Here is a 41,281-nt window from a genome sequence, read left to right as displayed (position 1 = left end):
GGCATTGCCAACTTATTTGCACCCGGCTGAATGCGGCCTGATCCGCGCCCGTCAGGCGGTCATCTCGAGTGCGTAGCCGTTCCAAAGATCAATGGCATCGGATCGGGCGTGGCGGTACGATGTGGCGGTAAGACGATAGCGGCGGGGACGGAAGATCGTGTTGATCTGGTCATGTGCGTCCAGAAATCTCTGAGCCTGTCCGGGTGACTTGAACCGCCCCATGAGTTTCTCTCGCTTTCGGGTTGGCCGATGGGATCCTTCGATCCGGTTGTTCAAGCCCTTGTGCGCCCGATGATCAGCATTCGCCACGAGGTTGCGGATCGGCCTGATGTAACTGCGCAGCTTGTCGGTGATCACGACCCGCGGCGCGCCAAACCGGTCGATCAGCCGCTTCAGGAACCGGCTGGCGGCCTTTGCATTACGTTGCTTTTGCACGAGAATGTCGAGCACATTCCCATTCGCGTCGACTGCCCGCCAAAGCCAGAACTTCACGCCATTGATCGGAACAACGACTTCATCCAAGTGCCATTTGTCACTGGCGCCCGGCCTGTCGCGCTTGATGCAATCGGCGAAATGGCGGCCAAACCGGTTCACCCAGTTCCGGACGGTTTCCCGGCTGACCATCACGCCGCGTTCGGCCAGCAGATCCTCGACATCTGCCGTGCTCAGCGCAAACCGATGGTAAGCCCAGACGGCATAGGAGATGATCTCGCGGGGAAAACGAAAGCCCTTCAGGCGTCGCATTGTCGGAACGGTTTTCATGATGACCGCCTATCCCGACGGAACCCCGTGATCAACTTGGCAATGCCCATGGATTGACCTCAGGATTCATTGATTCCACATTGACATAGCCCCTACAGTAACTAGAGCTTCAAGGGCAACAAGTGGATATTCGTCCAGCAAGAAAGGCGCCCTGCGGAGGCTTGAAGCTAGCCGCCCCCTTGAAACGACGCGGTTGGAGCAACGCTTGCCGGTACGAAGCGATCAGAATGAGTGAGGTAGACATGCAGAAACGAAACGCGCCGATTATCGCAGCGACATTGGTGCTTGCTGGCTGCGCGGTGCCAACGCTGGACGACGGCGGCGCTCGCAACGAAGTGGGAAGTGTTCCCGAGGCCGTCATTGCCCTTGCTGCGCCTGGTCAGGATCTCACCACGGCGCGGCTTCGTCCCGAGGATGGCTGTTATTGGTATGAACACAGCGGTCCGGTGGAAAACACCTTGGTTCCGCTACGCTCGGCAGGTGGCAACCCCATCTGCACTTCGCGCCAGTCCTGATCAGCCCATAGATGCGTCAAGCCCACGCGTAACACATGATGCGCCAGTCAACTTCTCGGGGTGACGCTGTCTTCCGCCGAGTACAGGAATGCCGTCGAGCCAATCTCGACGTTGGGATAGAGATCATTGATGTGTGCCATGACCATTCGGACGCAGCCGGAACTCGCACGGCCGCCAATGCTTCTTGGATACGGTGTCCCGTGAATCCTTAGATAGGTGTCTCGGTCGCCGACGAAGAGAGAGATAGAGGGCTCGCGATCCGAGCGCGTTTTCAGGTCCGGGTTCCATACCGTCAGCGATATCGGCGTAAAGCTCTGGGTCGCGGTCGATCATGTTTTGTGTCGGCTGCCAATGCGGCCACCTGACCTTGCGCTTGATCGTATAGGTGCCCGGTTCGTAAAGTTTACCGCGCGCGATCGCCACGCCATAGCGCATCGCCGTGCCGCCTTCTTCGATGTGGTAGAGATAGCGCGCAACAGCATCGACATGGATATCACCGGGTACAAGTCCGTCCTTCGCGAGGACCCGCTGTGGCAGGAAGCGAGGGTGAAGGCCCCAAGGGTTGGACGTGGCCGGGTCGTAGCCGGGAGGTGTAACCTGTGCGTCCCAAGCTGCCTTCTGCGCATCGGTAGGCCACGTGTCTGCAAGGAGCGGGCTGGATATCGATGCCGAAAACAGCGCGGTGGTCGTCTGGATGAAATGTCGTCTTGTCAGCATATAGATTGCTCCGTTCACGCATTGGACGGCAAACCGAACCTTACCCCGAACGCAGTGTTGTTCGCCCGGGAAGGAGTGAGGCGTTATTGGCAACTTGCTCCATGGTGCCGTTCTTTGTCGGTGGCTTAACTCCTAAAGCTACTAGAGGTTCAAGAAAATTTTCTGTTATCAATAGACGCTGCTACTAATGGAGCTATCCGATCCGTCCCAGAACCGGAAATACGTCGAGCATCCAGTATGACAGCGCGCTCAACTGCCCTGTCATCATCGCCAGCCCCATCAAGATCATCACTATGCCCGCAAGCTGGTGGAGGCGGCGGCCAACCCGGCCGATGGCCCGCAACCGTCCCGCGATCTGGTCGGTGAATCCGGCCACGATCAGAAACGGTATTCCAAGGCCGGCGGAATAGACGGCAAGCAGCATGATACCTTCGCCCATCGTGGCACTCGCCGCACTGGCTGTCAGGATCGCGCCGAGGATCGGGCCGATGCACGGAGTCCAGCCGAAACCGAAGGCAAGACCGAGGACATAGGACGCAGCGGGTTGGCCCCCGGGGATGTTGAGATTGAATCGGAAGTCGCGTTCCATGACCGAAACACGCGCGGCTCCTATCATGAAGAGCCCGAAGAAAATGATGATGCCGCCCCCAACGAGGTTGAGTTCATACCGCCACCGAAGCAGGGCCTGACCCATTGCAGTCGCGGATGCGCCAAGTCCCATGAAGATGGTGGAGAAGCCGAGGACAAAACACAGGCTCAGCCAGACCGCGCGCGACGGCGAAGCGCCGACCACCCCGCCCTCAGCGGCTGTGCGCCCGGTTACGTAGGAGACATAACCTGGCACAAGAGGTAGCACGCAGGGGGACAGAAATGATATCGTGCCGGCTAGGAGGGCGGCGGTGAGGGCGCGCGCCAAGTGATGTCTTCGTCGACCCAGATCAGCAGGGACCCCCGCTTGCGCAGCGATGCGTTGTAGCTGGACCAGTTGGTCGTACGATAGCGGGCGGGAGATGGGTTGCTCATGGAATGCGGCTAACAGCATGGGTTCGCGAAGGGAATCCTGAGGCGTCAGACTTGTGCAACAACGCCCCGTATCATCGACCTAGTGGTGCCCACATGGCAGGCTATTTCAATGGATAGATTTTTCTCTATCAGTATGCCCGCGGCTCAGTTTGTTAGAAATGTCCTGCTGTTCAGCTTCGCTGCATTACTGCCGGTCCTGTTGTTCTACGTCTTACTGGCTCCGGGCTTTGCTCCGGCTCTTGCTGCCGGCGGACCGGCACTCATGCGCTTACTAAGGCAGGTTGCGACCAACGGTTTGCCCGTGGTTTTTGCCGTCAACTATGTCAGTTTTTTCCTTTTCGCTATGACAACGCAACCAAAGGCGGGCTCAAGAGACACGGCGTTTTTCGTGCTGGTCGATGTCTTGCTCAGAGCCCTTCTCTTTCCAGGTCTCCACGTGCTGATATACGTTCTATCTGCCGACTGGTTCGGGTCATTCGGCGGCAATCGTTCAACCGCTTTGGCGGTTGTATCCCCGACTCTTGCGCGTTCGGCGTTTTTCGAGAACATCTCCGGCGTTTACCTCTATGCGACTATGATAAGCGCGTTGCCGCTCTACGTCTCGGCTTTCGGGCGGTCGGAATTTCTTGGACCGGTTGTACGTCGCTTGCCCATGAACACGGGCGTGATGCTGCTTGCCCTGGCTGCGTTTGCCTTGTCGGTCGGGCTGATCACGATCGGCGCACAAGGCATCGCATCTCTTCAGGCCAGGTGATGGCAGGCTAATCACCGTGGGCGTGGGCGGGGGCGGGGGCGACTTGCGGTGCCACCCATTGCGACAAGTAAACGCGCTCGAAGGCGAACACAGCGATCATCCCGACAGCGGCGTAGAGAACGATCATCGGGTCGCTTTGAAGCTTCATCACGGTGAAAGCTGCCAGTACTATCGCATCGAGCGCCAGGGCAGTCAAAAGCACGATACCGAAGGCGCCGACGTCTGCTCGACGATAGCGGAACACGCCCCAATGTATGATCATGTCCATGACGAGGTAAAAGAAAGCACCGAGGGATGCGATCCGGCCTAAATCAAAGAGCACGGCCAACGTCGCGGCGATGACGACAGTATAGACCAGGGTGTGGCGTTGGATGGGACCTGGCATACCGAAGTGGCTGTGCGGGATCATTTCCATGTCGGTCAGCATCGCCAGCATACGCGACACCGCGAAGACGCTGGCCAGAACGCCGGACGCCGTTGCGACAGCGGCCAGGATCACCGTGAGTATGAAGCCGGTTTGTCCAAGGGCGGGCTGCGCCGCTTGTGCCAGCGAATAGTCACGCGCTGAGATGGTCTCCTCGATCGTGAGACTCGAACCGACCCCGTAGGCGACCAACAGGTAGACGACGACGCAGATTCCGATAGAGAACATGATCGCTCGGCCAACATTGCGATTTGGTTCAGTGATCTCGGCTCCGCTGTTGGTGATCGTGGTGAATCCCTTGAACGCAAGGATGGCCAGCGCCGTAGAGGCGATGAACCCCGTGAGCCCGTAGGATTGTGAGGTCTCGGACGCCGCGGCGAACGCAAAACCACTGGACCACAGGGCCGCGATGCCAAACAGAGCTATGCCTCCGATCTTGATCGCGGCCATGATCAACGAGAACAGCCCGACCGAGCGGTTTCCGGCCATGTTCACCAAAAAGGCGAAAACGATCACGGCCACAGCCAGAGCGGGGACCAATGGGCCACCTTCGATATCGAAAGGGCGCAGGACATAGGTGGCGAAGGTTCGCGCGACGAGGCTTTCCGCGATCACCATGCTGAGCGCCATCAGCAGTGCGGCCCCGCCCGCGATGGCTCCGGGGCCATAGCATTTCTGCAGGATCATGGCGATGCCACCCGAGGACGGCCATTTGTTCGACATCCTGATGTAGCTGTAGGCGCTGAAGCTTGTGACGACCGCGCCGGCGATGAATGCAAGCGGGAAAAGCGGGCCGGCGAGCTGCGCGATTTGCCCCGTCAACGCAAAGATTCCAGCGCCGATCATCACGCCTGTCCCCATCGCAACGGCTCCGCCCAGACTGATGGAATTTTCGCGGTACGTTTCTTTTTCGCTCTGCATAAATGGCCCCCTTTTAATTTTGGTTCATCCGAACGCTGTTGCGCGCTTCTAGATACGAACGCCGCGAAGGCGCAGCGAATTGAGCACCACCGAGATTGACGACGCGCTCATGGCGAAGGCAGCAAACATCGGACTGATGAGGATGCCAAAGAAGGGAAACAGAACTCCCGCCGCGACCGGCACGCCGGAGGCGTTGTAGATCAGCGCGAAGAACAGGTTCTGGCGGATGTTGCGCATCGTGGCCCGGGCGAGCCGCCGCGCACGCACGATACCATCAAGGTTGCCCTTGACCAGCGTGACGCCCGCGCTTTCGATGGCCACATCGGCGCCGGTGCCCATGGCGATGCCGACATCGGCCTGCGCGAGCGCGGGGGCGTCGTTGACGCCATCCCCGGCCATGGCGACCTTGTGGCCCGCCTCTTGCAACTCAAGGATGATCCGCGCCTTGTCCTCCGGCAGCACGTCGGCCCGGATCTCATCGATTCCGAGCCGCGTGCCGATGGCCTTGGCCGTGCGTTCGTTGTCGCCGGTCGCCATGATGACGCGGAACCCCAGTTCATGCAGATCCTCGATGGCTTCTGGCGTGGTCTCCTTCACTGGGTCGGCGACAGCAACTAGACCGGCGATCTCGCCATCCAGCACAACGAACATGACCGTCTCGCCTTCGTCGCGGCGGGCATTGGCCTTGGCGGTCAACGCGCCCGCCTCGAGCCCCAATTCGCGGATCATCGCCAAATTGCCGAGCGCGACCGCTTTGCCGTCAACGACCCCCTTGACGCCCTTGCCAGTGACCGCCTCGAAGTCCCGTGCCTCGTCCATTTTGACATCTCGCTCCTCCGCACCCCTGACGATCGCTTCGGCCAAGGGGTGCTCCGATCCGCGCTCAAGCGATGCGGCGAGACGCAAGACCTCGGCTTCGTCGTGGCCGGGTTGCGGGAGTACGTCGACAAGCCGCGGCTTGCCTTCGGTCAACGTGCCGGTCTTGTCGACGATCAGGGTATCGACTTTCTCGAACCGCTCCAGCGCCTCGGCGTTCTTGATCAGCACCCCTGCCTGAGCGCCCCGTCCTGTCGCTGTCATGATCGACATCGGTGTCGCCAGGCCAAGCGCACAAGGACAGGCGATGATCAGAACCGCCACCGCCGAAATCAATGCGTAGGAAAGCGCAGGCGCGGGCCCCCAGATCGCCCAGGCGATGAAGGACAGGACCGCGATACCGATGACGGCCGGAACGAAATATCCCGCCACCTTGTCGGCGTATTTCTGGATCGGGGCGCGCGAGCGCTGCGCGTTCGACACCATCTCGACAATTTGAGCCAGCATCGTGTCGGACCCGACACGCGTCGCCTCCATCACCAGACTGCCGGTGCCATTGATCGTCGCGCCGGTCAGCGGGTCGCCCTCGGTCTTCTCGACCGGCACGGGTTCACCGGAGATCATGCTTTCGTCGACCGAGGACCGGCCGTCCAGAACCACGCCATCGACCGGCACCTTGTCACCGGGCCGCACGCGCAGCCGGTCCCCGACTTGCACGTCCTCCAGCGGGATTTCCTCCTCGGATCCGTCGTCCCGGATGACCCGCGCGGTCTTTGCCGCCATGTCGAGAAGCGCGCGGATCGCCTTGCCGGTCCCCTCGCGGGCGCGTAGTTCCATCACCTGGCCGAGCAGCACCAGCGTCACGATCACCGCCGCCGCCTCGAAATAGACGCCGACATGGCCTTCGGAGTCTCGGAACCCATCAGGGAATATGTCCGGTGCGAGAACGGCAACGACGCTGAAGAGCCAGGCGGCAAGAACGCCCATGCCGATCAGGGAGAACATGTTGAGGTTCAATGTGCGGAACGAAATCCATCCGCGTTCCAGAAACGGCCAGCCGCACCACAAGACCACTGGCGTTGCCAGGATCAATTCGATCCATTGTGTGGTGCTTTCGCCAAAAAAAGTCCGGACTGCGGGGAAACCGACGAATGGCCCCATCGTGAGGACAAGGAGCGGGATCGTCAGGACTGTGCCGACCCAGAACCGCCGTGTGAAATCCACCAGTTCGGGATTTGGACCTTCATCGCCCGGCACACCGGATTCCAGTTCCAATCCCATACCACAGATCGGACACGCGCCCGGATCAGGCTGCCGCACCTGAGGGTGCATCGGGCAGGTGAAAATGGGACCATCATGTCCTGTAGGAACCAGATCATATCGGCCATCGGCCGGCGTGGCACCCGCGTGGTGTTCGTGATGATCATGTGCTGAATGGACCTCGAGCTCCGATTCCGGCACGAGGTGCATCCCGCATTTCGGACAATTGCCGGGCTCGTCCTGCCGCACCTCAGGGTGCATGGGGCAAACGAATACCGAAGAAGCTGCTGTGGTTTCAGAACTGTCGGGAGTGCTCATTTTGCGGTCCTTTCCGAGAATGCTTCTCTTGCCTAGGGCTTCCATCCGCGGGAGGGTCAAGAGAGATCAGTACGGCGATTACATTGCGGCTCTGCGGGGTGGCGCTGTCCGGCCCCGTTCCCGCCGGGCGAACACGATCAACGCCAGCCCGACCAGCGCCATTGGCATGGAGAGCAACTGGCCCATGGTCAAACCCCACTCACCAAAATGAAGCGCATGGCCGATCGGGTTGTCCGCCGTCACAAATTGTTGGTCCGGTTGCCGGAACATCTCGACGAAACTTCGGGCAAGACCATAGCCGGTCAGAAACACGCCAGCCAAGGCACCGGGCATTTTCAGCCAGCCCCGGCCCCAAGCGAGATAAATGAGCAGTATTCCAAGAATGAGCCCCTCCAATACCGCCTCGTACAGCTGGGACGGGTGTCGGGCGCAGAGGCCGCTAACCCCTGGGCAGGCCTGCGCGACTTCGCCGGGAAAGATCACCGCCCAGGGAACGTCCGTTGGACGCCCCCACAACTCATTGTTGGTGAAGTTCGCCAGCCTTCCAAGAAACAAGCCTGGTGGTGTTGCCAAAGCCAGCAAGTCGCCAGTGCTGAGCAATGACGCGTTCTGTCTAAGGCAGAACAGCAAGGCCGCGATGACAACTCCCGCGAACCCCCCGTGGAAAGACATGCCGCCTTGCCAGACCATCAGAATTTCCAAGGGATTGGCGAGATAATATGCGGGCTGGTAGAACAGTACAAAGCCCAGGCGACCACCAGCAATCACGCCGATGATGATCCACGTCAGAAGATCTTCGATCTGCGTTCGGTCAAGCGGCGGTCCAGCTGACGTCCAGAGCGCGGGACGGCTTATGGCACTCGAACAAATGCGCCAGCCAATCAGGATACCGAAGATATAGGCTAGCGCGTACCAGCGGAGTGCGAATGTGACCCCCCCGATGTCGAAGGAGAAGAGGTCGGTTCCAATATCCGGAAATGGCAATCCCGCTGGCAGCACTGGGTGAGTTCCTCATCAGGAATTTACGTGGGGATTAGATGGCATTGATCGAGCACCGCTAAAGGCGCTCGATCTGCGACAGGGCATCCAACGCCCATCCCGCCATCACGCGGTGTCGAGGGCGTCCCGAAGGAGATCGCGGACTTCGCCGGCGACCGCGTCCAGGTCTTGGTTCTGCACCGCCTGCATCGAAGCGACAGGATCGACCGCGCTGACCTCGGTGTCGCCGTCCAGTTGCCGCAGGATAACATTGCAGGGAAGCATCGCACCGATGCGAGGCTCGATCTCGATGGCTTTGTGCGCCATGCCCGGATTACAGGCCCCCAAGATGCGGTAAGGCGGCATGTCCGCATCAAGTTTCTTTTTCATCGTCGCTTTGACGTCAATCTCAGTCAGAACGCCGAAGCCCTTGTCTGCCAAAGCATCCCGAACACGCATCTCTGCGTCATCGATTTTGGTGTCTTTCAGGACGCGATCATAGGTATAGGCCATGGGAATTTTCCTTTCCGTGTCTCTATTTGTTGGCATACCGAGGCTAAACGGTTCAGGTCGCGGTTCGGTTCAATGTCCCGACCGCGAATGGTTTTGGGGTTGTGAGGACGGGTGCCGGAAAAAAACCGGCACCCATTGGCTCAGTTGTCCTGCATCATGGAGCCGTTGCCCATGCCCTGACCGTTGCCAGGCCGCGCAGGCGCATCTGCCATATTCGACCGCATCATCTGCATCCGCTCCATCCTATCGGCAGGAGCGGCCATCTCTTCCGGCGTCACCGCGCCGTCGCCATCGGCATCGAGGTGTTGGAAGCGATCCACCATCATTTCGCGGATCATCGCGCTGTGGAGAGCTTCAAACTCGGTAATCGAGAGGCTTCCATCCCCGTCGCTGTCAAACTCGGAAAGCTTGGCCTGCAGCTGCGTGCGCATTTCTTCCGGCGTCGTTGTGCCGTCTCCATCAGTGTCGAACATTTGCATCATGCCGCCAGCCATGCCTGGGCTCATCATACCACTGCCCATGCCTGCGCCCATCATGCCTGCGCCCATCATGTTTCCGTGCATGCGCTTCATCATGTCCATCATTCCGCCCATGTTCCCCATCATACCGGGACCACCGTTCTGCATCATGCCTGGTCCGCTCTGGGCGCCAAATTGTCCCCCACGCCCGTGGTTGGCGTCCGCGAATGCGGCACCGCCAAGGGCGGTTGCAGCCAGGGTCATTGCAGCGAGTAAAGTGTTGCGTTTCATTTCGATCACCTCGTGTCAGTGTTGCGATACCCAGCATATGGGGGGCACCTGCAGATGCGGAATGCCACGCGAGCCGGTGTTTTGTATCGCGAGGTCACAAAGGCGGGGTCTGTTACAAATTGCGACAAATCAATTCGGGGCGAACGCTCCTCTTCATCTGAAACATGCGATATCCAGAAAAAAAGGTGTCGAGGATCCGTATACCAACCGAAACCGAACCCATGTTTCGGTAGAGGTGAAATCCGGAAGAGTTGATGTCGAGATTGCTAGAGGCCCTGAATATCCCGAAAATTCAATCATTCAACCCATGGCAGGAGGCTGCAGGGTGCTCTTTTTGAACCGCATTTTCTCAGTTCTAACCTTGGTAATTTTGGCGGGGTGCGGTGCAGGAAACGACATGCGCCCGGATGCTTCAGCCGAAGTCATCAGTAGCGCATCCTACCGTCACGATGGACCGGCCGCGCTGACGTTGTACACCATGATCAACAACAGGTCCGGGGCGGGTGCGCATAGCAGCGTCATGATTAATGGGTCGCAGCGTGTTATCTTCGATCCGGCAGGAACGGTCCGGCTGAGCGCTGTACCGGAACGGGGAGATGTGCTTTATGGCATTACTCCACAAGTGGCCGATTTTTATGCGCGGGCTCATGCTCGCGAGACCTACCATGTCGTCATACAAGAGATCGATGTGTCTCCCGAAGTCGCGGAGCAGGCTTTGCGCCTTGCAATTGCCAGCGGCCCAGCCGCTTCCGGTTTTTGTAGTGCCAGTACCTCCGCGGTACTCAGACAATTACCAGGATTTGAATCCATCGGACGCACATTTTTTCCAAAGCGCCTGATGGCGGATTTTGGCAAGTTGCCGGGCGTGCGAACCACAAAGCTGTTCGAGAACGATGAGGACGACAAATCCGTAGCGATCGCACAGTTCGAAAGTTCACTTGCGACACAGCCGTGAGTGTTCGTCCAACAATTCATTGGAAGATGTCCCTGCACGACGCAGTCCTCGGCGTGTGAGCCAAAGATGCAATAGGTTAGCTTCGAGCGGTAACGCTGTCTTCGGCCGAGTAAAGGAACGCCGTCGATCCGACAGCGACATTCGGATAGAGATCATTGATGTGGGCCATCACCATGCGCACGCATCCCGAACTGGCCCGGCCGCCAATGCTGCGAGGGCTCGGCGTTCCGTGAATTCGAAGGTACGTATCCCGATCTCCGACGAATAGATACAAAGCCCTGCTGCCCAAGGCATTGTTGGGGCCGGGCTCCATACCGTCGGCAAACCGCTCGTAAGCCTCCGGATCGCGTTCGATCATTGACTGCGTTGGCGTCCAGTGCGGCCATTCGACCTTTCGGCGGATCGTATAGGTGCCGGGTTCATAGAGATCGCCCTTGGCAATCGCCACCCCGTATCGCATCGCGGTGCCACCTTCCTCGATATGGTACAGATAGCGCGCGATCGCATCGACGTGAATGTCACCCGGGCGCAAACCGTCATTCGCCAAAACGCGTTGCGGCAGCAGCCTGGGATGCAGCCCCCATGGGTTGGTTGTTGCCGGGTCATAGTTGGCGGGCGTGATCTGCGCATCCCAAGCTGCTTTTTCGGCTGTTGACGGCCAGGTCTTAGCGAATGCTGGCGAACTCAGAGACGCTGAAAACAGCGAGCCGGAAAGTGCAAGGAAGTGTCGTCTTGTAACCATGAAGCGAAGCCCTTTGTTTGTTTTCGATGAATGCGGGACGATTCAAGAAACGTCCGCGACCCCATGCCACCGAACCTTTTGATGTCTTGCGATCGCGACCAACCAGAGGCAAGCAAGGACACCGCTTAGGATCGCGTTCCAACTGGCCATGGACAACGTCAGAAATTCCCAGACAACCTCACTGCACAGAACAAGATTGGACGTATTTGAACTGGCAGAGGGCAGCAATTCCGATACCGACATTTGGGAAACATCGAGGCCGGATCCCGTGCAAGAAGTCGGTCCCTCCCACCAGCCGCGCTCGACACCGGTATGAAACACTCCCAACGCGGATGTGCTGAGTACCGACAGGGCACCGATTATCAGGATTGGCAAAATCGGCAGAGCAAAGAGCAACAGAGCGCCCATTCCAATGGCGATTGCGTGTGGGTAGCGTTGCCAGATGCACATTGCGCACGGCGCGTACCCAAGAGCCTGGAAAACGAAGGCCCCCAACAGCAAGGCGGCTGATCCTGCCGCCGCAGTCATGCCGAGAGATTTTGGTGTCAGGGTCAATGAACGCTCCCATTGGCAGTCGATGGACCTGTTTCTCGCTTGTCAGGTTACGTAGACGGCGAAAGGCCTGTTATCATTCAGAGATTTGTAACGGTATGTATCCGTCTCGACCCTCAGCCGACTCTGATCCACGTTGCCATACCGTCGGCTTGGTGGCTCAACATGTGGCAATGCAGCATCCACGATCCCGGATTGTCCAGGACGACGAGAATATCCCGCGTCTCGCCGGTATCCAGATAGGTCGAGTCCCGGTATGGACCGGCTTCACCCGCCGCATCGAGTTCCCAGAAATGGTGGCCATGCAGATGCATGACGTGTGGGAACCCGGTTTCGTTGCGGATCGAAATGCGCGCGGTCGTCCCCTGCGCGGCGGATAGGAAAGGCCTTCGAGGCAGGCCGGATACGTCATTGAGCGCCCATGTCCCTGTGCCGTTGTGGGACGCGCTTCCCGCACCTCCCTGGAGCACCAGCTCCGCGGTTTGGCCGGGGTCTTTCGGGGCGGGCATTCGGTTGGCGGGCAACGCGGTGATGGGCGCTTTCGCAGGCTCACGAGAGCCGGAAACAGCGATTTCGCCAAGGCTCAACGTCCGCTCTCCAAAGCTGTCGTCAAATCTAATAGGCCCGGTCGCATCACCAATCACATCGCATCTTTGCCCCGGAGCTAGGAGGATGGGTTCGAGTGTCTGTGGCTGCGCCAGGGGCATACCATCCAGTGCAACGATCTTGCCTGCCAGACCGTCCAGCCCGACACGGTAAACCCTGTCGATAGAGGGATTTATCAGGCGCAAGCGCAGGCGGTCGCCTTGTCTCACATTCTTGCTGGTTCCATTGGAAACAAGCGCCGTGACCGTATTGCCGATACGGCCCTCGGTCGCGAAATGAGCCGGGTTGAACCCTTCGTCGTACTGTCCGGACTGATCCAACAAGACATCGAAGAACTGAACAACGATGTCATGGTCGACAGCCGGCGCATTTTGCTCCTCGACGATGAAGGTGCCGAAAAGACCGCGGCTGACCTGATCGTAAGACAGGTAATGCGAGTGATACCAATACGTGCCGGCATCCGGGACGCCGAATTGATAACGATACGAGTCGCCCGGAATGACCACATCCTGAGTAAGGACGTTGACACCATCCATCCGATTTGGAACCCGCAACCCATGCCAGTGAACGAGAGCGCCCTCCTCCAATCGGTTATCGAGGGTAATGCGGGCGGTTTGTCCTTGTCGCATTCTGACTTCTGGGCCCGGCAGACCACCGTTGAAGCCCAACATCGACACGTCGTACCCAGCAAGGTGCGCCTTGATCGATTGGGGCGCGAGGATCAACTCGTGTGTCGCTGCTGGCAAGCGGGTACCAGCCAGCGCAACGGTCATCCCGCCAAGGAAAGACCTCCGGCTCAAAGACAATTCCGTCACCTCATGAATGATAGACTGGCTTTCGCCAACTGCCGCACTTGTGCCATTTCCGGAAGAGGAACTTCAAGGCGACAGAACACTCCTCACGCCGTTGTCACTTTGGGATACAGGAAGACGCGGGCGCCGATTTCAACGCGTTCGTACAGATCCTTCACATGTTCATTCGTCAACCGCGCGCATCCATTCGACACGGCAGACCCAATTGTCTCCGGGGCGTTCGTTCCATGAATGCGAAGATAGGTATCGCGTCCCTCGGCATCGTAGAGATAGAGCGCGCGGGCCCCGAGCGGGTTGTTTGGCCCGCCTTTCAGTCCATCCTTGTACTTTGCGTATTTGCGTGGCTCGCGCCGGATCATGGCGTTCGTTGGCCGCCACCATGGCCATTTGGCCTTGCGCGCTACCGTGAACTCTCCGGGTTCGTACAAACCTTTGCGCCCTACCCCGACCCCGTAGCGGATCGCCATCCCGTCCTCGAGCATGAAATAAAGGAAAAAATCGTCGGGAACGACGTGGACATCGCCTTTAACCCAGTCACCACGACGGGTGTTTACCAATTGTGGTTCGAACCGTTCGGGCAATTTGACTTTGTGGGCCTAGGCCGTTGTGGGCAGAAAGCAACCCATCGCTCCGGCACAAATCAATTCTCGTCTCGTGAAATTCTGCATGGCGCGATCTCCTCGGACCCATGAAAATTCAGTGCGCGTCAGGGGCAAAGAAAAGAAGCCGTGAACCGGGGCAAACGACGCGCCTTTGTTGCCTTGAAACTACGAAAATTCGTGCTTTTGGAACTCTCCAGCGCTGGAATGTTGTTGTTTTACAGAGAACTTCAAGGAGGTGACTGGAAATGCACTACTCACGATTCTTTATGATGATCGGAACATCGACCGTGGTCATGTTCGTTCTGATGTACCTGAACACCTATCTTTGGGGCCATATCTTCTTTTCGGAGACACGCCTTTACATGGCCATCCTGATGGGGGCGACCATGGCCGTGATCATGTTGGCGTACATGTTGTCCATGTATCAGAACACCAAAGCCAACATCGCGATTTTCGTTGGCGCAATAGTCCTTTTCGCGGCGAGCCTCTGGCTGGTTCGCGGGCAATTCACGGTGCAGGACAGGTCCTACATGCGCGCCATGATCCCGCACCACTCGATCGCCATCATGACGTCGACTCGTGCCGAGATCACCGACCCGCGCGTCCGGGGGCTCGCAGACGACATTATCTATGCGCAGGACAAGGAAATCGCCGAAATGCGCTACCTTATTGCTGACATTGGAGCAAACGGCGAAGCATCGGCCACGCGAAGCGAAACGCCGGCGCAGGTTGTGGATGCGCAACAGGCGCTTCAAACGGAGGTCGTGTCGAAGGTCGATCCTGAGTTTCTGACGGAAGACGAAATCGCTGCGGTGTTCCCGAATGGCGGAAATTGCCGCTTTGCTTACACCTCGGACAGTCCGGCTGTACTGGTGACTGGTGAAACCGGCGAAGGGTCTGCAGCCGCAATGAAGATCAGCGGTGATCTGGTGCGCCTGAATGCGCAGGGCGAAAATGCATTTTCTGAAGGCCCGCTGTCGGCCGAGATCGCAGAGACGAACGGTGACCTGACCGATCTGATCGTCAGCGCGGGAACCGACTACGAAGCCGGGTTCCGTGGTCAACTTACGTGCAGCGGATAAGGAGGAAAGGACATGCCCCGCGACACAGACAGTAAATCCGCGCAGCTTTATCGCATGGTCATGCCGGGCCATGTCTGCCCCTACGGTCTGAAATCGAAAGACCTGCTGGAGCGGCAAGGCTTCGAGGTGGAAGACCATCCGCTTGACACCCGTGAAGACACCGATGCTTTCATGGAGAAGCACGGGGTCGAGACGACGCCGCAGACTTTCATCGGGGACGAACGGATCGGCGGTTACGATGATCTCAGGGTGTTTTTCGACATTGACCCACCCGAGGAAGAGCAAAGCGACACGACCTACCAGCCGGTCATCGCGATCTTTTCCGTTGCCGCGCTGTTGGCATTGGGCCTGTCTTGGCACCAGTACGGGTCGGTCCTTACCTTGCGGGGGTTCGAATGGTTCATTTCGCTGTCCATGACCATTCTCGCGATCCAGAAATTGCAGGATGTCGAAGGGTTTTCGACGATGTTCCTCAACTACGATCTGCTGGCGCGCAAATGGGTGCGATACGGCAAGGTCTACCCGTTCGGCGAAGCGTTGGCAGGTGTCCTGATGACTGCCGGCGCGCTGCTGTGGCTCTCGGCGCCTGTCGCCCTGTTTATCGGCACGGTCGGCGCTGTCAGCGTGTTCAAGGCTGTTTATATCGACAAGAGAGAGCTGAAATGCGCCTGCGTCGGCGGTGACAGTTCCGTCCCGCTGGGGTTCATTTCGCTGACGGAAAACCTGATGATGATCTTCATGGGTATCTGGATGCCGGTCCGCGCGATCTGGTTCTGAGGTACAGCCCCTTCTTGCCTGTCACTTGGCCAACCGCTCCGGCGACAGATCCTCGATGATGGGGCAGTCGGGCCGGTGATCCCCGGCACATTTTTCCACCAGTTCGGCGAGCGTCGCGCGCATGGATTGCAGTTTCGCGATCTTTTCCTCGATCTGGCGCAGATGGTCTTCCGCAACCGCCTTCACTTGCATGCTTTCGCGGTTTTCATCCTCGTAGAGCGACAGGAGCGTCCTGCAATCTTCGATGGTGAACCCCAAGGCCCGTGCGCGACCCAGAAACGCCAGCTTGTGAACGTGGTTCTCGGTGAACGCGCGATAGCCGTTCTCGCTACGGTTCGGGCGGATCAGACCGATGTCCTCGTAGTAGCGGATCGTCTTGGCGGGCACACCCGATTGTCGGGCAACGTCTCCGATGTTCATGTCGGACCTCCGTTATTCTGCTGGAGCAGGAGTGGCGGCTGCCATCTCTGCCGGGATTGCGCGCTGCTCGTCCATCGCAGGCGCGATGCGCCGCAGCCGCAGGGCATTGGTCAGGACAAACACCGAGGACAACGCCATCGCACCCGCCGCAAGGATTGGTGACAGGAGCAACCCAAAGGCCGGATAGAGCACCCCGGCAGCGACCGGAATAAGTGCCACGTTGTAGGCAAAGGCCCAGAACAGGTTCTGCCGGATGTTGCGCATGGTCCGCCGCGATACTTCGAAGGCGTTCACCACGCCGCGCAAATCGCCCGACATCAGGACGACATCCGCAGATTCGATGGCCACATCGGTGCCGGTTCCAATGGCGATGCCCACATCGGCATGCGCCAGCGCCGGGGCGTCGTTGATCCCGTCGCCGACAAAGGCGATGCGCTTGTTCCCTTGGCGCAAACTGTCGAGCGCCGCAACCTTGCCGTCCGGCAGGACGCCGGCGATGACGTGGTCGATACCGGTTTCGCGGGCGATGGCTTCGGCGGTTTCGCGTTTGTCGCCGGTGATCATCGCAACCGCAAGACCCTTTTCGTGCAGCGCTGCGATGGCTGCGCGGCTTGCCGGTTTGACCGGATCGGCCACGCCGATCACGGCGGCGACACGCCCATCTATGGCAGCGTAAAGCGCCGTGCGACCCTTGCTTGCGATCTTCGTTTCCTCTGGAGCCAATGCCGAGACGTCAATGCCTTCGCGCGCCATGTAGCGGTCGGCCCCAACCAACACCTCCACGTCTTCGACCACGGCGCGCACGCCGTAACCTGTGACCGATTGAAAGCCTTCGGCCGCCACAAGAGGTGCGCCCTCGGCCCGCGCGGCCCGCACGATGGCGTCCGCGACAGGATGCTCGGAGAGCGACTCCACGGCAGCGATCTTCGAGAGCGTTGTTGGGCGATCGAACCCTTCCGCCAGCACAAGGTCAGTCAGTGCGGGTCGCCCCTCGGTCACCGTGCCTGTTTTGTCGAGGGCGACCACATCAACGGAATCAAGTTGCTGCAAGGCGTCACCTTTACGGAACAGGACACCCATTTCCGCAGCACGTCCCGTCCCGACCATGATCGAGGTCGGCGTCGCAAGCCCCATCGCGCAGGGGCACGCGATGATGAGCACCGACACACCGGCGACCAGCGCCATCGTCAGGGCCGGATCAGGCCCGAAAAACAGCCAGACCAGCACGGTCGCCGCCGCGATCGCCATCACGGCAGGCACGAACCACAAGGTGATCCGGTCGACCAATCCCTGGATCGGCAGTTTGGCGCCCTGGGCCTCTTCGACCATGCGAATAATCTGCGCCAGGGTCGTGTCGGCGCCGACCCGCGTGGCGAGGAACTGTAGGCTTCCGGCGCCGTTGACCGTCCCGCCGGTCACCGTATCTCCGGCACCTTTTTCAGCGGGGATCGGCTCGCCTGTCAGCATGCTTTCGTCGACGCGGCTGGTCCCCTCGATGACCTCGCCATCGACCGCGATGCGTTCACCAGGGCGCACGATGACGATGTCACCCTGAACCAGCGCATCGATCTCGATCTCGACGCTTTCTCCGTCCCGCATCACGCGTGCAGTCCGCGCCTGAAGCCCTAATAGCTTCTGGATGGCCGCGCCCGTTCTCCCCTTGGCGCGCGCTTCAAGAAACCGCCCCAGAAGGATCAGAACGACGATGACCGCTGCCGCCTCGAAATAGACGGTGCGCAGCGTGTCAGGCAGGACCGACGGTACGAATGTCGCAACCACGGAATAAAGGTAAGCCGCCCCGGTGCCGACCGCGACGAGGCTGTTCATGTCGGGGGCACCCCGGAACAAGGCCGGGAAACCCTTGGTGTAAAACGTCCGGCCCGGGCCGAAGAGAACGATTGTCGTCAGCACGAACTGAAGAAGCCAACTCGTCTGCTGGCCAATCGTGGTCTCGATCAGCATATGAACGGCCGGAATGACGTGGCCACCCATTTCGATCAGGAAGACCGGCAAGGCGAGGATGGCCGCAAAGGTGACCCGTTTGGCAAGCGCCTGAGCCTCTTCCTCCTTGCGCGCAACTCTGTCGTCACCGGCCTGGGCCGTTGCCACGGTTGCTGGATACCCTGCCGCGCCGCTTGATTCGATCAGATCGGATGTCGTGACAAGACCTTCGACGTAAATGACCGTCGCCGTCTCTGAGGCGAGGTTGACGTTCACCTCGACCACCCCGGGCACCGCGGCAAGCGCCTTATCGACCCGCCCGACGCAAGAGGCACAGGACATCGCTGCAATCGTGAGTTCGGCCCTGGCCTTCCGCGCGGGGTAGCCCAGCTCGCGAAGGGATTCGATGATGTCGGGAATGCGCTTGAGCGCGTCCACGCTCATGCGAGCAGTTTCCGAGGCAAGGTTCACCGACACATCCTCTACGCCGTCGATTGCATTCAATGCGCGATCGACCCTGCCAACGCAGGACGCGCATGACATGCCTTCGATCGGCAGGCTGATCTGTTTGGGTTCGGGCATATGTGTCACCTGTTTTTCCATTCGAAGTGGAATATGAGGCTTCCAGTTACTGGAGGGTCAATGGGAGGGCGCCAAATAAATTTCTTCACTTGACCTTCCAGCGGGGGGAAGCCCCATGTCACCGATAGAAATCAGATCAAGGAGTGGTTCCGATGAAGTTCAGCGTTCCGGACATGAGCTGTGGGCATTGCACCGCAGCAATCGAAAGCGCGGTGAAGAGCGCAGATCCGAATGCAGGCGTAGAATGTGACCTTTCTGCCCGACAGGTGCATGTCGACAGCGTGTTACCAGCCGATCAGGTCCAAGCGATCATTCGGGATGCGGGCTACAACGTGGAACCTGCGGCCGCTTGATGCAGTGCCTGGACCACCCAAGGGTGGTCCGGGCACAGAATTTCAGTCTTCGACTTTGCGGGCTTCCTCGACCAAGTCGGCAAGCTGCGCCTTTTCGACGAAGCCCGGGACCAGCGCATCCCCGATCACGAAAGACGGCGTGCCGTTAAAGCCCAGAGCTTGGGTCAGTTGCATGGAGGTCGCAATGTGCTCTTCGACCTCGGGGGCCTCCATGTCCTTGCGCAACTGCGCGATATCCAGGCCGATCTCCTCGGCCACGCGCAGCACGGAGGCCTCTTCCGCGCGGCCTTCCAGCCCCATCATTGCCCAGTGAAACTCTTCGTATTTGTCCTGCTTGCGCGCTGCCAAGGCCGCTTTCGCGGCAAACACCGATCCGTCTCCGAGAATGGGCCATTCACGATAGACGAGGCGAATGTTGGGATCGTCTTCGATCAAAGCCCGCACCTCGGGTTTGACCCGCCGACAATAGGGACAGTTGTAGTCGAAAAATTCCACAACAGTGACGTCCCCTTCCAGGTTGCCGAGAACCGGCGCATTCGGATCGTTCTCGATCAGATCGCGCTGGTCATTCAGAACTTGGGCCTGACTGAGCTCCTGCGCTTGCGCCTGCCTTTGTTCGAGGATCGCCACGGCCTCCATGACAATCTCCGGGTTCTCGCGGATTGCCTCGAGCACAAGTTCCTTGACCCGGGACTCTGACAGTTCGTCCGCGAGTGCCGGTATCGGAAGCAAGGCAGCTATCGCGACCGTCGTGAAGGCTTGTCTGAAACGCATTTTAGTTCTCTCCCCGTTGTTCGTCGGCTTCTGTCCGCGCGGCCTGGACTTCGCGGATGCGGTCTGGCCAGGTGGACCGGATGAAGGCCAGGATGTTGTGAATTTGCTGGTCGGTCAGCACGTCTGCGAAACCGGGCATGCCACTGTCGAATTCGACGCCCTGACGCGCCAGAAGCGCCGCACCCCCCAGTTTTGTGTAATCGAAGAGCAGGCTGTCAGGATGATGCCAGGTGTGACCCGTCTCATCATGTGGTGGTGCTGGCAGGCGCCCATCCGCGCCGGGCGTTCGCCATTCCGGCTGGCCTTCCAGACCCGCGCCATGACAAGACGCACAGTTTTCTGCGTAGAGCAACGCGCCTTCTTCGATGTCGTAGCTCTCCGCCCTGGACGCGCTGCTGACATCCGAGGATGCACTGGTCGAGAGCCAATACGTGAAGGCGGCTGCTGCGACAGTGATCGGAAGGGACCAAACGAGATATCTCATGTGACCCGTATCCAGGTTGTCATGCCAGATGCGGCGTGGCTGAGCATGTGGCAATGGAACAGCCACTTGCCGGGATTGTCTGCCGTAAAGGCGATCTCCCGGGACTCGTTGCCGGCCAACAGGATCGTGTCCCGCATCGGCCCGAACGCGCCGTCGGGGCGCAGCTCGCGGAAATGCATCCCGTGCAGGTGCATCGCATGTGGGAAAACGGTCTGGTTCTCGATCTTCAGGCGCACCGGCTCGTTCAGGGATAGATCGGCCAGTGGCGTGTAGGTCATTTCGGCGACATCATTCAGGGCCCAGAATTTGCCCGCTTGGGCAAGCTGACGGAATCCAAGACGTTCCCCGCCAAGCAATGCGGACTGCATTCGCCCCATTGCCCCGCCGGACATGACCAGTCTCAAATCACGCGCATCGGCAAGGTCCGGGGCGTGTGCCGCGGGGTTCGGCGGCAACGGCAGTGGCTTGCCTCTTGGTACTGAACTGGCTGTGCCGTTGACCAGAAAACTCACCAACGGGGTCAGTTGATCATCATCGCCGATGCGAAGCAATTGGGCGGTGCCGCCTTCGTCTTCGGTCACATCCACAATTAAGTCGACGCGCTGTGCCGGGCCGAGGATCAACTCGCCGTCAACCGACTGGGGTTGGCCGGTTGGCATTCCATCCACGGCCACCGTCCAGCCACTGAATCCAGAGAGCCTCAGCGGGAAAATTCGAGCGCTTGCTGCGTTGATGATCCGCAAGCGAATGCGCTCGTTGCGCTGCGCGGGCAAGGTCAGGTCATAGCGCCCGTTGGTCGTGATAAAGTTGCCGGTACGTCCACCGTGGCTCATAATCATGGGCTGTTCGAAATTGTCGAACAGCTGCCCGCTCTCAGGGTCGAGCAACCAGTCCTCCAGAACGATGACTTCCTCGCGGTCGATGTCCGGTCCATCGACCTCTTCGACGATCAAGGCACCGCGCAGACCACGCGCGACTTGCTCGTATGAGCGATTATGCGCGTGATACCAATAGGTGCCCGCGTCCGGTACGACGAAGTCGTAGTCAAAGGTTCCACCCGGCGCTACGGCCTCTTGGGTCAGCCCTGAAACGCCATCCATCGCGTTGTCGATCCGGATTCCGTGCCAGTGAACCGAACTGGGATCGGGTACCTCGTTGCGAAACCTGCGACGCACCCGATCGCCTTGTGTGACCCTGATTTCCGGGGCCGGAACGAGGCCGTCATAGCCCCAGATCTCTGTTTCCGGGTAGGTGTCCGGAAGAAGCTGTCGACGTGCAACCTTGGCAATCAGGTCCTCGAACGGGGTCGCGGCAAAAGCCGACTGCGGGATGGCCGCCGCGCAGGCCGCCAGTGTTGCATGGCGCAAGAAATCCCGACGTGTTTGTCTCATTTCGATCCTCGAGAAAGCGGGGGCGTGTTGCCCCCGCGTGGTGTTAGTTCGACGCGGGGTTCTCCGCCTCGACCGTGTCCTTGTTCAGCAGGAAAAGCGCCATCGCTTCGCGATCGGCAGGTGTCAGAAACCGAGTTCCCTCGCGAACCACTTCCGCCATGCTGCCGCCGAAAGCATCGCCCGAAGGGGTGATGCCGGTCTGGAGCGCATAAGCGAGGTTTGAAACCGTCCAGTCATTTTTGACCAGGTCTTTTGGCCGTATCGCGGGGGCCTTGCTGCCACCGGGAAGCTGGGCGTTGCCTGCAAAGGAAGCACCGATATCGCGGCCTCCCGCAAGATTGCGCGGCGTATGGCAGGCTCCGCAATGTGCCGCACCGCGCACCAATTCCCGTCCTCGATTCCATGCGTCGCTTCGCCCTTCAATCGGTTCGGTATCCGGATCGTAGAAGAACGCCGCTCGCCAGAGCTTCAGCCCCCATCGTTGGTCGAATGGGAAGCTGACATCATTTTCTGGTGCAGGCTCGTCCACGGGCGGCACGGTTTGAAACGCCGCCCAGAGGTCAGCGATATCCTGATCAGAAAAATCCGCATAGAAGGTGTACGGGAAAGACGGATAGTACGGCGTTCCATCGGGGCCGATGCCTTGCCGCACGGCTTTTGCGAACTGTTCTGCCGTCCATTCGCCCATGCCATGTTCCGGGTCTGTCGTCAGGTTGGGCGGGTAGAACGTTCCGAACGGGGTTTCGAGCGGCGCCCCTCCGGCAAGTGGTGCGCCGCCCGCTTCAAAATTGGTATGACAGGCAATGCACCCACTGGCGCGCGCCAGATATGCGCCCCGGTCGACATTGCCCTCTATTGCAATCGGAGTCACTGCACTGCCGACAGGCCATGCAATCACGACGCCGAGGCTGGCCGCGCCCAGCACGGCGGCCCCGCTGACGAGTGTCAAGAACCGGCGCATGGTCAGTCTTCTTCCGCCCGGAAGCGTTCATGGCATGCGGAACAGACCTGGGTCGTCATCGCGAATGCTGCGTCGGCGGGCATTTCGGCAATGGCGGCCGCATCCATCATGTCGCCTCGGCCCATCATCGTGCTCCCGCCCATCATGGTTGTATCGCCTCCCATCATTGACCCGCCGCCCATCATCGAGGCGCCATCCATGGAGGTATTGCCGCTCATGCCGCCCAATCCATTGTCGGCTGCGCGTTCCAGGCCCTCAGAGTATTCTTCCAGCTGACTTGCCAATGCCGCGAAGCGCTCCCAGTCGGTCCACACCTCGTCCTTGGCTTCCGAGGGCATGCCCCCTGTGCCCTCTGGGAACAGCTTTGTCATGCTCTCACCGGCGTGCTGCTGGAACAGGCGCGCGGCATCGCGCACTGTTTCTGCGTCATAGGCCGTTTCGCCCCGCATCATCGGGGCCACGGTCTTGACCGCCTTCCCCATTGCAAGCATGGCATCCATGCGCTCTTTCACGATGCCGGTGGCACCGCTATGCGCGAATGCCGTGACCGCAGTACCTGCAATCAACACTGCCGCTACGATAGTCGTCTTTTTCATGTCTTCGATCCTTCTTTGGGTCTGCTTTTCGAGCGATGTGAAATCAGACCCACCGTCGGGGCGGTGGAGGATCGCTGATCGGGCGCAATTCGGTTCGTTGGATCGCGCCGTCTTGCATGACGGCTTTCAGAAAAGAAGGCTCGTACGCCATGTTCGGCTGAAGCAATAACGCTGCCGGGACAGAACAATCGAGGCCTGGATGGCAGTGGCCAGAGGCCTCGGTCGATGGCCCTGCGTCTTCGTGACCATGGTATTCCTGCCCCAACGACGTTTCACCATGATATACCGGCGCCTCTGGCACCCCGAGTACTACAAGGAAAAGGCCGAAAACGGCCGACAGAATCCATCGGTTCGTCTTCGACCAACGCATCAGTTGATCCCGTTGGCCCGCTGCAATTCGCGGACATAGGCGGCCACCATCTTGACGTCTCCTTGGGTCAATCCCTCGATCTTAGGCATATTACCGAAATTCCAGTGATGTGCACGGACGCCGTTTTGAGCTGCCAGAACAAAAGCCATGTCCGAATGGTGGCTCGGTTCGTAGATCTTGTGCACGAGAGGCGGCGCAACACCGTTGCGACCGGCGGCATTTTCGCCGTGACACTCGGAACATTTTGCCTCGAATATGTTCTTCCCAAGCGCCGCCTGCTGCGAGAGTGCGTCAGGCAGCTGGACCTGGACGATCGGATCGCCTTCGGCAATCTCGCTTGTGTCAGGTGGCGTCATGGAGTGGCCAACCGCTAAATCTTCGGCTCCAACGAACTGCCAAACGGCAAAACCCCCGCCGATAACAAAAACGGCACCAATCAGCGCAGTTAATTTGTCCATGCCTGTATCTTCCGCCTTGCCCGTTGGGTCAGATGAGTTTGACTTGAGTGCCGACAGGCGCTCGCTCGTAGACTTCCTCGATCTGTTCGTTGAACAAACCGATGCAGCCGTTTGACGACCGGCGGCCGATCTTGCGCGTGTCCTGTGTCCCGTGAATACGGTAGTACTGCCACGACAGGTACAGTGCGCGAGTACCCAAGGGGTTGTCCGGATCACCCCCCTCGATACGTGCCGGCCATTCCGGATTGCGTTCCCGCATGGAGGGCGTCGGCGCCCAACTGGGGTTTTTGCGTTTTTCCACCACTTCAGTGTAACCGCGTTTGGTGAGTTCGTCGGTCAGCGGAACGGATGTCGGGTAAATCCGCATCTCGCCGTCCGCTGTCCAGTGCTGTAGCGCCATCGTCACGGTGTCTGAGATGATGATCCCTTTGCCGAGCGTGTCGAAATGGTCTTGCCAGTCATGAACTCGGAAAGAAGAAATGTTGCGGCGAATGGTTTCGGCTCGAACCACGCTTGGTGCAACCAAAGCGACAGCCGCATACCCCAACAGGCTTCGTCGATTGATCTTGTTGTTTCGCGATGTCGTCATGACACACTCCTAGCCTACGGTTTGTACATGTCTTTTACGGGAGACCCGGCATCAGGCAACCTGACAAGGCCGCGAGAAGTGTATCCATTTGTATCCTTGACCTTACCCTGCTGGAGGGTCGCAAATGACGCCAGGAACGAGACAAAGAGGGTGTCATGGACGACGAAAATCCCAAGAATAAGCCGATTACAGACAAGCTCATGCATTACGGAATGATGGCGTGTTGCATTGTGATGCTGTTGCCCGTGATCGGTTTTTTTCTCGCTGGCGGAACGCTTGCGGGTATGTGGGGCAATGCATCGGCTTTCGCCCCGCTCCTGTTGTGCGTTGGAGCGCATCTTGTGATGCATAGATTCATGGGGAAATCGTGCCATTCCGACAAGGCAAACGATACTATCGAGGAAGCGCCCGAGCCCATAAGTTCCGTGATTCCTAGCGTCGCCCGCAACAGGCAGTGATGTGCGAGGGAAAGCAAAGGTATTCGTATTGCTGTTGATGGTTACATTACTTGGAGGTTGCGCGGGAAGCCTTGCAGACTGCCTAGATCTGAAGGCTATCGTGTCCACGAAGCAAGCGTCAGACCTTCTGCCGGATGGGTGTCGAACCCTTTCATCTTCTGCGACTGGCGTTGCGCGAATTGTCTGTGCGGACGGTCGTCAGGGTTTTGCCACAGGTGGACTTTGACGCAATTTCCGCCGTCCTGGCGAAATCTGCGGAAAATATGGGAAGGAAGCAGGTATCTTGATCGATTGCCTTTTGATCCTGCGACGGGTTTTGCTTATTCCCTTCGTGCTCCTGGCCGTTGTCTCTGGAAGTGTCGCGGCAGCAACCTCTGCTGAATACCAGAGCGCGCCACTCACCGCGCATCTCATTAGTGTACAGGACGGCGTTCCCGAGAACACACAGACTCTGTCAGCCGGGCTTCACCTTCAACTGAACGAAAACTGGAAGACCTATTGGCGGTCGGCGGGCGAGGTGGGAATACCGCCTTCGGTCGAATGGAGCGGTTCCGAAAACGTCGCAGATGTCGAATTCATGTGGCCCGCCCCGACGCGCTTCACCGCCTTCGGCATCGAAAATTTTGGTTATGCGGGTGAAGTCGTCTTTCCGCTGCGCATAACGCTCAAAGATCCCGGCGCACCTGTGACTCTTTCCGCGCAGGTCAAACTGCTGGTGTGCTCCAATGTCTGTGTCCCGGAAGAGTTTGACCTGTCACTTCGCCTCGGACGGGGCAACGTCATCGACAGCACTTCGGCTGGGCTGATCGGTACGTTTTCCGAGCGCGTCCCCGAAGGGGCCAAGACGAGCGGCGTCAGCGAGGCAAATGCCTTCATCGACGAAGACCTCACGGAGTTGATCGTCAGCCTTCGCGTCGATGAACCACTCCAGTCGCCGGATGTGTTTCCCGAACTGGGTATGGGTGTTGCGCTTGGCAAACCCGATATCCGTTTGGGAGAAGAGGATCGTTTGCTTTGGGCGCGCTTGCCGATCCTCTCGTCGAATACGGATGTGACAGTGGCTCCGTCGATTACCGTCACCGACGGCGAGAACCGGGCCTTCACGATCATCGCGGATCGCGTGGCGCAAGGAATAGCACCACCCTTTGAACTGGCCGCCACGACACCGGACATGATGGAACTGATCTGGATTGCCGCGATCGCGCTGCTGGGCGGATTGATCCTGAATGTGATGCCCTGCGTGCTGCCGGTGCTGTCCATCAAGGTGTCGTCTGTGCTCAAACACACCGATCACGACACAACCCGTGTCCGGTTCGGTTTCGTCGCTGCCAGCGCCGGCATCATGACGTTCATGTGGGGTCTGGCGCTCGTCCTCTGGGCGCTCCAGACGGCAGGCCTCAGCGTCGGGTGGGGTTTGCAGTTTCAAAGCCCGCTGTTTCTTGCGGCGATGATCGCTGTCCTGCTCGTCTTTTCGGCAAATCTGTTCGGAGCGTTCGAGTTCGCCCTTCCACACGGCATGCAGACGCGGCTTGCAGGGGCCGGAGGACGCAACGGGTATTCCGCCGACTTTTTCACTGGCATGTTCGGTGCCGTCATGGCGACGCCTTGTTCGGCACCGTTCCTCGGCACCGCGGTGGCCTTTGCTTTGGCCGGGCGTGGCGTGGACATCCTCATCGTCTTTACGAGCCTCGGGCTCGGCCTCGCCCTGCCCTATCTCGTCATCGCCGCGTTCCCGCGTCTGGTCGCATTCATGCCCAAGCCTGGTCGATGGATGCTGATCATCAAAAGCGTCATGGGGGTTTTGTTGCTTGCAACCGCCGTGTGGCTGTTCTGGGTGCTCGACGGTGTCGCCGGGCTTGCGTCTGTCATCGCGGTCGCGGCGTTGTCCGGTCTCGCCGTTCTGATACTATCTCTCCCGAATGTGCAGTCCCAATTCAGGTGGTCTATTGCCATAGCCAGCCTTGTCCTGGCCATTGCCGCAGGTCCTCTCTTGCAGCAATCAGCACCTGCGCGTTCGACGCCGCAGTTGGCAATGGCTTGGATCGCATTTGATCGTTCGGAAATAGCGAAACGCGTGTCCGCAGGAGAGGTCGTTTTTGTCGATGTGACCGCTGACTGGTGTCTGACTTGCAAAGCGAACAAGACACTTATCATCGATCGGGAGCCAGTCCGGAGCGCGCTTGAAGCGCCTGGAGTCACGGCGATGCAGGCAGATTGGACACGCCCGGACACGCGCATTTCCCGCTACCTTGAGAGTTTCGGCAGATACGGCATCCCCTTCAATGCCGTCTACGGACCATCGGCACCGAACGGCATTGTGCTGTCCGAATTGCTAAAAACCGAGGACGTGATGAACGCCTTGGCGCAAGCCAGTGGTCGGGATGTTTCCGCAAAGGTTGCCGGACAGGAGTGACCTGCTCGACCGGGACACCGAGCAGTAGTCAGCCGCCGAGCCGCTCAAGCGCGGCACGGACCGCCGCACGCCGAGGATCACTGGCGGGCTGCTGCTCCAACAGCGCTTCAGCCTTGCGGTAGGCCTCAACGGCGCGATCGGGCTCCTGAAGGACGGTATAGGCATTTGCCAGCCGCATCCAACCATCCAGATCGTCCGGTTCATCCTCAAGACGCTCGGCCAGCCGCGAGACCATCGATCGGATGAACTCCGCGCGATCCGCGTCATTCATCTCCGACGCCGCCGCGACATCTGCGGCACTCGGGCCTGGTTGCGACGTCGGCCCGCTGGGTAGATTGACGACCGGAAGGTCAGCTGCCGCTGCAATCCGGTTGATCTGCGCTGCATAGGTCTCCATCCAGGGAACGTAAGCCTCTTCCTGATTCAGTCGTGAAACAAGCAGATCGTAGGCCTTACGCGTCTCTTCTTGCTGAAAGTAATACAGAGACTCGAAGTAGGTTGCCGCAGGATTGGATGGGTCAAGGTCCAAAGCGCGATCAATGGCCAATTTCGCCCGTGGAATAACAACGCCGTCATTGGCAACCGCGACAGCCTCTGCCAGCATGGAGAATGTCGCGGAGGTGGCATCCTCCCGTTCGGCAACGACTTCGAAGGCTTCGACGGCATCGGCTGCTCTGCCCATGCGCTGATAGGTCTGGCCCAACAGCATCCACCCTTCGCTAGGGCCGCCGGTCGGATCGGATACAAGCCTTTCGCGAAGTTGTATTGCCAGCGCCGTCACTTCATCAGTCTGTGCCCGCTCCTCTGCACGGGCAGCGAAGGCCATTGAAGGAACCTCCGGCGATCCCATCGTCAGATAGTAGCCCGCGGCAATAACCGGCGCGAGGACCGCCGCGACAACGAGAGTGACTCTGCCACCATTACGGGATGATCCGGCTTTTTCTTCCGAATTGCGGGTCGTCGCGAGGATCCGTTTCTTGATCTCGAGTCTGGCCGCTTGAGCTTCCTGTTCAGAAATCAAACCGCGGTCCATGTCTCGTTGGATTTCCCGCATCTGATCGGCGAGGATCGCCGGTACCGCATCCCCTCTGGTGAGAGTGTTCGATTTGGACAGCAGCAGCGGGTAGAGGACAATTCCGATTGCGACCAGCGTCAAAAGAACGAAAATACCCCAGATCATGACGCATCCCCCGCTTCGTTTTGCCTGAGAATTTCGGACACGGTGTTCTCATCCTCCGAGCCCAAGTCTTCAAATGCCTCTTGCTTTCGCCGACTCATCAGTAGCCCGCCACCAACGAAAACCCCGATCAGAACGAAAGCGATCGGAGCGAACCAAAGCGCGTAGGTCGCAGGCTCCAGAGGCGGTTTCAGCAGCACGTAATCCCCGTACCGCGCCCGTATGTATTCGATCACCTCCGCGTCGCTGTCTCCAACGACCAGGCGCTCGCGTACGAGCAGACGCAAGTCCCGCGCCACACCCGCGTTCGAACTGTCGATGTCCTGGTTCTGACAGACGACGCATCGTAGATCCTTGGAAATCTCCCGCGCACGCTGTTCCAATACCGGGTCGGTCAGCATTTCGTCCGGTTCCACCGCATTGGCGGCAAAGGGAAGGAGCCCGATGCAAAACGCGAAAATCAACTGTCTCATGAACCTGCTCCATTTGGCAGTGCGCCTGCCTGCTTCAGGGCTTGCGTGAACCGTTCGACGGCGTCCGGACCCACGACCGGCCCGACATAGCGAAACAAAACGGTGCCATCGCTATCGACGATGAAGGTTTCCGGCACGCCCGACAGGCCCCATTCGATCCCGGTCCGGCCCGACAGGTCGGACCCGATCCGCTCGTAGGGATTGCCGAGGTCATTGAGCCACTTCACGGCATCCTCAGGTTTGTCTTTGTAGTTTATTCCGAACAACCGCATGCCGTCTCGTTCGACAAATCTTGTCAACACGGCATGTTCCGCGCGGCAGGGCACGCACCAGGACGCAAAGACATTGACCACGACCGGTCGTTCGTTGCCGACAAGATCGCTTCGGGCCAGGCCGGGTGTCTCCAACCCCGGCACGGGATCGAGGTCGAACGCCGGGGCCGGTTGCGAGATCAGGACGGAAGGGATCTCGTTGGGATCCCGGTCGGGATTGAGCCCCCAGAGAAAAAAACCCCCGAATATGACCGCCGCAATAAACGGCAGCCCGGCAATGAGACGTTTCATCTTCTCTCCTACTCGGCAGGAACGGCATCGCTGGCTGGCTGTTTGGCGCGGCGCGGCGCCCCGACCCTCAAACGGCGATCCGACAAGGACAAACAGCCACCGATCACCAGCAGGATCGAGCCGATCCAGATCAGGTTGACGAGCGGTTCATAGAGGATCCGAAGGGTCCATGCTCCGGCGTTGTTCACTTGATCGGAGGCTGGCGTTGCAATCGACGTATAGAGATCACCCGCCAATGTAGAGCGGATGGCCGACTCCGTCGTCTGGCTTTCCGCGACCGGGTAATACCGGCGTTCTGGGAAAAGCGTCGTGACCAGCTCGCCATCCCGACGGACCACAAGGGTGCCGCGATCCGCGATGTAGTTCGGCCCTTGAACCTGTGTGGCCCCTTCGAAGGTGATGTCGAACCCCGCGATCGTGACTTCGGTCCCGGGGGCGGCAAAGACGATCTCCTCACTCTTCCATCCGGTCGAGCCGATCATCCCCATCATCAACACAGCGACGCCGGCATGGGCGAGTGTCATACCGTGAGAGGCGCGTGGCAGATTGCGCGCGCGTCTCGCGCTCTCTGCAAGGGGAACCTCGAACAGGCGGATGCGTAGCGCCCATTCCCGTAGGGTTGCAAAAAGCAGCCACGCTGCGCCAAGGATGGCAAGATAGGCCATGATCGGCCCACCGTTCAGAAGATACCATGCGGCCAAAGCTGCGATGAACGCCAGAACGACCACGAACCGAATGCGATCGAGCAACCCGGCGATATCAGCCCGCTTCCACGACAGGAATGGACCAAGACCCATGAACACGACCAGTGCCAGCATCATCGGAATGAAGGCCGCGTTGAAGAAAGGTGGACCGACCGAGATCTTGTCCCCGGTGACAGCCTCCAGGATCAGTGGATAAAGCGTCCCGAACAGGACCGTTCCCGTAGCGGCGGCCAGAATGAGGTTGTTCACGAGCAGCCCGGCCTCGCGGCTGATCGGGCGAAACAGACCACCCGGCTCCATTTCGGGCGCCCGCCAGGCGTAGAGCGCCAGCGACCCACCGATGGACACGGCCAGCAGACCCAGAATGTAAAGCCCGCGCTCTGGATCGACGGCGAAGGCATGCACGGATGTAAGCAGGCCTGACCGGACGATGAACGTCCCGAGCAGCGAAAGCGAGAAAGTCAGGATGGCAAGTAGGATGGTCCAGCTTTTGAACGCGTCGCGCTTTTCGGTGACGATGGCGGAATGCAGCAGCGCCGTGCCCAGAAGCCAGGGCATGAAGCTCACGTTCTCGACCGGGTCCCAGAACCACCAGCCGCCCCAGCCCAGTTCATAATAGGCCCACCACGATCCAAGAGCGATACCTGCCGTAAGGCTGACCCACGCGGCCAATGTCCACGGGCGGACCCATCTGGCCCAGGCCGGATCGACGCGCCCTTCCAGAAGAGCCGCAACGGCAAAGGAAAACACGATGGAGAAGCCGACATACCCGAAATACAAGAGCGGCGGGTGCATGGCGAGACCCATGTCCTGAAGCAACGGGTTGAGGTCATTGCCGTCGAGCGGCGGCGGAAACACCCGCTCGAAGGGGTTCGACGTCAGCAGCAGGAAGGACAGGAAGCCGACGCTGATCCACGCCTGCACCGACAAGGTGCGCGCCTTGGTCTCGGCGGGGATGTTCGATCCGAACCAGGCGACGCCCGCGCCGAACACCGCGAGTATCAGGATCCAGAGCAGCAGCGAACCCTCATGGCTGCCCCAGGTCCCGGCCACCTTGTAGAGCATTGGCTTGAGCGAATGGGAGTTCTCGACGACGTTCCTGACGGTAAAATCGCTGACGATGAAAGCCTGCATCAGCGCTGCGAAGGCGATGGCCACAAACAGCACTTGTCCTATTGCCGTCGCCTGGGCGGATTTCATCCAGACGGCATTTCTACGCGACGCACCTGCAATCGGTAGAACACTCTGAACAAGCGCAAGCGCCAGTGCGAGGGCCAGTGCGAAGTGACCAATTTCCGGGACCATGGCGTTCTTTCCTATTCAGCGTCGGTGGGCGTCGCGTCGGACGGCTTTGGCGTCCGCGGCGGGGTCTATTCGTCGAGCGTTGCTTTGCGGCGACGGAACTCTTCTTCGTCGATTTCCCCATTTGCAAAGCGGCGCCTGAGCGCTTCCTGCGCGTCCGAGTCCGGGGGACGGGTGCCATTGTCCCGCAGCCTGAACACCAGAAACACCACCAATGCGATCAGCGCACCCCAGAAGGCGAGCATCATGAAGCCGCCCATAAAGCCATAGCCACTGCCCCACATGTGCCCCGTCCAGGAGCCTGGTCCATCAGCCTGCGCCATGCTGGCGGGCAAGCTGGCCAGCAACGGCAGGATCAACGCGTTCAGTTTCATCTGTTTCTCCTTCGATCAGTTCGGTTTCATCCAACGGGATGGTGACAACAGCGCGCAAACCCGCGCTGTTCTGATTGACCAGCTGGATATCGCCGCCATGGGATTGGACGATTGTCCTCGCGATTGAGAGCCCAAGCCCATAACCGCCCGTTTCCAGAGACCTCGATTGCTCGAGGCGATAGAACGGATCGAAGACCTTTTCCAACTGGTCGACGGGAATGCCGGGCCCATTGTCATCGATGTTGAGTACGAGGTTCGAACCGTGGGTCGCCCAGCTGACTTTTGCGGCACCACCGTAGCGAACGGCGTTCTCAAGCAAGTTCCTCAGTGCCCTTCGGAACGCGTTGGGTCGAAGCCGCACGGCAACATCATCACTCGGGGCAAAGGTGCAGTGTGCCGCCATATCGCTGCACAAGCTGTCCAGAAAATTGCGCAGATCGACCACTTCGGCACCTTCGGATCCGGTAAGGCCGCGTGCAAAGGTGAGCGTCGCTTCGACCATACTCTGCATCTCTTCGACCGATGCGATGAGGCTGTCCCGCGTCTCTTCTTCGTCAACCAGCTCCGCGCGGACACGCATGGCAGTCAACGGCGAGCGTAAATCGTGGCCAAGGGCTGCGAGCATACGTGTACGATCACTGACAAACCGGGTCAGCCGTCGTTGCATGCGGTTGAATGCGACGGTCAGATCTCTGACCTCGGTCGGCCCTGTGACCGCCAATTCGCCCACATCTTCGCCCCGGCCAAGATGGTCCGCGGCCTTCGACAGGTGCCGCAAAGGACGCGTCAGGCGCGTCATTACAAACCAGAAGATCGCCACCAGAAGCAGTCCGGCGGAAATCCCGAAGGTCAGCATCGAATAGAAAGGCCATTGGATCGGCGGTCGCTCGAACCGCGTTCCGACATTCAGCCAACGCGCTCCCTTGATGGCGATGGACAGGTTCATTTCAACCGCTGTCAACTCTCCGCGCATCATCGCGAGATGCATTTCTGTCATCTCGTCCGAGAGATTGGGAAGAGGCCGCAACTCGCCCTCGACCTCGTGCAATTCAACGCGAATATCCCGGCTGTAGCTGTCATCCATCAGGGCGCGTATGCGCGCTTCCACGATGCCGCCGTCCGAATGACCGGTGTGATCCACGATCGGAGCGTCCGACAGATCGAACCGGATCAGAGGCGAATTTGCCGCGCGAAGGATCGAGTCCTGCAGATCCAGCGGGGCCTCTTCGATCAACCGCGCGACATTCGCTGCGCGACCCGCGGCCTCGAATCCTAAAGCTGCACGGATCGCAAGGCTGCGCTCGTCGGCGAACAGGAACAGGCTGATCACCTGGGCCACGACAAGTGCCGCGACCACAAGCAGGATCAATTGGCCGCTCAGAGATCTCATCGCACGGCGCATCACGGCGCATCCTCGACATCGGCAGCCAGACAGTATCCGCCGTTCCGCACCGTTTTGATGACACTGGGCCTAAGTACATCCGGCTCGATTTTGCGGCGGAGACGGCTGATCTGATTGTCGATGGTGCGATCCATCGGGCCTGCCGTCCGACCAGCGGTCAGGTCAAGCAACTGGTCACGGCTGAGCACCATCCTCGCGCGTTCCAGCAGGACCGCCAGCAATTTGAACTCGGAGGTCGTCAATGGGGTCTCGGTGGTGGACTCGTCAATCAGCACCTGCCGGTCGGTATCCAGTATCCAGTGCGCAAAAGAGACTTTCCTCCCAGCGAGGCTTCCGGCCACAGGTTCGTCGCGGTTGCTTCTCCGAAGAACCGACTTGATGCGGGCGAGCAGTTCTCGTGGATTGAACGGCTTGGCGAGATAATCGTCCGCACCGATTTCCAGACCCACGATCCGATCCGTTTCCTCACCAAGCGCCGTCAGCATGATGATCGGAAGATCACCCTCTGGCGCAAGTCTGCGGCAAACCGACAAACCGTCCTCGCCCGGCATCATGACATCGAGCACGAGGAGGTCGAAGTGACCAGTGGCCAGCTTGGCATCCATCTCCACGGCATCCCTGGCGACGGTCGTGCGCATTCCGTTCTTCTCCAGGAAGCGCGCGACGCTTTCGCGTATCTGAGCGTGGTCGTCCACGATAAGGATATGAGGTGGCGGTCCCATGGCGTCCTTCCTAGATCATCGTTGCATTCTGTTTCATGGGCAGAATTGTAGCCGTTTGTATCAGGTCAGTCCCTTGCTACAGATGGATACAAATCTGTGCCTGCACCGTGTCGTGCTCCCGGGTAGCGTCGCGCGTATGTTACGTGACCTTTGGGATCGCAACCGATCAAAGGATGAGGTTTTCGAATATGGCTCTTGATTTGAACCGGCGCCGTTTCGTTCTGGGTGCTCATATGACGGTGCTGACCGTCGCGGCGTCACCGCTGTTGGCGCAGAGCCGATCTGTCTGGTCGGCAGAGAATGCCTTTGACGCGCTTCTATCGGATACGGCGCGGATCATCGATGTCAGAACGCACAAAGAGTGGCAAGAAACCGGCGTAGGTGCTGGTGTATGGCCGATAAGCATGCACGCGTCCGGTTTTCCGGACCGATTGTTCAGGGCCAAGGAACTGAGCGGTGATCGCACTGTTGGACTGATCTGCGCCACTGGCGGACGCTCCGCATCGCTGCTTCGAGCGTTGAGACAAGCTGGTTATTCGGGCTACGCCGATATCTCGGAAGGGATGTTGGGATCAGGCGAAGGGCCTGGCTGGATCGCATCGAACTTGCCGACCGTTCCGGTGGATGTCGCCCTGAACGGGTTGCCCCCCGCGTTGGCCTGACCAGTGAAGAATCAATTGGTCCCGTTGTGCTAAAAGCCTGATGTATGGTCAAATTGACCTGTTTGAACAGGAAGACGGGTTTGGGTGTATGACCGAGTTGATGGCTATGTTTGTCGGAATATGCGCGGCGATCGTGATGGGAATTGTCCATCATTATGCGTTGTCGGGCATTCTGAAGTTTTCCCCGCAGCGGTCGGATGGCTCCGGCTTTCGGATCATCCTGACGTTTTCCACGTTGCTGTTGCTGCATGTCTTGGAACTTGTGACGCTCGCCGTGTTCAACACGATGGTGGTGGCAAGCGTTCTGCCGCAATCGTTCAGCAACAGCCCTCCGATGTTTCAGGATGTTCTCTATGTTACGGGCATCTCGTTCTCGACCCTCGGCTATTCGTCCATAGAGGTGGTCGGGCCCTTTCGACTATTGCTGATGCTGCAATCGCTTTTGGGCTTCATGTTGCTGACCTGGTCAGCGACGTTTCTTTACTCAGCCTGCCAGCAAGTCTGGCAGAAGGCGAAAGATGACTGAAAATCGCCACGCGCGTCGGACATGAGCTTGGCGTCAGCGTCAAATACGTCCTGATATCGGTCCTTTGACCTCACCGTGGAACGGTTGAGTGAGCGCTGCGTTGCGCGCGTGGATGAATAGCCCTTGACCTTCCAGTTGCTGGAATCCCTAGGTACAAAGCCATGGCACAGATTTTCGAAAAGACAGGCGATCACGTATCGCACCATCGACACGGGGATATCTTGAAATCTCCCGTATGGGTTGGCGTGTTGCTTGTCGTTCTCACATTGCCGGCTCACCTTTTTTTGGATGAGCAAAGCTCGATAGCTCTTGCTTCGATCACGCTTGCTTTGATTGGCGGTGCCTATATCGGCTTTGGCGCTGCGGACGGCAGAGCGCGCGTGTTCTGGGCAGAGCTCGCGGTCGCCCTTTTGTTCGGCTTAGCAGCGTTCCTGGGGCTGATATGGCAGTGGGCCTTCCTCCCCTTGGGCTTGGCCCTTCACGCCCTTTGGGACATGTCACACCACAATTCTTATCGTCTCGCCCGGATTCCGAACTGGTATATTCCATTCTGCGTGGCCTTTGACCTTTTGGCAGCGACGTTCTTCGTTCTGCTCTATGCCGTGTTTTGATCCATGATGATGCGCATCCTTCTTATGGCGGTGTTCCTGATGGGAGTCGTCGCATTGGCCTTCCCGGACGTCCTTGGCGTTGACATTCGCCTGCCGGATCGCGCGGAAATTGACCGCTGGATCGAGGCGGCAGGTCTTGCCGGACCAATTGTCATCGTGGCGCTCATGACAATCGCTATTGTCGCAAGCCCCCTGCCCTCGGCGCCAATCGCACTCGCCGCCGGAGCGGCTTATGGACACACGTACGGGACGCTCTTCGTCGTTCTAGGTGCGGAACTCGGTGCGCTTGCCGCCTTTGGTCTGGCCCGCGGCTTGGGTCGTCCCTTCGTTGAGCGTCATCTCGGTCAGAAGATTAACGCAGGCCTGTTCGGGTCCCAGAACACTCTGACCTTCCTGGTCTTCGGCAGTCGCCTGCTGCCGTTTCTGTCCTTCGATATGATCAGTTACGCCGCAGGTCTGAGCAAGCTGCATCTTTGGAGGTTCGCGCTGGCCACGATGGCCGGGATTATTCCAGCGAGTTTCTTGCTCGCTCACATGGGCAGCCAGGCGATGAACGGCGATGCCCGCACTGCCACATGGACCGCACTTGCGCTGGGTGGCTTTACCGGCCTGTCGGTTCTCTTCGCCGCGACGCGAAAGACCGGTACGAAACGGAAGGAGAGCTGATATGGCCAGTCATTCCCACGCCGGGCATATGCCGAGTTCCGGCAAGGCCCTTGTGATTTCGGCCTGGCTCACCGGCGTCTACTTCGTGATTGAACTGGCCGTCGGGCTCTGGACTGGCTCGATTGCCGTCCTGTCGGATGCGTTTCACACCCTGTCGGCGGTTGGCGGCGTTCTGGTGGCCATCATCGCGCAGCGCATTGCGCGCCGCCCGGCGGATTCGGCGCGGAGTTTCGGCTGGTACCGCGCCGAGATCATCGGGGCACTGGTGAATGGCGGCTTTCTTCTCGGTATGGCGCTTCTGGTGATCTGGATGGGCGCGATGCGGCTCGGGAATCCGATTCACCTGGCCACGGGTCCCATGCTCTGGGTCGCCTTCGGAGGCCTGGTCACCGAAGTGATCTCGCTGGGGCTGATGTGGCAATCGAGCAAGGACGATCTGAATGCCCGTGGTGCGCTCTGGCACATCATCCAGACCTTTGTCGGCAGCCTCCTGATCATCGTCACCGCTCTAGTGATCGAGTTCACCGGCTTTCTGGCGATTGACCCGATCCTCGGCATGGCGTTCGGGGTGGTTCTCCTCTGGGCCTCCGTCGGCGTCATCAAGGAAGCGGTCCACATCCTCATGGAAGGCACGCCAGAGGGAACGGATCTCGAGGCTGTGACGACGGACCTGCGCGGCCAGGACGGGGTTCTGGACGTTCACCATGTGCATGCCTGGACGCTGACCAGCGGCAAACACGCATTTTCTGCCCATATCCGCCATGGTGAGCCCGCAGAGGCCGCGGACCTGCTGAACCGGGCCTATCGGCGGCTGACGGAACAGCATGGGTTTCACATGGTCACGCTGCAGCTCGAAACAGAGTGTCTCGACGAGCGCCACGCGCGGGATCTTGATATAGTCCAGATAGCGGCTGCAAAGGCTGCTGTCGCGTTGCCCTTTAATCTGAGACGCGACGCGTTTGGCGACAATTTTTGCCCTTAATTGTGAGATACGGCTGTCATGGGGCCCCTGTTTCTCGCGCACCTTTGCGCGATGTGATCAACCGCGGCAAGCAATCGAGGCTCCTTCTCGAAGGCGCGCAAGAGAGCAACCCTTGCATAGTCGTCGATGCTTTTGCTGACGATGGCTGCCTTAGCCAAGGGATGAGATCGAGCGGCGGCGATTGCGGCGAGGCAGAACAGCCTAACTTCCGATCTGGGGTTCTGGACAGCGAACGACGGATCCCCGCGGAAGGTTTTGAGTGACATGGCAAAGGTGACTGCGCGCATTGCGCGCCGAAGTTGCTTGGGGCCGCGCGAGCGCGCGGCGCACTCAAGCATCTCTGCCCCGCGGCGCGCTCGGTATATCAGTTTTCCAGATATTTGTTCCTCACGGAGTTTGCCAAGGGTCTGCACAAGTCTCGTCCCGCAAACTTGGCAGTCAAATGCCCAGGCCCGCCTCCAATGCCTGAGCAAAAGACCCTCTCTGGAGCATCGCAGGCAATGCTGGAATGGCATCTGAGCCGTCAGTGAGGCTTCTCGTGGCGTCATTGCCGGAAAGGTCAAAGATCGAACAACATCTGGGTTAACCCGTGCGGCGTTGGCAATCTTCGCCGCCGCAGCCGCGTCGACGTTGAAGTCCAAGGCGGTGCCATGCGCGGTATCGATTCTGAGATGAGCCAGTAGTTCCGCATCATCACAGTAGTTGGCCGCCGCCAGCCGAGACAACCAACCTGACAACAACTCGTCTGGCAGCGGCGCGACAGTCTTGGGCAGCGGGTGCGGCTTCACACCCGGGACTTCTGGAGCCGCCGATGGGGGTTCGCATGGCGCGACCAAACCGGCGTCCATTTTGCGATTGCGTCATCGGTGATGCATTCCTCGCCTGTGATAATGGCGTCGATGGAAAGATCCTTGACCAGAGCGAAGATGCGCGAGGTCACCCCACCGGTCAGTGCCAAGACCTGCTTGAGAGATTTGACCTTCAGGTTGGACTTCTTTTCCAGTGGCATGGCAGCAATAAGGGTCTGGATCATGTCCGAGAACTCGGCATCGTCGCGCCAGTTTGGCAGATGATGTTCGTCCAGCCGTCGGGCAAGCTGGATATCACCGCGAATAGCATCGACGGCCTCGCTGACCCCAAGGCAGACCAGTGACACCTCGAGTTCATTGCTGAGATACCGCAGGACATTGAGAAATCGGCGCTGTTCGCGGTGGGTCCCGGCCAAGAGATTGTGGACCTCGTCGATCATGATCATCCGCAGGCCAAGGTCGCGTAAGAGCGCGATGACACGGACTTCGAGGGAAGCCACATTTTGAGCGCGGGCGCTAAGAGCCGTCGCCGGGGCGCCGACGGCGGCCAGGATGTGCAGGTAAAACCGCCGTTCATCAGGTGCGGGCGGCGCTTGCAACAGCAGAAGCGGTGTGCGGGTGATGCCCGACGCCGGATCGTATTCTGGTGCGAACTTGCGCGACAGGTTTCGGGCAATCATCGTCTTTCCGATCCCGGAGGCGCCATGCACAAGAAGCCCAGGCATACGGGTTTGTCGTGGCGCTTCGATCATGCCCTGCAAGCGGTCCAACACCTGTTCCGCCCGAGGAAAGCCGATCCAGATATCCGATTGAATGAGGGCGATCCGGCCGTCTTCTTCAGTTGTCCCTGCCCTCAATTCACCATCTCTCCACCTTGAACAATGGGCGCGATGTATCACCCGTATCGATCGGGCGCAGCCCTTCGGTTGTCGAGACGGCCGAGTTCGTGCCCTTCAATGTCCCTTTTCTTTCACGGGTTCTGCGTTCGGCCTTCGTCAGGCCCCGGCTTTCAGCTTCGATCTGGCGTTGCTGTCGGATCAGCTCAGCCAGCACCAGCTCATTAGACCCGGACTTGCCAAGGGCACGGGCCTTCCTCATCGCTTCGCGATATTCCCAGAGCGAGACGGGCGGAATTTCCAGGTTTCTGTACCGCGCCTCAACATACCGGCCATCGTCCAGTTCGACCCAGATCATTGAGATATCGCGAGGATCGTAGCGAACGACCACCTTTCCATCCCCGCGCCCAATGTGGCCTGCAAGGGCATCGGACCAGTACCTTATCTGGAACAGATGGATGCCGTCACGCCTGATCTTGCGCGGTTCACTCGGCAGGAAGCTCACCTGAAAGGCTTCCATCTCGAAGGGGATGTCGCCTGTCATTTGCTCTGAGAGCGCCTCCCATTTGGCAACGGGCGTGCAGCCAAGACTTGAATGAATGCTGTTGTTGTAACGGCAGATTTCCAGAGCAAACCAGCGATCGAATTCGCTCAACGTCATCGTGGCCTTGCTTTCGGCGTCATAGTCGCCCTTTGCCGCGATCGAGGATTGCGTTGTTCCCGGCAACAGGTGAACGGCCCCCATCATGGTGCCGATCAACCGTTCGATGTGACCACCGAAGTGAGGACTTGCTGGCGGTCGATAGACCAGATCGATCCCCCAATCCGCACAGGCCGACCGAAAGGCGCGCGACCGGAAATCGCGACCGTTATCGACGTGGATGCTGTGCGGTTTGCCCTGTGCCGGCCAAGGAACATCGCACGCCAATTCCGCAAGAAGTTCCTCCTTGAGGGTCACCGCCTGTGTCAGGCAAAGCGCCACTGACAGACGCGAAGGTGCCTCGAGAGAGGTGTAATATCCGGTCACCATCCGCGTTGCGACGTCGATCGCCAGCGTGACCCAAGGCCGCCCAATTGGTTTGCGTTCAAAGCCGTCGACAAGAATGATGTCCGCCGGTGTATGATCAATTTGGACGATCTCCAGTGGCATACTGGCCTTGTTCTCACCTGTGACCGGCGCAAATTTCTGGCGGGCCGCCTTTGCGCCCTCTCGTGCCTTCGCAACTTCGCGGGCATCCATCGCATCCAGACGACGCTGAACCGTTCGCCGTGTCGGCGGTTGCAAGCCCTCCTGCCAGCAAGCGCTGCGGATTTCTGTCACGACGCGCGACAAGCTCGAACGCTCCCGGCGCAAGAAATAGCGGCGAAGGTGCTCCTCGATTACCGCTTCGACTTTGCTGGATATTAACATCGTCCCGGTCGGGCGGCCCCGTTTCCGCGGAGCCAGAGCGCTGGTGCGCCCACCCTCTTCCGCCAACCGTTTTATCCAACGCCAGACCGTCGCCCTGCTGACACCAAGCTCCCAAACGGCGTCATTGATGCCACGTTCCAGGCTGCCAGTCCCATTGAGATATGCCTGAACAAGAGGGCGCAGCACCGCGGCCCTGCGCGCCTCTTCAGCACCAACGGCAACGGAGTCTTCGCCATCATCATTCATCGATATTTGCCGCAAATGTCTGTGAACCCTGTCTCAGGTTTAAGGGCAAAAATATCAGAATTAAAGGCAAAATCTCATATTTAAGGGCAAAACTCAGCCGTTGATTTCGTTGGATTTCCCATCTCACAATTAAGGGCTACGCGACAG

43 protein-coding genes and 2 pseudogenes are annotated in these 41,281 nt (G+C 59.3%); 13 read left to right on the top strand and 32 right to left on the bottom strand.

What is annotated here, in order from left to right:
• Window positions 1-51 precede the first annotated feature (51 nt).
• Window positions 52-762, bottom strand: coding sequence for an IS6 family transposase (locus CLM60_RS01815; protein WP_095587523.1), 711 nt, complete (start codon window positions 760-762; stop codon window positions 52-54).
• Between the two features lie 227 nt (window positions 763-989).
• Between CLM60_RS01815 and CLM60_RS01810 the strand changes: the two genes are divergently transcribed.
• Window positions 990-1,277: a hypothetical protein gene (locus CLM60_RS01810; protein WP_369817429.1), complete on the top strand. Its 288-nt coding sequence runs from the start codon at window positions 990-992 to the stop codon at window positions 1,275-1,277.
• A 47-nt stretch (window positions 1,278-1,324) separates the two neighbouring features.
• On the opposite strand, the pseudogene CLM60_RS01805 reads toward CLM60_RS01810, so the two are convergent.
• The 3 genes and pseudogenes from CLM60_RS01805 to CLM60_RS01795 all read right to left on the bottom strand — a co-directional run.
• Window positions 1,325-1,994: pseudogene (locus CLM60_RS01805) on the bottom strand (L,D-transpeptidase).
• Between the two features lie 193 nt (window positions 1,995-2,187).
• Complete coding sequence (locus CLM60_RS01800) at window positions 2,188-2,910, bottom strand: cytochrome c biogenesis CcdA family protein (RefSeq protein ID WP_007803446.1); 723 nt, start codon at window positions 2,908-2,910, stop codon at window positions 2,188-2,190.
• A pseudogene (locus CLM60_RS01795) lies at window positions 2,898-3,017 on the bottom strand (IS5/IS1182 family transposase); the annotation flags it as partial. The gene CLM60_RS01800 and the pseudogene CLM60_RS01795, both read right to left, overlap by 13 nt.
• 109 nt (window positions 3,018-3,126) lie before the next feature.
• Here CLM60_RS01795 and CLM60_RS01790 point away from each other — a divergent pair.
• Window positions 3,127-3,771, top strand: a complete 645-nt coding sequence (locus tag CLM60_RS01790) for a hypothetical protein (RefSeq protein WP_095587522.1) — start codon at window positions 3,127-3,129, stop codon at window positions 3,769-3,771.
• Window positions 3,772-3,778: 7 nt separating this feature from the next.
• Here CLM60_RS01790 and CLM60_RS01785 read toward each other — a convergent pair whose 3' ends face one another.
• The 5 genes from CLM60_RS01785 to CLM60_RS01765 all read right to left on the bottom strand — a co-directional run bounded on the left by CLM60_RS01785 (window position 3,779) and on the right by CLM60_RS01765 (window position 9,750).
• Window positions 3,779-5,116: an APC family permease gene (locus tag CLM60_RS01785; RefSeq protein WP_095587521.1), complete on the bottom strand. Its 1,338-nt coding sequence runs from the start codon at window positions 5,114-5,116 to the stop codon at window positions 3,779-3,781.
• Between the two features lie 48 nt (window positions 5,117-5,164).
• Window positions 5,165-7,510: a copper-transporting P-type ATPase gene (locus CLM60_RS01780; protein ID WP_012187177.1), complete on the bottom strand. Its 2,346-nt coding sequence runs from the start codon at window positions 7,508-7,510 to the stop codon at window positions 5,165-5,167.
• 78 nt (window positions 7,511-7,588) lie between these two features.
• Entirely contained in the window at window positions 7,589-8,509 is a 921-nt protein-coding gene (lgt, locus tag CLM60_RS01775; RefSeq protein ID WP_007803438.1) for a prolipoprotein diacylglyceryl transferase, read from the bottom strand.
• 105 nt (window positions 8,510-8,614) lie between these two features.
• Complete coding sequence (locus tag CLM60_RS01770) at window positions 8,615-9,001, bottom strand: DUF302 domain-containing protein (protein WP_007803435.1); 387 nt, start codon at window positions 8,999-9,001, stop codon at window positions 8,615-8,617.
• 140 nt (window positions 9,002-9,141) lie between these two features.
• Window positions 9,142-9,750 carry an EF-hand domain-containing protein gene (locus tag CLM60_RS01765; RefSeq protein WP_012187178.1) on the bottom strand — a complete coding sequence of 203 codons (609 nt, stop codon included), beginning with the start codon at window positions 9,748-9,750 and terminating at the stop codon, window positions 9,142-9,144.
• A 397-nt stretch (window positions 9,751-10,147) separates the two neighbouring features.
• Between CLM60_RS01765 and CLM60_RS21385 the strand changes: the two genes are divergently transcribed.
• Complete coding sequence (locus CLM60_RS21385) at window positions 10,148-10,705, top strand: hypothetical protein (protein WP_012187179.1); 558 nt, start codon at window positions 10,148-10,150, stop codon at window positions 10,703-10,705.
• A gap of 76 nt (window positions 10,706-10,781) precedes the next feature.
• On the opposite strand, the gene CLM60_RS01755 is transcribed toward CLM60_RS21385, so the two are convergent.
• The 4 genes from CLM60_RS01755 to CLM60_RS21285 form a co-directional block, all read right to left on the bottom strand.
• A complete protein-coding gene (locus CLM60_RS01755; RefSeq protein WP_012187180.1) occupies window positions 10,782-11,447 on the bottom strand; it encodes a L,D-transpeptidase in 666 nt (221 codons plus the stop codon).
• A gap of 42 nt (window positions 11,448-11,489) precedes the next feature.
• The gene (locus tag CLM60_RS01750) at window positions 11,490-12,002 is read right to left on the bottom strand and encodes a disulfide bond formation protein B (protein ID WP_012187181.1); all 513 of its coding nucleotides are present in this window, start codon (window positions 12,000-12,002) and stop codon (window positions 11,490-11,492) included.
• Between the two features lie 113 nt (window positions 12,003-12,115).
• Window positions 12,116-13,378: a multicopper oxidase family protein gene (locus tag CLM60_RS01745; protein WP_095587520.1), complete on the bottom strand. Its 1,263-nt coding sequence runs from the start codon at window positions 13,376-13,378 to the stop codon at window positions 12,116-12,118.
• Between the two features lie 125 nt (window positions 13,379-13,503).
• Window positions 13,504-13,998 (bottom strand): L,D-transpeptidase, encoded by a 495-nt coding sequence (locus tag CLM60_RS21285; protein WP_281256653.1) that lies wholly within the window; start codon window positions 13,996-13,998, stop codon window positions 13,504-13,506.
• Between the two features lie 266 nt (window positions 13,999-14,264).
• Between CLM60_RS21285 and CLM60_RS01735 the strand changes: the two genes are divergently transcribed.
• Window positions 14,265-15,101 carry a DUF305 domain-containing protein gene (locus CLM60_RS01735; protein WP_012187184.1) on the top strand — a complete coding sequence of 279 codons (837 nt, stop codon included), beginning with the start codon at window positions 14,265-14,267 and terminating at the stop codon, window positions 15,099-15,101.
• 12 nt (window positions 15,102-15,113) lie between these two features.
• The gene (locus CLM60_RS01730; protein ID WP_012187037.1) at window positions 15,114-15,878 is read left to right on the top strand and encodes a MauE/DoxX family redox-associated membrane protein; all 765 of its coding nucleotides are present in this window, start codon (window positions 15,114-15,116) and stop codon (window positions 15,876-15,878) included.
• A 21-nt stretch (window positions 15,879-15,899) separates the two neighbouring features.
• On the opposite strand, the gene cueR is transcribed toward CLM60_RS01730, so the two are convergent.
• Together cueR and CLM60_RS01720 are read right to left on the bottom strand one after the other, a co-directional pair.
• Entirely contained in the window at window positions 15,900-16,298 is a 399-nt protein-coding gene (gene cueR, locus CLM60_RS01725) for a Cu(I)-responsive transcriptional regulator (protein WP_038008399.1), read from the bottom strand.
• 12 nt (window positions 16,299-16,310) lie between these two features.
• Window positions 16,311-18,821 (bottom strand): heavy metal translocating P-type ATPase, encoded by a 2,511-nt coding sequence (locus CLM60_RS01720; protein ID WP_095587525.1) that lies wholly within the window; start codon window positions 18,819-18,821, stop codon window positions 16,311-16,313.
• Between the two features lie 152 nt (window positions 18,822-18,973).
• On the opposite strand from CLM60_RS01720, the gene CLM60_RS01715 reads away from it, so the two are divergent.
• The gene (locus CLM60_RS01715) at window positions 18,974-19,174 is read left to right on the top strand and encodes a heavy-metal-associated domain-containing protein (protein ID WP_007803412.1); all 201 of its coding nucleotides are present in this window, start codon (window positions 18,974-18,976) and stop codon (window positions 19,172-19,174) included.
• Between the two features lie 42 nt (window positions 19,175-19,216).
• On the opposite strand, the gene CLM60_RS01710 is transcribed toward CLM60_RS01715, so the two are convergent.
• The 7 genes from CLM60_RS01710 to CLM60_RS01680 form a co-directional block, all read right to left on the bottom strand.
• Window positions 19,217-19,948, bottom strand: a complete 732-nt coding sequence (locus CLM60_RS01710) for a DsbA family protein (protein WP_009807488.1) — start codon at window positions 19,946-19,948, stop codon at window positions 19,217-19,219.
• A 1-nt stretch (window position 19,949) separates the two neighbouring features.
• On the bottom strand, window positions 19,950-20,432 hold the full coding sequence (locus CLM60_RS01705; RefSeq protein ID WP_095587519.1) for a c-type cytochrome: 483 nt from the start codon (window positions 20,430-20,432) through the stop codon (window positions 19,950-19,952).
• Window positions 20,429-21,823, bottom strand: coding sequence for a multicopper oxidase family protein (locus tag CLM60_RS01700; RefSeq protein WP_095587518.1), 1,395 nt, complete (start codon window positions 21,821-21,823; stop codon window positions 20,429-20,431). Before CLM60_RS01700 ends, CLM60_RS01705 begins: the two co-directional genes overlap by 4 nt.
• A gap of 43 nt (window positions 21,824-21,866) precedes the next feature.
• Window positions 21,867-22,784 (bottom strand): c-type cytochrome, encoded by a 918-nt coding sequence (locus tag CLM60_RS01695; RefSeq protein WP_007803405.1) that lies wholly within the window; start codon window positions 22,782-22,784, stop codon window positions 21,867-21,869.
• A 2-nt stretch (window positions 22,785-22,786) separates the two neighbouring features.
• Window positions 22,787-23,380: a c-type cytochrome gene (locus CLM60_RS01690; RefSeq protein ID WP_007803403.1), complete on the bottom strand. Its 594-nt coding sequence runs from the start codon at window positions 23,378-23,380 to the stop codon at window positions 22,787-22,789.
• 369 nt (window positions 23,381-23,749) lie between these two features.
• Window positions 23,750-24,208: a c-type cytochrome gene (locus CLM60_RS01685; protein ID WP_007803401.1), complete on the bottom strand. Its 459-nt coding sequence runs from the start codon at window positions 24,206-24,208 to the stop codon at window positions 23,750-23,752.
• A 28-nt stretch (window positions 24,209-24,236) separates the two neighbouring features.
• A complete protein-coding gene (locus CLM60_RS01680; protein WP_009807486.1) occupies window positions 24,237-24,797 on the bottom strand; it encodes a L,D-transpeptidase in 561 nt (186 codons plus the stop codon).
• 155 nt (window positions 24,798-24,952) lie between these two features.
• Between CLM60_RS01680 and CLM60_RS01675 the strand changes: the two genes are divergently transcribed.
• Window positions 24,953-25,255 (top strand): DUF2933 domain-containing protein, encoded by a 303-nt coding sequence (locus CLM60_RS01675; RefSeq protein ID WP_007803398.1) that lies wholly within the window; start codon window positions 24,953-24,955, stop codon window positions 25,253-25,255.
• A 283-nt stretch (window positions 25,256-25,538) separates the two neighbouring features.
• A complete protein-coding gene (locus CLM60_RS01670; RefSeq protein ID WP_009807485.1) occupies window positions 25,539-27,668 on the top strand; it encodes a protein-disulfide reductase DsbD family protein in 2,130 nt (709 codons plus the stop codon).
• A 28-nt stretch (window positions 27,669-27,696) separates the two neighbouring features.
• Here CLM60_RS01670 and ccmI read toward each other — a convergent pair whose 3' ends face one another.
• From ccmI to CLM60_RS01635, 7 genes are all read right to left on the bottom strand, one after another.
• Entirely contained in the window at window positions 27,697-28,848 is a 1,152-nt protein-coding gene (gene ccmI, locus CLM60_RS01665) for a c-type cytochrome biogenesis protein CcmI (protein ID WP_008327282.1), read from the bottom strand.
• On the bottom strand, window positions 28,845-29,318 hold the full coding sequence (locus tag CLM60_RS01660) for a cytochrome c-type biogenesis protein (RefSeq protein WP_009807484.1): 474 nt from the start codon (window positions 29,316-29,318) through the stop codon (window positions 28,845-28,847). The genes ccmI and CLM60_RS01660 overlap by 4 nt, the downstream gene beginning before the upstream one ends.
• Window positions 29,315-29,881 (bottom strand): DsbE family thiol:disulfide interchange protein, encoded by a 567-nt coding sequence (locus CLM60_RS01655; protein ID WP_009807483.1) that lies wholly within the window; start codon window positions 29,879-29,881, stop codon window positions 29,315-29,317. Before CLM60_RS01655 ends, CLM60_RS01660 begins: the two co-directional genes overlap by 4 nt.
• 8 nt (window positions 29,882-29,889) lie before the next feature.
• Window positions 29,890-31,890 (bottom strand): heme lyase CcmF/NrfE family subunit, encoded by a 2,001-nt coding sequence (locus CLM60_RS01650; protein WP_095587517.1) that lies wholly within the window; start codon window positions 31,888-31,890, stop codon window positions 29,890-29,892.
• A gap of 65 nt (window positions 31,891-31,955) precedes the next feature.
• Complete coding sequence (locus CLM60_RS21120) at window positions 31,956-32,261, bottom strand: SHOCT domain-containing protein (RefSeq protein ID WP_222481198.1); 306 nt, start codon at window positions 32,259-32,261, stop codon at window positions 31,956-31,958.
• The gene (locus CLM60_RS01640; RefSeq protein ID WP_009807480.1) at window positions 32,197-33,663 is read right to left on the bottom strand and encodes an ATP-binding protein; all 1,467 of its coding nucleotides are present in this window, start codon (window positions 33,661-33,663) and stop codon (window positions 32,197-32,199) included. Before CLM60_RS01640 ends, CLM60_RS21120 begins: the two co-directional genes overlap by 65 nt.
• Entirely contained in the window at window positions 33,663-34,385 is a 723-nt protein-coding gene (locus tag CLM60_RS01635) for a response regulator (protein ID WP_007803380.1), read from the bottom strand. The genes CLM60_RS01640 and CLM60_RS01635 overlap by 1 nt, the downstream gene beginning before the upstream one ends.
• Before the next feature lie 188 nt (window positions 34,386-34,573).
• Here CLM60_RS01635 and CLM60_RS01630 point away from each other — a divergent pair, with 188 nt between their 5' ends.
• The 5 genes from CLM60_RS01630 to CLM60_RS01610 all read left to right on the top strand — a co-directional run bounded on the left by CLM60_RS01630 (window position 34,574) and on the right by CLM60_RS01610 (window position 37,832).
• Window positions 34,574-35,047 carry a rhodanese-like domain-containing protein gene (locus CLM60_RS01630; RefSeq protein ID WP_008327269.1) on the top strand — a complete coding sequence of 158 codons (474 nt, stop codon included), beginning with the start codon at window positions 34,574-34,576 and terminating at the stop codon, window positions 35,045-35,047.
• Between the two features lie 88 nt (window positions 35,048-35,135).
• Window positions 35,136-35,573 carry an ion channel gene (locus tag CLM60_RS01625; protein ID WP_222481193.1) on the top strand — a complete coding sequence of 146 codons (438 nt, stop codon included), beginning with the start codon at window positions 35,136-35,138 and terminating at the stop codon, window positions 35,571-35,573.
• A 161-nt stretch (window positions 35,574-35,734) separates the two neighbouring features.
• Window positions 35,735-36,184, top strand: a complete 450-nt coding sequence (locus CLM60_RS01620; RefSeq protein ID WP_008327267.1) for a DUF6010 family protein — start codon at window positions 35,735-35,737, stop codon at window positions 36,182-36,184.
• 3 nt (window positions 36,185-36,187) lie between these two features.
• On the top strand, window positions 36,188-36,850 hold the full coding sequence (locus CLM60_RS01615) for a TVP38/TMEM64 family protein (RefSeq protein WP_008327266.1): 663 nt from the start codon (window positions 36,188-36,190) through the stop codon (window positions 36,848-36,850).
• A 1-nt stretch (window position 36,851) separates the two neighbouring features.
• A complete protein-coding gene (locus tag CLM60_RS01610) occupies window positions 36,852-37,832 on the top strand; it encodes a cation diffusion facilitator family transporter (RefSeq protein WP_009807478.1) in 981 nt (326 codons plus the stop codon).
• Here the strand turns inward: CLM60_RS01610 and CLM60_RS01605 are convergent.
• The 3 genes from CLM60_RS01605 to CLM60_RS01595 are packed head-to-tail and all read right to left on the bottom strand — an operon-like array spanning window position 37,829 to window position 41,134.
• Window positions 37,829-38,620, bottom strand: coding sequence for a TniQ family protein (locus CLM60_RS01605; RefSeq protein WP_040610016.1), 792 nt, complete (start codon window positions 38,618-38,620; stop codon window positions 37,829-37,831). The genes CLM60_RS01610 and CLM60_RS01605 overlap by 4 nt on opposite strands.
• On the bottom strand, window positions 38,617-39,498 hold the full coding sequence (locus CLM60_RS01600) for a TniB family NTP-binding protein (RefSeq protein WP_095587516.1): 882 nt from the start codon (window positions 39,496-39,498) through the stop codon (window positions 38,617-38,619). The genes CLM60_RS01605 and CLM60_RS01600 overlap by 4 nt, the downstream gene beginning before the upstream one ends.
• 1 nt (window position 39,499) lies before the next feature.
• Window positions 39,500-41,134: a Mu transposase C-terminal domain-containing protein gene (locus CLM60_RS01595; RefSeq protein ID WP_141246441.1), complete on the bottom strand. Its 1,635-nt coding sequence runs from the start codon at window positions 41,132-41,134 to the stop codon at window positions 39,500-39,502.
• Window positions 41,135-41,281 lie beyond the last annotated feature (147 nt).

The organism is Actibacterium ureilyticum, from assembly GCF_002285435.1.
Classification (GTDB): domain Bacteria; phylum Pseudomonadota; class Alphaproteobacteria; order Rhodobacterales; family Rhodobacteraceae; genus Actibacterium_C; species Actibacterium_C ureilyticum.
This window is presented reverse-complemented; position numbering and strand designations above follow the sequence as displayed.

Bases quoted from the DNA above. Each gene is read 5' to 3' on its own strand.
- CLM60_RS01625 (WP_222481193.1), top strand. From the start codon at position 35,136: ATGACCGAGTTGATGGCTATGTTTGTCGGAATATGCGCGGCGATCGTG.
- ccmI (WP_008327282.1), bottom strand. From the start codon at position 28,848: ATGATCTGGGGTATTTTCGTTCTTTTGACGCTGGTCGCAATCGGAATT.
- CLM60_RS01785 (WP_095587521.1), bottom strand. From the start codon at position 5,116: ATGCAGAGCGAAAAAGAAACGTACCGCGAAAATTCCATCAGTCTGGGC.
- CLM60_RS01770 (WP_007803435.1), bottom strand. From the start codon at position 9,001: ATGGCCTATACCTATGATCGCGTCCTGAAAGACACCAAAATCGATGAC.
- cueR (WP_038008399.1), bottom strand. From the start codon at position 16,298: ATGAACATCGGAGACGTTGCCCGACAATCGGGTGTGCCCGCCAAGACG.
- CLM60_RS01815 (WP_095587523.1), bottom strand. From the start codon at position 762: ATGAAAACCGTTCCGACAATGCGACGCCTGAAGGGCTTTCGTTTTCCC.
- CLM60_RS01730 (WP_012187037.1), top strand. From the start codon at position 15,114: ATGCCCCGCGACACAGACAGTAAATCCGCGCAGCTTTATCGCATGGTC.
- CLM60_RS21385 (WP_012187179.1), top strand. From the start codon at position 10,148: ATGCGCCCGGATGCTTCAGCCGAAGTCATCAGTAGCGCATCCTACCGT.
- CLM60_RS01710 (WP_009807488.1), bottom strand. From the start codon at position 19,948: ATGCGTTTCAGACAAGCCTTCACGACGGTCGCGATAGCTGCCTTGCTT.
- CLM60_RS01630 (WP_008327269.1), top strand. From the start codon at position 34,574: ATGGCTCTTGATTTGAACCGGCGCCGTTTCGTTCTGGGTGCTCATATG.
- CLM60_RS01810 (WP_369817429.1), top strand. From the start codon at position 990: ATGAGTGAGGTAGACATGCAGAAACGAAACGCGCCGATTATCGCAGCG.
- CLM60_RS01620 (WP_008327267.1), top strand. From the start codon at position 35,735: ATGGCACAGATTTTCGAAAAGACAGGCGATCACGTATCGCACCATCGA.
- CLM60_RS01755 (WP_012187180.1), bottom strand. From the start codon at position 11,447: ATGGTTACAAGACGACACTTCCTTGCACTTTCCGGCTCGCTGTTTTCA.
- CLM60_RS01635 (WP_007803380.1), bottom strand. From the start codon at position 34,385: ATGGGACCGCCACCTCATATCCTTATCGTGGACGACCACGCTCAGATA.
- CLM60_RS01615 (WP_008327266.1), top strand. From the start codon at position 36,188: ATGATGATGCGCATCCTTCTTATGGCGGTGTTCCTGATGGGAGTCGTC.
- CLM60_RS01640 (WP_009807480.1), bottom strand. From the start codon at position 33,663: ATGCGCCGTGCGATGAGATCTCTGAGCGGCCAATTGATCCTGCTTGTG.
- CLM60_RS01790 (WP_095587522.1), top strand. From the start codon at position 3,127: ATGGATAGATTTTTCTCTATCAGTATGCCCGCGGCTCAGTTTGTTAGA.
- CLM60_RS01655 (WP_009807483.1), bottom strand. From the start codon at position 29,881: ATGAAACGTCTCATTGCCGGGCTGCCGTTTATTGCGGCGGTCATATTC.
- CLM60_RS01680 (WP_009807486.1), bottom strand. From the start codon at position 24,797: ATGACGACATCGCGAAACAACAAGATCAATCGACGAAGCCTGTTGGGG.
- CLM60_RS01650 (WP_095587517.1), bottom strand. From the start codon at position 31,890: ATGGTCCCGGAAATTGGTCACTTCGCACTGGCCCTCGCACTGGCGCTT.
- CLM60_RS01610 (WP_009807478.1), top strand. From the start codon at position 36,852: ATGGCCAGTCATTCCCACGCCGGGCATATGCCGAGTTCCGGCAAGGCC.
- CLM60_RS01695 (WP_007803405.1), bottom strand. From the start codon at position 22,784: ATGCGCCGGTTCTTGACACTCGTCAGCGGGGCCGCCGTGCTGGGCGCG.
- CLM60_RS21120 (WP_222481198.1), bottom strand. From the start codon at position 32,261: ATGAAACTGAACGCGTTGATCCTGCCGTTGCTGGCCAGCTTGCCCGCC.
- CLM60_RS01700 (WP_095587518.1), bottom strand. From the start codon at position 21,823: ATGAGACAAACACGTCGGGATTTCTTGCGCCATGCAACACTGGCGGCC.
- CLM60_RS01705 (WP_095587519.1), bottom strand. From the start codon at position 20,432: ATGAGATATCTCGTTTGGTCCCTTCCGATCACTGTCGCAGCAGCCGCC.
- CLM60_RS01675 (WP_007803398.1), top strand. From the start codon at position 24,953: ATGGACGACGAAAATCCCAAGAATAAGCCGATTACAGACAAGCTCATG.
- CLM60_RS01595 (WP_141246441.1), bottom strand. From the start codon at position 41,134: ATGAATGATGATGGCGAAGACTCCGTTGCCGTTGGTGCTGAAGAGGCG.
- CLM60_RS01735 (WP_012187184.1), top strand. From the start codon at position 14,265: ATGCACTACTCACGATTCTTTATGATGATCGGAACATCGACCGTGGTC.
- CLM60_RS01780 (WP_012187177.1), bottom strand. From the start codon at position 7,510: ATGAGCACTCCCGACAGTTCTGAAACCACAGCAGCTTCTTCGGTATTC.
- CLM60_RS01690 (WP_007803403.1), bottom strand. From the start codon at position 23,380: ATGAAAAAGACGACTATCGTAGCGGCAGTGTTGATTGCAGGTACTGCG.
- CLM60_RS01765 (WP_012187178.1), bottom strand. From the start codon at position 9,750: ATGAAACGCAACACTTTACTCGCTGCAATGACCCTGGCTGCAACCGCC.
- CLM60_RS01685 (WP_007803401.1), bottom strand. From the start codon at position 24,208: ATGGACAAATTAACTGCGCTGATTGGTGCCGTTTTTGTTATCGGCGGG.
- CLM60_RS01745 (WP_095587520.1), bottom strand. From the start codon at position 13,378: ATGACCGTTGCGCTGGCTGGTACCCGCTTGCCAGCAGCGACACACGAG.
- CLM60_RS01715 (WP_007803412.1), top strand. From the start codon at position 18,974: ATGAAGTTCAGCGTTCCGGACATGAGCTGTGGGCATTGCACCGCAGCA.
- CLM60_RS01660 (WP_009807484.1), bottom strand. From the start codon at position 29,318: ATGAGACAGTTGATTTTCGCGTTTTGCATCGGGCTCCTTCCCTTTGCC.
- CLM60_RS01720 (WP_095587525.1), bottom strand. From the start codon at position 18,821: ATGCCCGAACCCAAACAGATCAGCCTGCCGATCGAAGGCATGTCATGC.